50 protein-coding genes (2 of these 50 only partly in view) are annotated in these 57,671 nt (G+C 69.9%); 33 read left to right on the top strand and 17 right to left on the bottom strand.

The window, feature by feature from the left end; all coding sequences use genetic code 11:
- Both ACWEIJ_RS06595 and ACWEIJ_RS06590 read right to left on the bottom strand, forming a co-directional pair.
- On the bottom strand, positions 1-6 hold the start of the coding sequence (locus tag ACWEIJ_RS06595) for a hypothetical protein (protein ID WP_449836156.1). It extends 588 nt beyond the left edge of the window; the window shows 6 of its 594 coding nt (coding positions 1-6); its start codon is at positions 4-6; its stop codon lies off the left edge, out of view.
- 134 nt (positions 7-140) lie between these two features.
- A complete protein-coding gene (locus ACWEIJ_RS06590; RefSeq protein WP_449836155.1) occupies positions 141-3,005 on the bottom strand; it encodes an AAA domain-containing protein in 2,865 nt (954 codons plus the stop codon).
- Between the two features lie 57 nt (positions 3,006-3,062).
- Between ACWEIJ_RS06590 and ACWEIJ_RS06585 the strand changes: the two genes are divergently transcribed.
- On the top strand, positions 3,063-3,749 hold the full coding sequence (locus tag ACWEIJ_RS06585) for a heparin lyase I family protein (RefSeq protein ID WP_449836154.1): 687 nt from the start codon (positions 3,063-3,065) through the stop codon (positions 3,747-3,749).
- A gap of 63 nt (positions 3,750-3,812) precedes the next feature.
- Here the strand turns inward: ACWEIJ_RS06585 and ku are convergent, their stop codons facing one another.
- Together ku and ACWEIJ_RS06575 are read right to left on the bottom strand one after the other, a co-directional pair.
- Positions 3,813-4,475, bottom strand: coding sequence for a non-homologous end joining protein Ku (gene ku, locus ACWEIJ_RS06580; RefSeq protein ID WP_449836153.1), 663 nt, complete (start codon positions 4,473-4,475; stop codon positions 3,813-3,815).
- 108 nt (positions 4,476-4,583) lie between these two features.
- Complete coding sequence (locus ACWEIJ_RS06575) at positions 4,584-5,969, bottom strand: SDR family NAD(P)-dependent oxidoreductase (protein ID WP_449836152.1); 1,386 nt, start codon at positions 5,967-5,969, stop codon at positions 4,584-4,586.
- Between the two features lie 36 nt (positions 5,970-6,005).
- On the opposite strand from ACWEIJ_RS06575, the gene ACWEIJ_RS06570 reads away from it, so the two are divergent.
- From ACWEIJ_RS06570 to ACWEIJ_RS06555, 4 genes are read left to right on the top strand one after another with little or no spacing between them, the layout of a single operon-like run.
- Entirely contained in the window at positions 6,006-6,725 is a 720-nt protein-coding gene (locus tag ACWEIJ_RS06570) for an HAD family hydrolase (protein WP_449836151.1), read from the top strand.
- Positions 6,722-6,880 (top strand): hypothetical protein, encoded by a 159-nt coding sequence (locus ACWEIJ_RS06565; RefSeq protein ID WP_449836150.1) that lies wholly within the window; start codon positions 6,722-6,724, stop codon positions 6,878-6,880. Before ACWEIJ_RS06570 ends, ACWEIJ_RS06565 begins: the two co-directional genes overlap by 4 nt.
- 43 nt (positions 6,881-6,923) lie before the next feature.
- On the top strand, positions 6,924-8,126 hold the full coding sequence (locus tag ACWEIJ_RS06560; protein ID WP_449836149.1) for a hypothetical protein: 1,203 nt from the start codon (positions 6,924-6,926) through the stop codon (positions 8,124-8,126).
- Positions 8,123-8,539 (top strand): SLATT domain-containing protein, encoded by a 417-nt coding sequence (locus tag ACWEIJ_RS06555; RefSeq protein WP_449836148.1) that lies wholly within the window; start codon positions 8,123-8,125, stop codon positions 8,537-8,539. Before ACWEIJ_RS06560 ends, ACWEIJ_RS06555 begins: the two co-directional genes overlap by 4 nt.
- Before the next feature lie 290 nt (positions 8,540-8,829).
- Here ACWEIJ_RS06555 and ACWEIJ_RS06550 read toward each other — a convergent pair whose 3' ends face one another.
- Positions 8,830-9,477, bottom strand: coding sequence for a DUF2306 domain-containing protein (locus ACWEIJ_RS06550; protein ID WP_449836147.1), 648 nt, complete (start codon positions 9,475-9,477; stop codon positions 8,830-8,832).
- A gap of 127 nt (positions 9,478-9,604) precedes the next feature.
- Here ACWEIJ_RS06550 and ACWEIJ_RS06545 point away from each other — a divergent pair, with 127 nt between their 5' ends.
- The 13 genes from ACWEIJ_RS06545 (at position 9,605) to ACWEIJ_RS06485 (ending at position 27,422) form a co-directional block, all read left to right on the top strand.
- Positions 9,605-9,820 (top strand): RNA-binding S4 domain-containing protein, encoded by a 216-nt coding sequence (locus tag ACWEIJ_RS06545; RefSeq protein ID WP_449836146.1) that lies wholly within the window; start codon positions 9,605-9,607, stop codon positions 9,818-9,820.
- Positions 9,821-10,187: 367 nt separating this feature from the next.
- On the top strand, positions 10,188-11,681 hold the full coding sequence (locus tag ACWEIJ_RS06540) for a sugar transferase (protein WP_449836145.1): 1,494 nt from the start codon (positions 10,188-10,190) through the stop codon (positions 11,679-11,681).
- Positions 11,681-12,718 carry a Gfo/Idh/MocA family protein gene (locus ACWEIJ_RS06535; protein ID WP_449836144.1) on the top strand — a complete coding sequence of 346 codons (1,038 nt, stop codon included), beginning with the start codon at positions 11,681-11,683 and terminating at the stop codon, positions 12,716-12,718. The genes ACWEIJ_RS06540 and ACWEIJ_RS06535 overlap by 1 nt, the downstream gene beginning before the upstream one ends.
- Positions 12,719-13,690: an NAD-dependent epimerase/dehydratase family protein gene (locus ACWEIJ_RS06530; RefSeq protein WP_449836143.1), complete on the top strand. Its 972-nt coding sequence runs from the start codon at positions 12,719-12,721 to the stop codon at positions 13,688-13,690.
- Positions 13,691-13,961: 271 nt separating this feature from the next.
- The gene (locus tag ACWEIJ_RS06525) at positions 13,962-18,890 is read left to right on the top strand and encodes a DUF4082 domain-containing protein (protein WP_449836142.1); all 4,929 of its coding nucleotides are present in this window, start codon (positions 13,962-13,964) and stop codon (positions 18,888-18,890) included.
- 24 nt (positions 18,891-18,914) lie between these two features.
- Positions 18,915-20,108, top strand: a complete 1,194-nt coding sequence (locus tag ACWEIJ_RS06520) for a glycosyltransferase (RefSeq protein WP_449836141.1) — start codon at positions 18,915-18,917, stop codon at positions 20,106-20,108.
- A gap of 8 nt (positions 20,109-20,116) precedes the next feature.
- On the top strand, positions 20,117-21,223 hold the full coding sequence (locus tag ACWEIJ_RS06515) for a DegT/DnrJ/EryC1/StrS family aminotransferase (protein ID WP_449836140.1): 1,107 nt from the start codon (positions 20,117-20,119) through the stop codon (positions 21,221-21,223).
- Positions 21,220-21,870, top strand: coding sequence for a NeuD/PglB/VioB family sugar acetyltransferase (locus ACWEIJ_RS06510; RefSeq protein WP_449836139.1), 651 nt, complete (start codon positions 21,220-21,222; stop codon positions 21,868-21,870). The genes ACWEIJ_RS06515 and ACWEIJ_RS06510 overlap by 4 nt, the downstream gene beginning before the upstream one ends.
- 103 nt (positions 21,871-21,973) lie before the next feature.
- Positions 21,974-23,182 (top strand): glycosyltransferase family 4 protein, encoded by a 1,209-nt coding sequence (locus ACWEIJ_RS06505; RefSeq protein ID WP_449836138.1) that lies wholly within the window; start codon positions 21,974-21,976, stop codon positions 23,180-23,182.
- A gap of 17 nt (positions 23,183-23,199) precedes the next feature.
- Complete coding sequence (locus tag ACWEIJ_RS06500) at positions 23,200-24,306, top strand: DegT/DnrJ/EryC1/StrS family aminotransferase (RefSeq protein WP_449836137.1); 1,107 nt, start codon at positions 23,200-23,202, stop codon at positions 24,304-24,306.
- Position 24,307: 1 nt separating this feature from the next.
- Positions 24,308-24,850, top strand: a complete 543-nt coding sequence (locus ACWEIJ_RS06495; RefSeq protein WP_449836356.1) for an acyltransferase — start codon at positions 24,308-24,310, stop codon at positions 24,848-24,850.
- Complete coding sequence (locus tag ACWEIJ_RS06490) at positions 24,847-25,974, top strand: acyltransferase family protein (protein ID WP_449836136.1); 1,128 nt, start codon at positions 24,847-24,849, stop codon at positions 25,972-25,974. Before ACWEIJ_RS06495 ends, ACWEIJ_RS06490 begins: the two co-directional genes overlap by 4 nt.
- Positions 25,971-27,422 carry a lipopolysaccharide biosynthesis protein gene (locus ACWEIJ_RS06485; protein WP_449836135.1) on the top strand — a complete coding sequence of 484 codons (1,452 nt, stop codon included), beginning with the start codon at positions 25,971-25,973 and terminating at the stop codon, positions 27,420-27,422. Before ACWEIJ_RS06490 ends, ACWEIJ_RS06485 begins: the two co-directional genes overlap by 4 nt.
- Positions 27,423-27,773: 351 nt before the next feature.
- On the opposite strand, the gene ACWEIJ_RS06480 is transcribed toward ACWEIJ_RS06485, so the two are convergent.
- The gene (locus ACWEIJ_RS06480) at positions 27,774-28,118 is read right to left on the bottom strand and encodes a hypothetical protein (RefSeq protein WP_449836134.1); all 345 of its coding nucleotides are present in this window, start codon (positions 28,116-28,118) and stop codon (positions 27,774-27,776) included.
- Between ACWEIJ_RS06480 and ACWEIJ_RS06475 the strand changes: the two genes are divergently transcribed.
- The 7 genes from ACWEIJ_RS06475 (at position 28,081) to ACWEIJ_RS06445 (ending at position 37,214) form a co-directional block, all read left to right on the top strand.
- The gene (locus ACWEIJ_RS06475) at positions 28,081-28,887 is read left to right on the top strand and encodes a hypothetical protein (RefSeq protein ID WP_449836133.1); all 807 of its coding nucleotides are present in this window, start codon (positions 28,081-28,083) and stop codon (positions 28,885-28,887) included. The two genes, ACWEIJ_RS06480 and ACWEIJ_RS06475, sit on opposite strands and share 38 nt — an antisense overlap.
- Before the next feature lie 195 nt (positions 28,888-29,082).
- Entirely contained in the window at positions 29,083-31,128 is a 2,046-nt protein-coding gene (locus ACWEIJ_RS06470) for a glycosyltransferase (RefSeq protein ID WP_449836132.1), read from the top strand.
- Positions 31,128-32,987 (top strand): asparagine synthase (glutamine-hydrolyzing), encoded by a 1,860-nt coding sequence (asnB, locus tag ACWEIJ_RS06465; protein WP_449836131.1) that lies wholly within the window; start codon positions 31,128-31,130, stop codon positions 32,985-32,987. The genes ACWEIJ_RS06470 and asnB overlap by 1 nt, the downstream gene beginning before the upstream one ends.
- A 65-nt stretch (positions 32,988-33,052) precedes the next feature.
- On the top strand, positions 33,053-33,958 hold the full coding sequence (locus tag ACWEIJ_RS06460; RefSeq protein WP_449836130.1) for a hypothetical protein: 906 nt from the start codon (positions 33,053-33,055) through the stop codon (positions 33,956-33,958).
- 3 nt (positions 33,959-33,961) lie between these two features.
- Positions 33,962-35,284, top strand: a complete 1,323-nt coding sequence (locus tag ACWEIJ_RS06455; protein ID WP_449836129.1) for an O-antigen ligase family protein — start codon at positions 33,962-33,964, stop codon at positions 35,282-35,284.
- The gene (locus tag ACWEIJ_RS06450; RefSeq protein WP_449836128.1) at positions 35,281-36,402 is read left to right on the top strand and encodes a glycosyltransferase family 4 protein; all 1,122 of its coding nucleotides are present in this window, start codon (positions 35,281-35,283) and stop codon (positions 36,400-36,402) included. The genes ACWEIJ_RS06455 and ACWEIJ_RS06450 overlap by 4 nt, the downstream gene beginning before the upstream one ends.
- A gap of 86 nt (positions 36,403-36,488) precedes the next feature.
- Complete coding sequence (locus ACWEIJ_RS06445) at positions 36,489-37,214, top strand: polysaccharide deacetylase family protein (RefSeq protein WP_449836127.1); 726 nt, start codon at positions 36,489-36,491, stop codon at positions 37,212-37,214.
- A gap of 3 nt (positions 37,215-37,217) precedes the next feature.
- Here ACWEIJ_RS06445 and ACWEIJ_RS06440 read toward each other — a convergent pair whose 3' ends face one another.
- A complete protein-coding gene (locus tag ACWEIJ_RS06440; RefSeq protein ID WP_449836126.1) occupies positions 37,218-38,192 on the bottom strand; it encodes a hypothetical protein in 975 nt (324 codons plus the stop codon).
- Entirely contained in the window at positions 38,189-39,409 is a 1,221-nt protein-coding gene (locus tag ACWEIJ_RS06435; protein ID WP_449836125.1) for an MFS transporter, read from the bottom strand. Before ACWEIJ_RS06435 ends, ACWEIJ_RS06440 begins: the two co-directional genes overlap by 4 nt.
- A gap of 194 nt (positions 39,410-39,603) precedes the next feature.
- Here ACWEIJ_RS06435 and ACWEIJ_RS06430 point away from each other — a divergent pair, with 194 nt between their 5' ends.
- Together ACWEIJ_RS06430 and ACWEIJ_RS06425 are read left to right on the top strand one after the other, a co-directional pair.
- The gene (locus ACWEIJ_RS06430; RefSeq protein WP_449836124.1) at positions 39,604-40,932 is read left to right on the top strand and encodes a glycosyltransferase family 4 protein; all 1,329 of its coding nucleotides are present in this window, start codon (positions 39,604-39,606) and stop codon (positions 40,930-40,932) included.
- Positions 40,932-42,227 (top strand): UDP-glucose dehydrogenase family protein, encoded by a 1,296-nt coding sequence (locus tag ACWEIJ_RS06425; RefSeq protein ID WP_449836123.1) that lies wholly within the window; start codon positions 40,932-40,934, stop codon positions 42,225-42,227. Before ACWEIJ_RS06430 ends, ACWEIJ_RS06425 begins: the two co-directional genes overlap by 1 nt.
- A 288-nt stretch (positions 42,228-42,515) precedes the next feature.
- Here the strand turns inward: ACWEIJ_RS06425 and ACWEIJ_RS06420 are convergent, their stop codons facing one another.
- Positions 42,516-43,202, bottom strand: coding sequence for a PIG-L deacetylase family protein (locus ACWEIJ_RS06420; protein ID WP_449836122.1), 687 nt, complete (start codon positions 43,200-43,202; stop codon positions 42,516-42,518).
- Between the two features lie 34 nt (positions 43,203-43,236).
- Here ACWEIJ_RS06420 and ACWEIJ_RS06415 point away from each other — a divergent pair, with 34 nt between their 5' ends.
- Entirely contained in the window at positions 43,237-43,692 is a 456-nt protein-coding gene (locus ACWEIJ_RS06415) for a DUF4231 domain-containing protein (RefSeq protein WP_449836121.1), read from the top strand.
- Here ACWEIJ_RS06415 and ACWEIJ_RS06410 read toward each other — a convergent pair whose 3' ends face one another.
- Both ACWEIJ_RS06410 and ACWEIJ_RS06405 read right to left on the bottom strand, forming a co-directional pair.
- Positions 43,693-44,460 carry an enoyl-CoA hydratase/isomerase family protein gene (locus ACWEIJ_RS06410; protein ID WP_449836120.1) on the bottom strand — a complete coding sequence of 256 codons (768 nt, stop codon included), beginning with the start codon at positions 44,458-44,460 and terminating at the stop codon, positions 43,693-43,695.
- Between the two features lie 3 nt (positions 44,461-44,463).
- The gene (locus tag ACWEIJ_RS06405) at positions 44,464-45,423 is read right to left on the bottom strand and encodes a magnesium transporter CorA family protein (RefSeq protein WP_449836119.1); all 960 of its coding nucleotides are present in this window, start codon (positions 45,421-45,423) and stop codon (positions 44,464-44,466) included.
- 69 nt (positions 45,424-45,492) lie between these two features.
- Between ACWEIJ_RS06405 and ACWEIJ_RS06400 the strand changes: the two genes are divergently transcribed.
- The gene (locus ACWEIJ_RS06400) at positions 45,493-46,818 is read left to right on the top strand and encodes a serine/threonine-protein kinase (RefSeq protein ID WP_449836118.1); all 1,326 of its coding nucleotides are present in this window, start codon (positions 45,493-45,495) and stop codon (positions 46,816-46,818) included.
- On the opposite strand, the gene ACWEIJ_RS06395 is transcribed toward ACWEIJ_RS06400, so the two are convergent.
- Both ACWEIJ_RS06395 and ACWEIJ_RS06390 read right to left on the bottom strand, forming a co-directional pair.
- Entirely contained in the window at positions 46,803-47,672 is an 870-nt protein-coding gene (locus ACWEIJ_RS06395; protein WP_449836117.1) for a hypothetical protein, read from the bottom strand. The genes ACWEIJ_RS06400 and ACWEIJ_RS06395 overlap by 16 nt on opposite strands.
- A complete protein-coding gene (locus ACWEIJ_RS06390; RefSeq protein WP_449836116.1) occupies positions 47,665-48,162 on the bottom strand; it encodes an RNA polymerase sigma factor in 498 nt (165 codons plus the stop codon). Before ACWEIJ_RS06390 ends, ACWEIJ_RS06395 begins: the two co-directional genes overlap by 8 nt.
- Before the next feature lie 79 nt (positions 48,163-48,241).
- Between ACWEIJ_RS06390 and ACWEIJ_RS06385 the strand changes: the two genes are divergently transcribed.
- From ACWEIJ_RS06385 to ACWEIJ_RS06375, 3 genes are all read left to right on the top strand, one after another.
- Entirely contained in the window at positions 48,242-48,730 is a 489-nt protein-coding gene (locus ACWEIJ_RS06385; protein WP_449836115.1) for a GNAT family N-acetyltransferase, read from the top strand.
- Positions 48,731-48,766: 36 nt separating this feature from the next.
- Positions 48,767-50,053 carry a YncE family protein gene (locus ACWEIJ_RS06380; RefSeq protein ID WP_449836114.1) on the top strand — a complete coding sequence of 429 codons (1,287 nt, stop codon included), beginning with the start codon at positions 48,767-48,769 and terminating at the stop codon, positions 50,051-50,053.
- 234 nt (positions 50,054-50,287) lie between these two features.
- A complete protein-coding gene (locus ACWEIJ_RS06375) occupies positions 50,288-52,819 on the top strand; it encodes a glycoside hydrolase family 97 catalytic domain-containing protein (protein ID WP_449836113.1) in 2,532 nt (843 codons plus the stop codon).
- On the opposite strand, the gene ACWEIJ_RS06370 is transcribed toward ACWEIJ_RS06375, so the two are convergent.
- Positions 52,816-52,998 carry an MbtH family NRPS accessory protein gene (locus tag ACWEIJ_RS06370; protein WP_449836112.1) on the bottom strand — a complete coding sequence of 61 codons (183 nt, stop codon included), beginning with the start codon at positions 52,996-52,998 and terminating at the stop codon, positions 52,816-52,818. The two genes, ACWEIJ_RS06375 and ACWEIJ_RS06370, sit on opposite strands and share 4 nt — an antisense overlap.
- Positions 52,999-53,105: 107 nt before the next feature.
- Here ACWEIJ_RS06370 and idi point away from each other — a divergent pair, with 107 nt between their 5' ends.
- Complete coding sequence (idi, locus tag ACWEIJ_RS06365) at positions 53,106-53,681, top strand: isopentenyl-diphosphate Delta-isomerase (protein WP_449836355.1); 576 nt, start codon at positions 53,106-53,108, stop codon at positions 53,679-53,681.
- Here the strand turns inward: idi and ACWEIJ_RS06360 are convergent.
- The 3 genes from ACWEIJ_RS06360 to ACWEIJ_RS06350 all read right to left on the bottom strand — a co-directional run.
- Positions 53,674-54,576 carry an AAA family ATPase gene (locus ACWEIJ_RS06360; protein ID WP_449836111.1) on the bottom strand — a complete coding sequence of 301 codons (903 nt, stop codon included), beginning with the start codon at positions 54,574-54,576 and terminating at the stop codon, positions 53,674-53,676. The genes idi and ACWEIJ_RS06360 overlap by 8 nt on opposite strands.
- A 96-nt stretch (positions 54,577-54,672) precedes the next feature.
- Entirely contained in the window at positions 54,673-55,707 is a 1,035-nt protein-coding gene (locus tag ACWEIJ_RS06355) for a ribonucleotide-diphosphate reductase subunit beta (RefSeq protein WP_449836110.1), read from the bottom strand.
- On the bottom strand, positions 55,704-57,671 hold the 3' portion of the coding sequence (locus ACWEIJ_RS06350; RefSeq protein WP_449836109.1) for a ribonucleoside-diphosphate reductase subunit alpha. Its footprint extends 1,512 nt past the window's final position; only the last 1,968 of its 3,480 coding nucleotides appear in the window; the start codon falls outside the window, past its right edge; it ends in the stop codon at positions 55,704-55,706. Before ACWEIJ_RS06350 ends, ACWEIJ_RS06355 begins: the two co-directional genes overlap by 4 nt.

Raw genomic sequence — 57,671 nt, 5'->3', positions numbered from 1 at the left:
TGCCAACTGACTTTCTCCTGCTCTGGTGGGTGCGCGGCGGATCGAGCACATTCACGTTCTTGATCACCCGACCGGGTGAACCGCGTCAAATTAGCAACCGAGAGCGGTGGAAAGGTCACTGTCCGGCAACACTTGTATCGTCACGTACGGAATTTCTTCACACGTTCGAGGAGGCCGAGCATCCCGGCCACCAGACGCATCTGCTCGACCCCCCGGACGTCGGCGTCCAGCAGCCGCGGCGAGCAGATCATCACGGCGAGCACCTGGGCACGTGACAGTGCCACGTTCAATCTGTTACGTGACAAAAGAAAGTCCAGGCCACGCGGCAGGTCCACGGTGGACGACGACGTCATGGACATGATGACCGCAGGTGCCTCCTGCCCCTGGAACCGGTCCACTGTGCCCACCCGCGTTTCGTCGAACCCCGCATCGGCCAACCGCCTCCGGATGACCCTGACCTGCAGGTTGTACGGTGCGACCACCAGCACGTCGGCCGCGGTCAGCTCACGCGTCCGCCCGTTGTCCGTCCACCTGCGACCGACGATCCACCGCACGGTGTCCACCACGGCGTCGGCCTCCTCGGCCGACGACGTGATGTTGTGCCGGTGATCGACCTCACGCAGGTGGATGCCGGGCTCGATGCCCTCGATGGAACGGTTATGGGCAGTTTCGTGCGAATGGAGCAGTCCCGCGTACGACAGCTCCGACACCGGCCGGCACACCTCCGGGTGCATGCGGCGCGTTTCGGCCAGAAAGTAGCCCAAATGGTCAGGGATGACGTCCGCGTCACCGAGCAGGTGCCCGAGCGCGGACGCGTCGGAGCCCGGCGGGTGCACGCCCTGCACGACCTGCGGCAGCTGCTGCGGGTCACCCAGCAGTACGAGGTTCCGCGCCGCCGTCGCCACCGCCACCGCGTCGGCGAGCGCGAACTGGCCCGCCTCGTCGATGATCATCACGTCGAACGGCTGGGCCTTGATCACGGCGTTGGCGAACGTCCACGCGGTGCCGCCGACGAGGTGTCCCTCTGGGTGCTCCTCACGCCACCTGGCGAGCGCGCCGTTGTCCTTCGGCTGGTCCCACGGCACGTCCTCCTCGGGCTTTCCCTTGGGGCGCTTGGCCATCGGGATGTCCGCATCGACCGAGCCCAGCACGTTCTCGACGGCCTTGTGCGACGTCGACGTCACCGCGACGGTCTTGCCCTGGTCGATCAGGTGCCGCACGAGCTTGGTGGCGAGGTACGTCTTGCCGGCACCGGGCGGCCCCTGCACGGCGAGCGTGCCGCCGTCGAGCTGGTCGACCGCCTTGATCACGGCCTGCACGACGTCCGGGTGCTGCGGCAACGGCCCCGGCGGCGTGCGCAGCAGCAGGTCGATGCCGGGGTTGCGGGGGAGCAGCGGCAGCAGGTGCACCGCCTGCTCGGCCAGCTCCGCGACCGCCTCGTCCTTCGGCGCCGCCGGGACCGGGCTGCCGGGCAGCACCGCGATGGGCAGTTCGGCGTGCTCCTGCGCCGCGCTCTCGGTGATGATGAGCTCGTACGGGTTGTCGTCCGACACGACCGCGTTGCGCGTGACGTTGCCCGGATACAGCAGCCTGACCTGCTCGTCCTTGCCGAACGGATGCGGCCGCTCCGGGTCGATCCGCGCGTGCACCTGCCGCTTGTGCGTGCGCACCCGCCCGCTCGGCGGCACCCAGTCCTCGGTCCTGAGCGTGATCGGCACCGCGCAGTTGGAGTCGGTCTCCAGATCCGAGATCGGCGCACTGGCCTGCCGGAAGAAGTCACCCCACGCCGGACTCGCCTCCCGCCGGTGATAGCCCACGGTGGCCGCGAACAACGTGTGCCCCTCGGCGATCAACGGCTCGGTGAGCGCGGCCATCCGGCGCGCCCGCTCCGCCGCCTTCTCCAGCGCGGCCTCGTCGCGCTCTTCGCGAACCGCGGTCTCGACACCGTGCTCGCGCTTGATCCTCTCCAGCAGGTCCCGCACGCCCCGCGTCGGAACCTCGTCCTGCACCAGCGGTTTCAGCGCCGCCAACGTGTACTCGCGCGTCGAGATCCTCAACGCCCGCCGCGTGAGCGCACCGAGATCCACGCACCGCTTGACCAGTTCGTCCACTTCGGACTCTTTCGTCGCCGTGCGCGCGGCCCGGGCGGCGAGGTCGTGCGGCGTGAAGTGGTAGACGGTGCCCGTCGGCGTGCGGTCGACGAACTCCGCGAACGTGCCCTCCCAGCCGGGCGTGCGGAACGTGTCGCCCTCGACCTCCAGGAAGACGTCGTCCTCCTGCGGCTCCGGGAGGTGCTGCAGCGCTTCCGGTACCACGACCTCGTAACTGATGACGCCCGTGCGCTCCTGCTGCACCTGCAGCCGGGCCTGCGCGGTCAACGCCGTGAAGCTCGCGGGCGACAGCGTGGCGGGTCGCTCCTCGGTGGTCGCAAGAGCATCGATGGTTTCAATGCCGACCGAAACCAGCTTTCGCCGCTGGTCCGCCCTCAGCCCGGCGACCAGCGACAGGTCGCGGGCCTCTTCGCGGCCCGCAGCACAGTGCCGGGCGAAGCGGCACCCGTTGCACGCGGCCCTGACGTCACCCCACGACCGCGTCGGGGCCGGTCCGGGGTTCGCGAGCCGGGTCTTGAGCCTGGTCAGCAGCGGGGTGAAGTCGGCGGTGCGGAACGTCGTGCGCCTGCCGTCGACGACCAGGTGCGCGCGTTCGGCTCCGATGGCCTGCGCGGCCGCGGTCAGGCTGAGGACGGTGAGCGGGGTGGCCTCGGCGGTCTCGTCGCACGGTTCGTAGCCGGCGGGCGTGCGGACGAGGGTCTGCGCCGAGCAGTGGAACTCGCCGTCGAAGAAGACCGCGTTCTCGATGATGTCGTGCTGTTCGCGCATCCTCGCGGCGGTGCTCTCGGCAGCCGCGCGCAGTTCGTCCGGATCGCCCTGCCGGTCCTGTCGTCCGAGATGGCCGCGGTGCTCGCACTCGAGCAGGTCGACGAGGTCGGACGGGCTGGCGAGCATGGACAGTGATGCTAGTGTCCGACTCAGCCGCCGCCCGGCACCCCTGGAAGGCGTTTCATGCTCCCCCTGCTCCTGGCGGCCCTGCTCATCGCACCCCCTCCCGGCGTGGACTTCCAGAACGAAGGCACCCTGAACGGCTGGGACTACCACTACACCCAGAAGAACGGCGTCATCCGTGACGTCACGAACGTCGCGTACAAGGGGTCGACGGCCATCGAGGCCAAGCAGACCTACATCGGCGAGACCGGCGGCTACCACTCGGAGACGATCGACCGCGGCGCCCAGTCGGTCGGCGAGGACCGCTACTACGGTCAGGCGGTCATGCTCCCGGCGGACTGGCGGTACCACGACCAGAACGTGACGTTCCAGCAGTGGTCACCGGAGGATCCCGAAGGGCCGTGGCTGCTGATGTTCGTGCAGAACGACGAGATCCGCTACGGCGGCTCCGGCGGCATCTCCGGGACGGCCGGCAAGATCAGGCGCGGCGAGTGGACCCGGATCGTGACGCGCTTCAAGCTCGCGAAGGACAGCGGCAGGTTCGAGGTGTGGATCAACGGGCAGAAGGTCGTGTCGCGCACGCAGACCGTGCTGCCCAAGACGTCGAAGACCATGCGGTGGTCGTCCGGCATCTACTGCACGGCGTGGCGCAACGGCAAGCCCGCCGGTCAGTCGACGTTGTCGATCTATCACGACCACCACCGCGTCGCGACGAGCTACGCGTTGGCCGAGCCCGCCAACTGGTAGTCCCGCAGGCACGGGCGGACGACCCGCGTTCATCCCCGTCACGCGGGTCGTCCGCCCGCACGGCTAGACGTTCGCCTCGACCAGGTGCAGCAGGGCCTCGTGGTAGTTGTTCGGGTAGTCGTGCGGCTTGAACGGCCGGGTCTGCGCGCGCACCAACGCCGCCGCGGCGGCCAGTTCGCCGGTGCGGACCTCCGTGTCGCGGTGCAGGAACGCGAAGTGCGGCTCGCGGACCTCGTCCGGCCACAGCAGGGTGTGCAGGACGATCACCCCGTGCTGGGGGCGCAGGGCGGCCAGGGTCTCCTTGCCGCGCAGGCCGAACTTCACGATGGCGGCGGTCTTGGTGCGCTCCAGGGTCTCGCGCAGCAGCACGTAGGAGCGGACCGCCAGGTCGTCCGGTTCGACGTAGTAGCTGCGGTGCAACGCGATCGGGTCCAGGTCGGTGACCGGCGCGAACTGCTGGACGTCGATGACGCCGTCCTCCGGGGCCGGCAGGTCGCGCGGGTCGATCTGGACGATGCGGCCGTCGTCGAGCTCGTAGCCGCGGCCTATGTCGTCCGGGGTCAGGCGCAGCGAGCACTCGCCGCACACCTGTTGGTGCCGCACGCGGCCGCTGTCCTCGCGGTGCACCAGGTGCACTCTGCCGCGGTGTTCCGTCGACGCGGACACCAGCCGCACCGTCATCGTCGTCATGCCGAACCGAAGTGCTCCCCGCCACACAGTTCTCATGACAAATGGGTACGTCAAACGCAGGCCGTGTTCACCCAGGGCGTGACGAAAAGGCTCGTTCGGGTGCGTCCGACGGGTACCTCGGACACGTGCGTCGGCACGGCACCCCTACCAGGCGGCCGGCGAGTAGTCCTTCAGGAAGCAGCCGTACAGGTCCTCGCCCGCCTCGCCGCGCACGATCGGGTCGTACACGCGCGCGGCCCCGTCGACCAGGTCCAAGGGTGCGTGGAAGCCCTCGTCGGCCAGGCGCATCTTCAACGGGTGCGGGCGCTCGTCGGTGATCCAGCCCGTGTCGACGGCGGTCATCAGGATGCCGTCGGTCTGCAGCATCTCCTCGGCGCTGGTGCGCGTCAACATGTTCAGCGCGGCCTTCGCCATGTTCGTGTGCGGGTGGCCGGAACCCTTGTAGGCGCGGGAGAACTGACCCTCCATTGCGGACACGTTCACCACGTACTTGCGCCTGGCGGACGACTTCGCCATGGCCGGGCGCAGCCGCGAGATCAGCAGGAACGGCGCGGTCGAGTTGCACAGCTGCACTTCCAGCAGCTCCACCGGGTCGACCTCGTCGACGTTCTGGATCCACGAGTTCACCGCGGCGGTGTCGGGCACGAGGCCGCCCGCGTCGATGTCCTTGGAACCCGCCATCAGCGCCAGCGTCGTCACCGAGTGCGCCTCGGGGACCGCGGTGCCGGGCAGCGCCAGCTGGCCGTGGCCGCCGAACGAGATCAGCTCGGGGCGGCGGGCGTCACCGGTCAGCGCCTCGTGCTCGGCGGCGGCCAGCGGGGCGTAGGCGCCGGGGGAGCGGCGGACGGTCTGGGCGGCGTTGTTGATGAGGACGTCCAGCGGGCCTCGCAGGGCCACCTCGTCGGCCAGCGCGAGCACCTGGGCCGGGTCGCGCAGGTCGATGCCCACGATCTTGAGCCGGTCGATCCAGTCGGCCGCGTCGGGCATGGAGGCGAACCGGCGGGCGGCGTCCTTCGGGAAGCGTGTGGTGATCGTGGTGTGCGCGCCGTCACGCAGCAGGCGCAGCGCGATGTACATGCCGATCTTCGCGCGGCCGCCGGTCAGCAGGGCGTTGCGGCCGGTCAGGTCGGTGCGGGCGTCGCGCTTGCCGTGGTTGAACGCGGCGCAGGACGGGCAGAGGTTGTGGTAGAAGGCGTCGACCTCGACGAACCGCCGGCGGCACGTGTAGCAGGACCGCGCGCGCATCAGCGTGCCCGCGGTGGCACCGGTCGCGTTCGACACGAGCGGCAGGCCCTGCGTCTCGTCGTCGATGCGGTCCGGCGACCCGGTGGCGGTCAGGGCGGTGACGGCGCGGTCGTTGGCCGTGATGGCGGCCCGGCGTTCGGTCTTGCGGAACTTCTTCGCGGCCTTGAAGATCTTGGCGGTGGCCCGGCGGACGCGCACCGCGTCCTCGTGCTCCGCGGGCAGGTCCTCCACCTGGGCGAGCACGCGCAGGCAGATTTCCAGCTCCGCGGGGTCGATCGAGGTCATGAGCAGGCATTTTACGGGTTGTGGGGTGATGGTCCGATGACCGGGCCCGAACTGCTGGTGCTGTGGGACATCGACAACACGCTGATCTCGGCGCGCGGCTTCGGCAAGCTGATGTACCGCACGGCGTTCCGGTCGGCGTTCGGCAGGGAGCTCGAAGGGGCTCCGGACCTCGGCGGACGCACCGAGCTCGACGTCATCGCCGAGCTGCTGCACCGGCACGACATCGAGCACACCGAGGACTCCTCCCGGCTGCTCGCCACCGCGCTCACCGACTCGTTCCACCGCCGCCGCCACGACCTGCCCGGCCACGCCGAGGTGCTGCCGGGGGCGCTGGCCGCACTGCGGCACTTCGCCGCCGACCCGCGGGTGCACCAGGGCGTGCTGACGGCGAACCTCAGGACCGTCGCCAGGATCAAGCTGGAGGCGTTCGAGCTCGCCGATCTCGTGGACTGGGACGTGAGCGCGTTCGGCGACGACCACGCCGATCGGGCGGAGCTCGTGACGTTCGCGCGGGAGCGCGCGCAGCACATCCGGTTCTTCACACCTGACGAGGTCGTGCTCATCGGCGACACCCCGCACGACGTCTACGCCGCCACCAAGGCAGGGGTGCGGCTCGTGGCCGTCGCGACCGGGCGCAGCAGCAAGCAGGACCTCCACGAAGCCGGTGCGGAGATCGTGCTCGACGACCTGCGCGACCTCGGCGAGCTGACCCGGCAGGTGTGGAGAACGGGCAGCACGGGAAACCGCACCGCATGAACCCCGAAGCACCCGACGCGGACGTGCAGGAGCAGCAGCGCGAGATCGTCCCGCAGGAGCCGATCGAGACGCCGGACGTGCCGTTCGAAGCCAACGAGGCGGATGCCGTCGAACAACAGCGGGAAGTCCCGCTGGACGACGAGGATGAGGTCTAACGGGCTCTGGTCTGGCATCGATCACGGCGTTATCGTGCGCGGCATGCCCACAGCAGGCGGCCCGACAGTCAAACGGCTGTCCCAGCCGGACGCCGACATCAAACCCAAGGCCCTCGGCTTGCCCCAGGGACGCACGGTCATCTCGGTCTTCGGCTCCACTCAAGACATCGAGACGGATCTCGCCGCGAAGTTGTTGCCGGTCCTCAGATCCGTCGTGGTGACCGCGGCGCGCAACAGCGCGGTGTTCGTCACGGAAGGCACCGACAGAGGCGTGGTCCACTTGCTGGGCATGGCTTTGCAGGCCTGTGAGCAACGCTGGCCCGTCGTGGTCGGGGTCGCGCCCAGCAGCAAGGTGCACGACCTCACCGAGACCTCCACCAACGGTCAGGTCGCGCTGGAGCCCAACCACAGCGTCGCCGTCATCGTGCCCGGTTCGGAGTGGACGGACGCGACGCCGGTGCTGTTCCGGACGATCGACGCCGTGCGGCACAAGAGGCCCGTCATCGCTCTCGTCGTCGGAGGCGAGAGCGAGAGGGAGATCATCGACCACCTCAGCGGCGACAACCCGCTGCTGGTGCTCGCCGGCACGGGTGGCCTCGCGGACCGCATCGCGACCGGTGACCTCACCGGTGACCTCGCGGTGCTGGTGCGCAGCGGCAAGATCTTCGTCGTCCACGTCGACGAGGGCGCCGGCAAGGTCGTCACCGCGCTGGAGAGGTTGCTGGGCAAGGAGAAGCCCGTCAAACCGCCGAGGATCTGGCCCAAGGTCCGGTACCGGGCGCCGGAACCCCGGCCGTTGATCGACCCCGGTTTCGTCGTCGCCTACCCGTTGCTCGCGGACGCGATCCACGACGCCAACGCGGTCGTCGCGCCGGCGTTCCACGAACTGGACGCGCAGGCCGACGTCGAGCAGAACCGCTACCGGCTGATGGCCGTGCTGGCCATCGCGGGCGGGCTCACCACGACGGTGTTCGGCGCGCTGCAGACCTGGCTCGAGGACACGCCGTGGCCGGGCGTCCTGGTGGTCGCGGGCGGTGCGTTCGCCGCCGCCATCACGATCGTGGCGCGCAAGCGGGAGTCGCTCGACAAGTACCTGACCGCCCGCTACCGCGCGGAACGCCTGCGCGCGCTGTACTTCGCGCACCTGGCCGCCCCCGCGCCGAGCACGGAATCCGAACGCCAGGACAAGGTGGCGGACCTGGAGGCCGCGGTCAGCGACCGCAAGCACGAGGTGGTCAGGACATGAGCGACAAGCAGCGGCAGGCCCAGTTCGTCGAAGCCTATCTGCGGCACCGGTTCTCCGATCGCCTCGACCACTTCGAACGCGGCCGCAGGCGGTACGCCGGCGCCCGGACGTGGACGGTCGCGATCGCCGCCGCGCTCTTCATCGCCGCGGCCGCCGCGGCGGCGGTGGGCATGGCGGACGGGCCACGCCGGGCCCTGTGGGGTTTCGCCGCGACGACGCTGGCCGCCCTGGCCACCGCGGTGTCGTTGTACGAGGCCACGTTCGGGTTCCGCCGCCTGGCGCGGGAGAACGCCATCACGTCCGTTGCGCTGCAACGGCTCGCGGTGGACGGTCCCACGCCGGACGATGTGGACGATGAAAGGCTCGTCGCATTTGTGACCGAAGTGGAGTCGGTGCTGCGGTACGGGCGGTGAAGCGAATTTCTGGAGACAATCGATCAACGCCGGTGCCCGGAAAACGCTATCGCCATTGAACGCACCGCCCCACGCTGTGTGGGTGGCCGATTACGCAAAGCACTAGATCTGGTGTTTCGGCCACCCCCCAGTCATGATGACCTCATCCCCCGATGCGGAAGCAGGCACGACATGACTTGGGCGCGTCCCGCGATCGCCGAGCCGGAAACCGGCACGTTCGCCGAGGCAAAGGCTCTGGAAAAGGAGCACAGCACGATTCAGAACAGCAAGGCGGCACGCACCGTGGCCTGTCACGCCACGGACGCGCTGGACTGCGCTGATCTGCTGGAGATGCTGGGCCTCAGCGCTGAGGAGGGCAAGGCCCGGGTGTAGCCCCGGGACTGGATCCACCACTCGGCGACCAGCAGGTTCACCACGAACGACAGCCAGTTCGCGGTGGCGAAGACGACCAGCCCGTTCCCCTCGGGCAGCAGCGAGCCGAGCAGCAGGCCCCACAACCGGCCGGTCACGGCGGCACCGGTCAACGCGAAACCGCGGATCATCCAGATGCGGTGTTCGCCGAACCGGCGCCGCCTGGCCGTCCGCAGGCCGTGCACCGCGCTCACGAACCACAGCACGGACAGGACCGTCAGCGGCGCCGATGCGGCCAGACCGTTCAGTGACAACTGAGCGCACACGATGCCGAGCAACGACGACGGCAGCACGCCGGCGAAGTACACGCGGCCGAGCACCCGGTGCACCCGCGGATGCCGGGCGCGCAGGCGCGGCCAGAACTGCGAGACACCCGCCAGGATCGCGGCCGTTCCGGTGAAGATGTGCGCCACCAGAAGGCCGTAGTGCACCGGCCCGTGCAGATCCGGCCGGGCCTGGCTCATGTCCAGGGTCACGTAGGCGCTCGCCGCGAAGATCGCTATCGCGACGCAGACCACTCCGGACACCGCCAACCAGGCTACGTACCCCCAAGAAGTTTTCATGCCCATAAGGCTGGCAACGACTTCACCCGAACGCTCTGGTGTGCGCCCCCGAGCAAGCGGTGGGGTTCGCCCTACTGGGATGATGTGGCGCATGCGGACGGTCGAGATCTCCGAAGAGCCGATCAGGCTAGGGCAGTTCCTCAAGTTGGCTGCGCTGGCGGAGGACGGCGGGCACGCCAAAGAGCTGATCGAGGACGGGGAAGTCCACGTCAACGGCGCTGTGGAGGTGCGCCGCGGCGCCCAGCTCCGAAACGGTGACATCGTGGTCGTCGAAGGCGACGAGGTCCGCGTTTCCGTTCGGTCGTAGGACATTACTCCGTTCAGCGGTAAGTACATGCACAAACGCAGACGACAGGACTAGGGTCTGAAGACCTGATCTGAACGAATCGCCCACCGCGCACGTAACCACTATGTCCCTTGTGGACATGTGGAATCGTCTTGCGGGGCCGTGGTTTCCAGACGGTGAGACGTGGGTCACGTCCGATATTCGGGCAACGGAAAAAGTTTTTCCCGGAGCCTGTAACGCGGATGCCGGACCGGGCGAATCACCGGTTGCGAGCTTCGGGTGTGGCGCCTGTGCAGGGCGTGACCGGAGGTCGAAGATTCAAGGTCTTCGGGGTGACCTGCGCACGTGCATGTCCGGAATCGCCGCTGAGCCGGGGAGATCAGAAACGATGAGTGAGCAGGTCCGCGCTGCCCGTGACGTCGACGGGCTGCGCTCCACGCTCAATCCGCTGTCCGAACACAGACAGACGCACCCACCTGTCGCCCGTTGGGAAAGCCGCTACCGCTACGCCGTGATCACCGCCGATGTGCTGACCGTTGCCCTGGTCGTCGTCGGAGTCGGTGCCGTCATGAGCGTCCGCCACGCCGCCTTCGGCCCGCTTTCCCTTGCCCTGCTGGACATACTCACAGTAGTCGTCGTGGTCGGCTCGCTCGCGATCAACCGCGTGTGGACGCCGACCGTCCTCGGTCAGGGTGCCGAGGAGTTCCGAAGACTCGGCCGGGGTTTGTTCGGTGCCGTCGTGGCGCTCGGTCTCGGAGCGCTCGCCGTCGACATCCCCGGCGCCCGCCTGTGGGTCTTCGTCGTTGTCCCCGCGATCGCCCTGGTCGCCTTCCCCATGCGCTACCTGCTGCGCCGCCCGTTGCACCGCGGCCGCAAAGAGGGGCGCTACCTGCTCTCCGTCCTCGCCGCCGGCAACCTGGACACGGTCGAGGACCTCATCCACCGCACCAAGCGCGTCGCGCACCTGGGCTGGCGCGTGGACGCCATTTGCACCATCGACGGCCGCGGCCGCTCCGGCACCGACGTCGACGGCGTGCCCGTCGTCGGCCAGCTGCGCGAGCTCGCCGATCACGTCCGCCGCGGTGGTTACCGCATCGTCGCCGTGACACCCGACGCGTACTGGACGCCCCGCCGGCTGCAGCAGCTCGCCTGGGCGCTCGAGGGTTCCGGCGCGGAAATGGTCGTCTCGCCCGGTCTGATGGAGGTCGCGGGCCCGCGCCTGCACATGAGCGCCGTGCTCGGCATGCCGCTGCTGCGCGTGAGCGAACCGGCACTGAGCGGCTTCCGCCGTCTGGTCAAGGACGTCGTCGACCGCGTCGGCGCGTTCCTGCTGCTGATCCTGCTGGCGCCGCTGATGTTCGCGGTCGCGGCCTTCGTGATGATCGACAGTCGTGGTCCCGTCTTCTACCGCCAGAAGCGGGTCGGCAAGGGCGGGCAGCCCTTCACGATCATCAAGTTCCGCACCATGGTCACCAACGCGGACGCGTTGCGCACCCGGCTGGCCGCCGCCAACGAGGGGCACGGCCTGCTGTTCAAGATGAAGAAGGACCCGCGCATCACCAAGGTCGGCTCCTTCCTGCGCCGGTACTCGATCGACGAGCTGCCGCAGCTGTTCAACGTCCTGACGGGCACCATGTCGCTGGTCGGCCCGCGCCCGCCGCTGCCGGAGGAGACCGCGAAGTACTCCTCCGACGTGCGGCGCCGCCTGCTCGTCAAGCCGGGTCTGACCGGGTTGTGGCAGGTCAGCGGACGCAGCGACCTGTCGTGGGAGGAGTCGGTGAGGCTCGACCTGCGCTACGTCGAGGACTGGTCGCTCGCCCTCGACGCCGTGATCCTGTGGAAGACGTTCCGCGCCGTGTTCGGCGGCCACGGGGCCTACTGATGAGGAATGAAGACTTGATCGGCATCGCCGTCATCGGCGCCGGGTACTGGGGGCCGAACCTGGTCCGCAACGCCCAGGCCACCCCGCAGCTCAGACTCCGCCACCTGTGCGACCTCGACGTCGGCAAGGCGCAGCGCGTGCTCGGCGAGTACTCGACCGTGCGAGCCACCTCGTCGCTGGACGAGGTGCTCGCCGACCCCGAGGTCCAGGCGGTCGCGATCGCCACGCCCGCGGCCACCCACCTGCCCGTCGCACTGGCGGCGCTGGAGGCCGGCAAGCACGTCCTGGTCGAGAAGCCGCTCGCGGCGAACCTGGAGGACGGGCTCAAGCTGGTCGAGGCCGCGGAGTCCCGCGGCCTCACGCTGATGCTGGACCACACGTTCGCCTACACCTCGGCCGTGCAGCACCTGCGTCGGATGATCCGCGGCGGCGAGCTCGGCGAGATCCAGTACATCGACTCGGTGCGCATCAACCTCGGTCTGGTGCAGCCGGACGTGGACGTGCTGTGGGACCTCGCCCCGCACGACCTGTCGATCTTCGAGGCGATCCTGCCCGACGACGTCCGTCCGGTGGAGGTCGCGGCACACGGCGCGGACCCGATCGGCGCGGGCGTCGCGTGCGTCGGCCATCTGACCGTCCGGCTGTCCAACGGGGCGATCACGCACGTGCACGTGAACTGGCTGTCGCCGACGAAGATCCGCACGATGGTCATCGGCGGCTCCCAGCGCACGGTCGTCTGGGACGACAACAACCCGGCGCAGCGACTGTCCATCTACGACCGTGGCGTCGACCGTTCCGAGGAGCAGCAGAAGATCTCCTACCGCACCGGCGACATGGTGGCGCCGGCGCTGGTGGAACGCGAGGCGTTGCGCACGATGATGGCCGAGTTCGCCGCGTCCATCACCGAGAAGCGTCCACCGCTGACGGACGGTCGCGCGGGTCTGCGCGTGCTGGCCGTGCTGGAGGCGGCGTCGGAGTCGCTGCGCTCCGGCGGGGTTTTCGTTCCCGTTCACCAAGTCGAAGGCAGGGTTTCGTAAATGACGGCACAACCGATCAGCGGCCAGCGGGCGCTCGTCACGGGCGGCGCGGGCACAATCGGGTCGTCCGTGGTGGATCAGCTCGTCGAGGCCGGTGCCGCCGAGGTCGTCGTGCTCGACAACTTCGTGCGCGGCCGCCGGGAGAACCTCAAGGGCGCGCTGGAGTCCGGCGTCGTGAAGATCGTCGAAGGCGACATCAACGACAAGGCGCTCGTCCGCGAGCTCACCGAGGGCCAGGACCTCGTCTTCCACCTCGCCGCCATCCGCATCACCCAGTGCGCCGAACAACCGCGGCTCGCGCTGGAGTGCCTGGTCGACGGCACGTTCACGGTCATCGAGGCCGCCGCGGCCGCCGGCGTGAAGAAGGTCATCGCGTCGTCGTCCGCGTCGGTGTACGGGCTCGCGGAGTCGTTCCCGACCACCGAGCGGCACCACCCGTACAACAACGACACCTTCTACGGCGCCGCGAAGGCGTTCAACGAGGGCATGCTGCGCAGCTTCAAGGCCATGTACGGCCTCGACTACGTGGCGCTGCGCTACTTCAACGTGTACGGCCCGCGGATGGACGTCCACGGTCTGTACACGGAGGTGCTCATCCGCTGGATGGAACGCATCGCCGACGGCAAGTCGCCGCTGATCTTCGGTGACGGGGCGCAGACGATGGACTTCGTGCACGTGCACGACATCGCCCGCGCGAACATCCTCGCCGCCAAGGCGCCGGTGACGGACGCGGTGTACAACATCGCGTCCTCGAAGGAGACCTCGCTCAAGGAGCTCGCCCTCGCGCTCCTCGCCGCGATGGACTCCGACCTGCCGCTGGAACACGGCCCCGAGCGCAAGGTGAACGGCGTCACCCGCCGGCTCGCCGACATCAGCGCCGCGGCCACCGACCTCGGCTGGAAGCCCGAGATCGAGATGGACGGCGGCCTGCGCGACCTGGTCGCGTGGTGGCGGGCCGAGAAGACGAGCTGACGGTGAAGACGGCCTGACTGTCCGAAATCAGGCCGTCTCATCTGGTCGCACTGGTTTAACTCTGAGTTACCTGACAACGGAAACCCTTGGGCCCGTTGAACTTTTGGCCTAATCGAGACCCCAAAACCTGTAACGAGGTGTGGTCGCGCCTCGACGTCCCATGTGGAATGTCGTCGGCGCGCCCCGCTTCAGGGGAGATGCAGCGCGCGTAGCTCGGACGACGACCACAAGCTGGGGTCGCAGGAGCGGCGCGAGAGGAAGAAGACGACACATGACCGCCCCAAGGGGTTCGAGAGCCAGATCCCACCCGTTTCTGGCGCGAGCACTGGCGCTGATCGGATTGCTGGCCGGGACACTGGTCCCGGCCGTTGTGTTCGGGCCCGTCGCGGCAGCGGCCCCGTGTGACGCACCGGTGACCAACCCGGTGCTCTGCGAGAACTCCAAACCGGGTGACACCAACTGGGACGCGACCGGTGGCGGCGACCCGAGCATCGAGGGCTTCGCCACCCAGATGTCGGTGAACCTCGGCCAGACCATCAAGTTCAAGGTCAAGACCTCGGCCCCGTACCGGATCGACATCCTGCGCCTGGGCTACTACGGCGGTGCCGGCGCGCGCAAGGTCGACTCGATCACGCCGACGCCCCGCGTGCAGCCGAACACCTGCAACAACGACCCCAACACCGGGTTGATCGACTGCGGCAACTGGCTGGAGTCCGCGTCCTGGACCGTGCCGACGAGCCTGGTCTCCGGCGTGTACGTCGCGAACCTGCAGCGGCTCGACCAGGACGTCAACAACCACATCGTGTTCGTGGTGCGCGACGACTCCCGCAGCTCGAAGATGGTGTACCAGACCTCCGACACCACGTGGCAGGCCTACAACACGTGGGGTGGCAACAGCTTCTACGGCGGCCAGCCCGCCTCGCGCGCCTACAAGCTGAGCTACAACCGTCCGTTCTCCACCCGCACCGACGTGCCGGACGGCCGTGACTTCGTCTTCGGCTCCGAGTACCCGATGATCCGGTTCCTGGAGCGCAACGGCTACGACGTCAGCTACATCTCCGGCATCGACTCCGACCGCTCGGGTTCGTTGCTGCTCAACCACAAGGTCTTCCTCTCGGTCGGGCACGACGAGTACTGGTCGTCGCAGCAGCGCGCCAACGTCGAGGCCGCCCGCGACGCCGGCGTGAACCTCGCGTTCTTCTCCGGCAACGAGGTCTTCTGGAAGACCCGCTGGGAGAACAGCATCGACGGCACCAACACCCCGTACCGGACGTTGGTGACGTACAAGGAGACCCACGCGAACGCCAAGATCGACCCGAACCCGGCGTGGACCGGCACGTGGCGCGACCCGCGCTTCAGCCCGCCCGCCGACGGCGGCCGGCCGGAGAACTCGCTGACCGGTCAGCTGTGGACGGTCAACTGCTGCAGCTACGCGATCCAGGTGCCCGCCGAGGACGGCAAGATGCGCTTCTGGCGCAACACGTCCGTGGCGAACCAGTCCGCCGGTCAGGTCGCGACGCTCGCCCCCAGCAGCCTCGGCTACGAGTGGGACGAGGACGTCGACAACGGGTTCCGCCCGAACAACATGATCAGGCTGTCCAAGACCACCCAGACGGTCGCCGCCAAGATCCAGGACTACGGCACGAACGTCGCGTCCGGCGACGCCACGCACCGCATGACGCTGTACAAGGCGCCCAGTGGCGCGATCGTGTTCGGTGCCGGCACCGTGCAGTGGTCGTGGGGTCTGGACGACCAGCACGACGGTGAGGCGGTCAGCACCGACGCCCGCATGCAGCAGGCGACCGTGAACCTGTTCGGGGACATGGGAGTCCAGCCGGGCAGCCTGATGGCCGGGCTCGTCACCGCGGGTCTGTCGACCGATGGCACCGCGCCGAACACGACGATCACCTCGCCCACCGCGGGCAGCACCGTCCACAGTGGAGACACGATCACCGTCACCGGCACGGCGTCCGACGTCGGCGGCCGCGTCGGCGGCGTCGAGGTCTCGCTCGACGGCGGCACCACGTGGCACGTCGCGGACGGCAGGGAGAGCTGGACCTACACCGGTTCCATCCCGCGCACCGGATCGCTGAACATCCAGGCGCGGGCGACCGACGACAGCCTCAACACCGACGCCAGCCCGGCGACGGTCGGGGTGAACAGCACCTGCCCGTGCACGATCTTCCCGGACCTGTCCACACCGAAGACCGTGTCCAACAACGACGCCAACGCGATCAACGTCGGCACCCGCTTCACCACCGACGCGCACGGCTGGGTCACCGCGGTCCGCTTCTACAAGGGCACGGGCAACACCGGTTCGCACACCGGTGGCCTGTGGTCGTCGAGCGGTCAGCTGCTGGCGCAGGCCACGTTCCTCAACGAGACCGCGAGCGGCTGGCAGATGGCCACGCTCAACCCCGCGGTCGAGGTGCAGGCGAACACCCAGTACGTGGTGTCGTACAACGCGCCGAGCGGGCACTACTCGTCCGATTCGGACTTCTTCCGCAACAAGTCCTTCGACGCCGCTCCGCTGCACGCGCCGGCGACGACGGACAGCGCCCCGAACGGCATGTTCGGCTACGGGTCGTTCGCGTTCCCGACGAACACCTACCAGGGCGGCAACTACTGGGTCGACGCGGTCTTCGACACGGTCGCGCCGCCGGACACCCTGGCGCCCACCGCGACCCCGCAGTCGCCGCTGAACGGCAGCTCCAGCGTCTCCCCGCAGGCGACGCCGAGCGTGCAGTTCAACGAGGCCGTGCAGGCCGCGACGATCAACTTCACGCTGAAGAACGCCGCGAGCCAGGCGGTCAGCGGCAGCGTGGCCTACGACGCCGCCAACAAGATCGCGACGTTCACCCCGACCAGCGCGCTGGCCGGGAACACCACCTACACCGCCTCGGTGACGGGCGCCAAGGACACCGCCGGCAACACCATGTCCGGCACCACGTCCTGGAGCTTCACCACGCAGAAGCCGGCCACCCCCGGTGTCTGCCCGTGCAGCGTGTGGGACGAGAGCGCGGCGCCGCAGACCGTCACGGTCAACGACGCCACCGCGGTCGAGCTCGGCATGCGGTTCCGCTCCGACGTGAGCGGCAACGTGACCGGCGTCCGCTTCTACAAGGGACCGCAGAACGTCGGCGCGCACACCGGCCGGCTCTGGTCGAACACCGGCACGCTGCTCGCGACCGTCACGTTCGGCACCGAGTCCACCGCGGGCTGGCAGCAGGCGCTGTTCAGCACCCCGGTGCACATCAACGCCAACACGACGTACGTGGTCTCGTACCAGACCTCGGGCTTCTACTCGGCCACGAACGGCGGCCTGAACGCCCAGGTGGCGAACGCGCCGCTGCGCGCGCTCGCCAACGGCACGGACGGTGCGTCCGGCGTGTACCGCTACGGCACGGGCGGTGTGTTCCCGACCAACGGCGGTGGCAACAACTACTGGGTCGACGCGGTGTTCCAGCCGGATCCCGACCTGACCCCGCCGACGGTCACGTCCACGTACCCCGGCTACGACTCGCGCAGCGTCCCGACCACCAGCCAGGTGACCGCGACGTTCAGCGAGGCGATCAACCCGGCCACCGTGCAGTGGACGTTCTCCGGCGGCACGGCCGTCACGGGAACGGCGTCCTACGACTCGACGACCCGCACGGCGAAGTTCCAGCCGTCGAGCCCGCTGAACGCGGCGAAGACCTACACGGTCACCGTGAAGGCTTCGGACACCGCCGGCAACGCGATGCCGCAGGCGAACAGCTGGTTCTTCACCACGTCCGGCATCGGCGCCTGCCCGTGCACGCTGTTCAACGACAGCGTGGTTCCGGTCAGCGCGTCGGTGAACGACACCAACGCGGTCGAGCTGGGCATGCGGATCACGCCGGACACCAACGGCTGGATCACCGGTGTCCGCTTCTACAAGGGCACGGGCAACACCGGCACGCACACCGGCAGCCTGTGGTCCACCACCGGCACGCGTCTCGCCACCGGCACGTTCACCAACGAGACGGCGACCGGCTGGCAGAAGCTGACCTTCGCCAACCCGGTGCAGGTCACGGCGAACACGACCTACATCGCGTCGTACTACGCGCCGAACGGGCGGTACGCGGGTGACGTCAACTACTTCACCGCTGACGTCGACAACGCGCCGCTGCACTCGCCGGCGAACGGGTCGTTGAAGAACGGTCTGTTCAAGTACGGCGCGGGTGGCGGGTTCCCGGTCGACTCGTACCAGGCCGGCAACTACTACGTGGACGCGATCTTCACCAACACCGCACCGCCGGACGTCACCGCGCCGACCGTCGTCTCGACGGTGCCCGCCAACGGCGTCACGAGCGTTCCGACCACCACGTCGGTGTCGGTGACGTTCGACGAGGCGATCGACCCGGCGACGCCGTCGGTGAACCTGGTGCCGGTCGGTGGCGCCGGTGCCTCGGTCGCGGGCAGCCCCGCCTACGACCCGGCCACCAGGACGTGGACGTACACGCCGGCTTCGCCGCTGGCCCCGGCCACGAAGTACCAGGCGACCGTCTCGGGTGCGAAGGACATCGCGGGCAACCAGATGTCCGGGTCGGTCAGCTGGACGTTCACCACGGCACTGCCCGACTCGAGCGGCTGCCCGTGCACCTTGTTCGCCGACTCGGCGACGCCGGTGGTGAACAACGCCGACGACAACGGCCAGGTCGAGCTCGGCGTCCGGTTCTCGGTGGACCAGCCGGGTGTGGTCACGGGTGTCCGGTTCTACAAGGGCACCGGCAACACCGGCACGCACGTCGGTCACCTGTGGACCTCGACCGGCACGCTGCTCGGCACGGTGACGTTCTCCAGCGAGAGCGCCGGCGGCTGGCAGCAGGCGAACTTCGCCACGCCGGTCTCGGTCGCCGCGAACACGCAGTACGTCGTCTCGTACTACGCGCCGAACGGGCACTACTCCGTGACGCGCGGCCAGTTCGAGTTCAACGGCGTGGACCGCGGTCCGATGCACGCGCCGAAGACGCAGGCGGGCGCCCCCAACGGAACGTACGTGTACGGCTCCGGCGGTGGCTTCCCGACCAGCGGCAACGACGCGAACTACTGGGTCGACGCGGTGTACTCGCCCTCCAGCGGCACGCCGTCGGCGGCCTCGGTGCGGCCGGTGTCGTTCGGCAGGACCGCCACGCAGGTGGCTCGGGCAGCGGGCGGCCGGATGCTCGCCGTCTGGTAAGCGGAACGGAGGATGAGGTAGGTCGTGACTCCTTTGCTGGTCATGATGTCGGGCAAGCCGTGGGACGGAGTTCGTGGCGCTGACCGGCAGCAGGCAGAACAACTGACCAGGTACGCCGATGTGCTGTGGGTGGATCCGCCGATCTCGCCGGTGACACCCGCCCGGTACCGGCCAGGTGTCGGCAGAGGAGTCCGGCCTCGCCTCGGGGTCACCCCCGAGGGCATCACCCGCCTCACCCCCGTCGCGTTGCCGGGGCTGTCCCGCCCCGGCATCCGCGCCACGACGTGGCCGCTGGTGCGCGCCCAGATCCGCTGGGCGTTGCGCCGGTTGAAGCGCTCACCGCACGCCGTCGTGTCGTTCTCGTTCGACGACGTGCTGGGCATGTGGGACGACTCGGTTCGCACGGTGCTCTACGGCACGGACGACTGGGTCGCCGGCGGTGAGCTGATGGGACTCGACCCCGGCTGGCTGCTGGGGGAGGAGCGCAGGGCTCTTCGCCAGGCGCAGCACGTGTTCGCGGTGACGCCGGAGCTGGTCCGCAGGTGGACCGGCCTCGGCGCCCCCGCCCAGTTCCTGCCCAACGGCGTGCACGTGGACGCTTACTCCACTGTGGACGCTGCTGAGGTACCCGCCGCGGTGTCCGGGCTGGACGGTCCGGTCGCCGGGCTCGTCGGCCGGATCACCGCGCGCATCGACATCTCGTTGCTGGAAGCCGTGGCGGACACCGGGATGTCGCTGCTGATGGTCGGGCCGCGCGATCCGGCGTGGGAGCCGGAACGCTGGTCCGCGCTCGTCGCCCGCCCGCGTGTCGTGCACGTGGACGAGGTGCCGTTCACCGAGCTTCCCGGTTACTACCGGAAGATCGACGTCGGGCTGACGCCGTACCACGACTCCTCCTTCAACCGGGCGTCGTTCCCGTTGAAGACGCTGGAGTACCTCGCGGCCGGTCGTCCCGCCGTCTCCACCGATCTGCCCGCCTCCCGCTGGCTCGCCGAACAGGCCGCCGGCATGGTCACCATCGCGGCGCCGGGGGAGTTCGCCGCCGCGGTGGCCCGGGCGGCAAGCGTTGAACGCACTGCTGCGGCTGTTGCGTCCCGGCAGCGGTTCGCTGCCGAACACTCGTGGCGTCGCCGCAGCGACGCGTTCGCGGAGGCCATCGGCCTCTCGGAGAGGGGAGCTTCCGTGTCCGTCGAGACCGCTCGTGGGGGAGACCGATGATCCCGGTGATGCGACCGCTCATGGGCGAGGAAGAGGCCCAGGCGGCTGCCGAGGCCGTGCGTTCCGGCTGGGTCGCGCAGGGGCCGCGGGTGCGGGCGTTCGAGGAGGCCTTCTCCTCGCGGGTCGGTGCCGGGCACGGTGTCGCCGTGTCGTCCTGCACGACGGCGCTGCACCTCGCACTGCACCTGCTGGACGTCGGTCCGGGCGACGAGGTCGTCGTGCCGTCGTTGTCGTTCATCGCGACCGCCAACGCCGTGCGGTACTGCGGTGCGACGCCGGTGTTCGCCGACGTCTCCGCGGAGACCGGGAACCTGACGGCCGAGACGGTGTCCGCTGTGGTCACGCCCAGGACGCGGGCCGTGGTGCTGGTGCACCAGGGCGGCGTGCCGGCCGACGTGAAGTCCTTCGAGGCCCTGGGCCTGCCGATCGTCGAGGACGCCGCCTGCGCGGCCGGGTCGACCTACCGCGGCGGGCCGGTGGGTGCCGGTGCGACGCTGGCCGCGTGGTCGTTCCACCCGCGCAAGCTGCTCACCACCGGTGAGGGCGGCATGCTGACGGTGGACGACGAGGCGCTGGCGATGCGGGCCCGCCGGTTGCGCGAGCACGGGATGAGCGTGAGCGCCGCCGACCGGCACGCCGGTGGTGGCGTGGTGCTGGAGGAGTACCTCGAAACGGCCTTCAACTACCGGATGACCGACATCCAGGCCGCCGTCGGCCTGGTGCAGCTGGGCCGGTTGGACGCGATCATCGCGCGCCGCCGCGAGCTCGCGGCCCGCTACCACTCGCTGCTCGCCCGGATCCCCGGCCTGCGCGCGGTGACCGACCCCGCCCACGGCACCACGAACTACCAGTCGTTCTGGGTCGAGCTGCCGCCGGACTGCCCGGTGGACCGCAACGAGGTGCTGAACCGGTTGGCGGCCAAGGGGATCTCGGCGCGGCGCGGGATCATGGCGTCGCACCTGGAGCCCGCCTACGCCGGTCACCCGCACGCGCCGCTGCCGGTGACCGAGCGGCTGACGTCGCGGACGCTCATCCTGCCGTTGTTCCACGAGCTGACCGAGTCCGAACAGGACCAGGTCGTCGACGCGCTGGAGCTCGCGTGTGATGCGCGATGACGCCGTTGCTGCTGATCGGCGCCGGCGGCCTCGCGCGTGAAGCGCTCGCCACGATCGCGGCGGTGAACTCGGTGCGGCCCGCGTTCCACGTGCTCGGGCTGCTCGACGACGCGGCCGGGAAGCACGGCAGCGTGGTGGACGGGTACGAGGTGCTCGGGCCGGTCGACCTCGCTCGTGAGCACGCCGACGCGCAGGTGCTGATCTGCACGGCGAGCCCGGCCGGGCGGGACAGCCGGATGCGGATCTCGCGGCGGCTCGGCTTCGACGACGCGCGGTACGCGACGCTGGTGCACCCGCAGGCCTCCGTCGCGGCCGGGGTCGAGCTGGGTGTCGGCACGATGGTGTTCGCCTGTGCCGTGATCACGGCGCCGCAGCAGGTCGGCCGGTTCGTGCTCGCGATGCCGCACGTGCTGCTGACGCACGACGACTCCGTGGCCGACGGGGTGACGCTGGCCGGTCGTGCCGCGCTGGCCGGTGGGGTGCGGGTCGGGGAGAGCGCGTACATCGGGTCCGGGGCGCTGGTGCGCGAAGGGCTGACGATCGGCGCGGGGGCGTTGGTGGGCATGGGAGCCGTGGTGCTCAAGGACGTGCCGGCCGGGGAGACCTGGGTCGGCTCGCCGGCGCGGCCGTTGGGGGTGGCGGTGTGAGGGAGCCCGGGTTCGTTTCCCGCCCCGGCCTCGCGCGGCCGGTGGTGAGGTGGGACGAGGTCGCTCGCCGCCCCGAGCCCGCGCGGCCGTGCGAGGTGACGGCATGAAGGTCCTCGTCTTCGCGCACCGCCTCGAACTCGGCGGCACCCAGACCAACGCGATCGAGCTGGCCGCCCGCATCCGCGACACCTACCACCACGACGTGGTCCTGTTCGCCGCCCCCGGCCCCGCGGTGGCGCTGGCCGAACAACGCGGCCTGCGCCTGATCGAGGCCCCCGACGCCACCCGGCACCCGTCGCTCAGGGTGGCGAGGGCGTTGCGCGCGGCGGTGAAGGCCGAGCAGCCCGACCTGATCCACGTGTGGGACTGGCCGCAGTGCTTCGACGCGTACTACGGGGAGCACCTTCTCCACGGGATCCCGTTGTTCACCACGATGATGGGCATGGTCGTGCCGGGCTTCCTGCCGCGGCACCTGCCCACCACGTTCGGCACCAGGCAGCTGGCCGAGGACGCCGCGCGGATCCGGTCCGGCGCGGTGGACCTGCTCGAACCGCCGGTGGACGTGGACTTCAACGCTCCCGGTGTGGTGGACCCGTCGCCGTTCCAGCAGAAGTACGGCCTGCTCGACGGCCGGACCAACCTGGTCACGGTGTCGCGGCTGACCGAGTGGCTCAAGCTGGAGAGCCTGCTGCGCAGCATCGAGGCCGTCGACCTGCTCGCCAAGGAACGGCCGGTCCGGCTGGTCATCGTCGGTGAGGGCACGGCGGCGGTGAAGGTCGCGGAGCGGGCGGAAGAGGTCAACGACCGGCACGGTGCCGACGTGATCGTGCTCACCGGCGGCCTGGTGGACCCGCGGCCCGCGTACGAGGCGGCGGACGTGATGCTCGGCATGGGCGGGTCGGCGTTGCGGACGCTGGCGTTCGCCAAGCCGATCGTGGTGCTGGGGGAGAAGGGCTTCTCGCTGCCGTTCACCCAGGAGACCGTCGGGTACTTCCGCCGGCACGGTTACTACGGCCTCGGCGAGGGCACCGAACCGGTCACGCTGCTGGCCGACCAGATCCGCCCGTTGCTCGACGACGCCGGACGTCGCGGCGAGCTCGGCGCGTTCGGGCGTGAGGTCGTCGTGGAGCACTACGGGCTCGACCCGGCCGCGCGTGTGCTCGAACGCCTCTACCAGCGGACCGTAGCGGAATCGACGTCCAGAGCGACGTCCGTGAGGGAAGGCGCGCGGACGGCGGCGATGCTGCTCGCCCGCGGACTGCCGGAGCCGGTGAAGAACGGCCTGCGCACTGTCAGGCGGAAGCTGTCGTGAACGAGAGGGCAATCCCTGTGAACATTCCGCTGGTCGATCTCGGCCTGCAGCGCGACCGGATCGCCGCCGAGGTCGAGGAGGGCTTCGCCAGGGTGCTCGCGAAGACCGCCTTCATCGGCGGCCCGGACGTCACGGCGTTCGAGGAGGAGTTCGCCGCGTTCACTTCAACCGCGTACTGCGTGGGCGTCGCGAACGGCACCGACGCCATCGAGCTGGCCCTGCGCGCCGCGGGCATCCGCGACGGCGACCAGGTGGCGTTGCCCGCCAACACCTTCGTCGCCACCGCCGAGGCCGCGGTCCGCGCGGGCGCCGTGCCGGTGCCGGTCGACGTCGACCCCGCGCACCTGCTGATCGACCCCGACGCGTTCGCCGAGATCGCACCGCGCTGCCGGGCGGTCCTGCCCGTGCACCTGTTCGGCCAGCTCGCGCCGATGGCCGCCATCCGCGAGGTCGCCGCGCGGCACGACGTGCTGGTCGTCGAGGACGCGGCGCAGTGCCAGGGCGCCACCCAGCACGGCACCGGCATGGGCGGCTTCGGCGTCGCCGCCGCCACGAGCTTCTACCCCGGCAAGAACCTCGGCGCGTTCGGTGACGCGGGCGCCGTCGTCACGCAGGACGAGGAGATCGCGCGCAAGCTGCGGCTGCTCGCCAACCACGGCAGCGACCGCAAGTACTCGCACCCCGAGCTGGGCTTCAACTCGCGCCTCGACACGCTGCAGGCCGTCGTGCTGCGCGCCAAGCTCAAGCAGCTCGACGCGTGGAACAAGGAACGCGCCGTCGCCGCCGACACCTACGCCGAGCTGCTCGCGGACGTGTCCGAGGTCCGGCTGCCCGGTGTCGCCGAGGGCAACGAGCACGTATGGCACCTCTACGTCGTGCGTGTGCGCAACCGCGACATGGTGTTGCAGCACCTCAACGACAACGGCGTGGGCGCGGGCATCCACTACCCGACGCCGGTGCACCGCACGGGCGCGTTCGCCAAGTACGGGCGGCCCGAGGGCTACCCGGTGGCCGAGCAGGCGGGCGAGGAGATCCTGTCGCTGCCGCTGTACCCGGGGATCACGCGGGCGCAGCAGGAGCGCGTGGCCGAGGTGCTCAAGGAGGCGGTGGTGGCTCATGCCTAGCGTGCACCCCTTGGGCCTCAACGAGTCCGAGAACGTCGGTGAGGGCACCCGCGTCTGGGCCTGGGCGCACGTCCTGCCCGGTGCGGTGGTCGGCAGGAACTGCAACATCTGCGACCACGCCTTCGTCGAGGGCGGCGTCGTGCTCGGCGACCGCGTCACGGTCAAGAACGCCGTGCTGCTGTTCGACGGCGTGTCGGTCGGCGACGACGTGTTCCTCGGCCCCAACGTCGTCTTCACCAACGACATGCGCCCCCGCGCGCACGTCAAGAAGGGCCCGGAGGCCCTCCTGCCCACCCTCGTGGAGAACGGCGTCACGCTCGGCGCCGGCACCACCGTCGTGTGCGGCACCAAGATCGGCGCGTACGCGTTCGCCGCCGCCGGTTCGGTGATCACGAAGGACGTCCCGGCGCACGCGTTCGTCGCGGGCAACCCGGCGAAGGTCCGCGGCTGGGTCTGCGACTGCGGTGACCGGCTCGCCGACGACCTGAGCTGCGCGTGCGGCAAGGCCTACCAGAGAGCGGGCGACGGGCTGGTCGCACGATGACCGCCACGGTCGGCGCGCCCGCACGCACCCGTCTGTCCTTCTTGGACGGTGTGCGCGCGCTGGCCGCGGTGTACGTGGTGCTGCACCACATCTGGTTCACGGTCTACCCGGCCTATCCGGTCAACACCGGGCCGCTCGTGCTCGGCTGGCTCGTCTACGGCCACCTCGCGGTCGCGGTGTTCATCGTGGTCAGCGGGTTCTCGCTGACGGTCGCCCCGGCGCGCCGCGAGTACGAGCTGGGCGGCGTGCTGAGGTTCATCCGCAGAAGGGCCTGGCGCATCCTGCCGCCGTACTGGGCGGCACTGGCGCTCAGCGTCGTCGTCTTCGGGCTGGTCACCCCGGAGCTGACCGGCCGGGCGATCACGCTCAAGGGCGTCGTCGCGCACTTCTTCCTCGTGCAGGACGTGGTCGACAGCCCGAAGCCCAACGGCGCGTTCTGGTCGATCGCCATCGAGTGGCAGATCTACTTCCTCTTCCCGCTGGTGCTGTGGTTGCGCAGGAAACTCGGTCCGGTGTGGATGGTCGCCGTCTTCACCACCGGTGTCGTCGCGTCGCAGCTCCTCGCCGAGAACGTCCACCCGCTGCACGGCCTGCTCAACTTCACGCCGCAGTTCCTCGCGCTGTTCGTGTTCGGCGTGGCGGCGGCGGACGTCGTCAGGTCCGGCGAGGTGCCGCGCTGGATCGGCTGGGCCGGTGCCGCCTGCTACGGCGCGTTCGTGCTCATGGCGATCACGATGGGCTCGGTGTGGGTCGACCACGCCTACTTCTGGATCGACCTGCTGATCGGCGCGGGCACGGCCGGCGTCCTCGCGGCGCTCGCGGGCGGCCACTTCGAGCCGCTGAAAACGCTGCTGGCGCACCGGGTCTTCAGCGGCGTCGGCCTGTTCTCCTACAGCGTTTACCTGGTGCACCTGCCGTTGCTGTGGCTGACCGACCACTTCGTCGTGGCGCACCTCGTCAGCGACGTGTTCGCCCGGTTCTGCCTGCTGCTCGTGCTCGGCCTCGCGGCCGTGCTCGGCGGTTCGTACCTCTTCCACCGCGTGTTCGAACGGCCGTTCCTGGAGAACCGGTCGTGGGCGGCCCTCAAGACGTCCCTGAAATCGGCACAGCGAGGCGCCAAGTGAGCACGGAGGAGAACCTCGGCACCCTCGTGAAGAAGGGGGTGCGCTGGAGCTTCGCCAGCACGCTGCTCTCGCGCCTGGCGAACCTGGTGTCCGGCATCATCCTGGCGCGCGTGCTGACCCCGAACGACTACGGTCTGTTCGCCGTCGCCACGGTCGCGCTGGTGTTCCTCATCAACCTCAACGACCTCGGGCTCGAACAGGTCCTGGTCCGCTGGCCGGGTGACGTCTCCCGGATCGCGCCGACCGCGGTGACGGTGATCTTCGGGTCGAGCTGCGCGCTGTTCGCCGTCTTCTTCGCGGGCGCCGGCGTGTTCAGCCGGTCACTGGGCGCACCGGAGGCCGCGGACCTGGTCAAGGTCCTGTCGTTCGCGATCCTGATCAACGGCGCGCTGGCCGTGCCGTCCGCCATGCTCACCCGCAGCTTCCGGCAGGACCTGCGCACCTACGCCGACCTGACCGGGTTCGTCGTCACGACGGGGCTCACCCTCGCGCTCGCGCTGACCGGGTTCGGCGTGTGGAGCCTGGTGTGGGGGCGGCTGGTGGGCAACCTGGTCAACGGCCTGCTGCACCTCGCGTTCACCCCGGTCCGCTACAAACCGGCGTTCGACCCGAAGGTGGCCAAGGAGCTGCTCAGGGACGGTCTGCCGCTGGCCGGGGCGACGATCCTCGCGGTCGCGATGGTCCAGGTCGACAACATCGTCGTCGGCCGCCTGCTCGGACCGGAGACGCTCGGCCTGTACGTGCTCGCGTTCAACCTGTCGAGCTGGCCGGTCACGCTGCTGTCCATCCCCGTGGCGCGCGTGAGTGTCCCGGCGTTCGCCCGGCTGCAGCACGACCTGACGTCGTTGCGGATCGCCTTCGCGCGGTCGATGGGGCTGCTGATGGCGGCGGCCGTGCCGATCTGCGGCCTGCTGGCGCTCATGGCGGGACCGGCGATCCGGGTGCTCTACGGCGACAAGTGGTCGGCGGCGTCCACCGCGCTGATGTTCCTCGCCGTCCTCGGTCTCGCGCGCGTGGCGCTGCAACTGTGCTTCGACGTCCTCATCGCCGTGGGCAACGCCCGGCAGACGCTGGCGCTGCAGGCGCTGTGGGTCGCGGTGCTCGTGCCCGCCCTGGCGCTGGGGGCGTACTCGGCGGGCGTCATGGGCGTCGGCATCGCGCACATGGTCGTCGCGGTCGGGGTGATGCTGCCCGCCTTCCTGTTCGCGCTGCGCGGCCTGGGGGTGCGGCCGGCGAGCCTCGCCCAGGCGGTCGCGAGGCCCGCGCTCGGCGTTTTCGCGCTGTGTCTCGTGCCACTGGTCGTGACGCGCGTGCTGCACCACGACCTCGCGATCCTGCTGGTCGGCGGCATCGGCGGCCTGCTGCTGTACCTGCCGGTCGTGGCGCCGGTGCGGCACTCGTTGCAGGACTTGAAGAACCTCGAACCCGCGAGTCCCGCGCCCTCCTGATCCCACCACGTGGCACGACTCACCCTGTGCGCGTGCAAATGTTTGTCGATGTACTGGTCACGAGGAATTCAAGTCAAGAGCGCTGCGAGAAGGTCAGATCATTTTCTGTGCTGACCTGCGGTCATTCTGGAAATAGATCAACCCGATCAGGTGATGGCAATTTCGGAACGACAGCGGTGAAATGGCCGTACTCGGCCGAACGGCCTAATGCACGCCCTTCGGCGCTGGGTTACCGTCCCCCTGCCCAAAACGGTAACCGCCAGATAACGAGATCGTTTGAGGATGTCCCGGCCGCGGGAGCCCCGCGATCGACGTAGGCGGCCCGAACTGAAAGGTGGCATCCCCCGTGCTTCACCGCACCGCCACGCCCAGTGGCAGCGCGAGACAGAACGAACGCCGTGCTCCCCTTCGGCAACGGTCCTCCCGCATCGCATCCTTCGCCGCACTCGCCGCAGCCGTCGTCGCAGCTCTCGTCGCCTGTTCCCCCGCGGGCGCGAAGTCCGGCGACGCCCAGCCGGCCACCACGACGACGTCCGCCACGTCGAGCAGCGCCGCGGAGTCGTCGAGCGCGGCGCCCTCCTCCAGCTCGGTCGCGCCGACCACGACCACCCCCAAGCCCGCGCCGCCCGGCATCCCGAAGCCGCCGACGCAGCCGGGCATGTCGGGGTGGCCGAACGCCGGCAACACCGGCGTCAAGAACGGCAACCTGCGTCCGCTCAGCGGCGACCAGCTGATCGACGTCCGGTGGCTCAAGGACCACGGCGCGCGCGGCTCCGGCAACGCGGGCGACCCGTTCGTCTTCGAGAACTACCAGGTCGACGGCCTGGTCCACATCAACGTCCCGGACAGCGTCCAGGTGCTCGTGCAGCAGACCCGCATCTTCGGCGGCTCGAACCACGCCATGTGGATCGAGAGCGGCACGGTGACCGTGCAGGACAGCACCATCGCGCCGCAGAGCGGTGGCCTGTCCGGCAACGGGATCTTCGCCTACAACCGCGGCACGTTCCTGCGCAACAACATCTGGGGCTTCAACATCCCCATCATCATCCAGGGGCAGGGCCCGTACCTGATCCAGGACAACTTCCTGCACGACATCTGGTTCAAGGCCGGTGACCACACCGACGTCGTCAACATCAACCCGAACGGCTCCAACGGTGTGATCAAGCACAACTACATCGACGGCATCCGCTCGGACGGCCAGTACACCCACAACGGCATCGGCATCTACAACGACGCCAACGGCGGTTCGGGCAACGCGGTCAGCAAGAACTGGACGATCGACGGCAACTACATCACCCGGTCGAACCACCTGATCTTCGCCGCCGCGTCGCCGCCGTTCGTGATCAAGAACAACGTGCTCACGACCGAATTCCAGTACGCGCCGTTCCACAACGCGCTGGGCGGCGCCACCGACGGTGGCGGGAACGTCGACCAGAACGGGAAGCCGGTCAAGATCGAGGGATGACCGAATTCCAACCGTTGGTGCGAAAACGGTGAAAACACTGAGGGCTACCCCGGCGACACCTTGTGTTGCCGGAGTAGTCCTCAGGCGTTTCTCAGGTCGACGGAACGTAACGGCGGGACAGGAGTCCTCGATCTAGGGGGAGTAGACATCGCGGCCGGATTCCCGGTCGCAGCTCGCTCCCGGAGGACCCAGCTCGTGGATTCACTTCCCGCAAGACCTCTGGCCGTCGTGATCGTCACCTACAACAGTGCGAACGTCATCGGCGGCTGCCTGGAGGCCCTGCCGGTCGCGCTGAGCGGGGTGGCGGACTGGCAGGCCGTGGTCGTGGACAACGCGTCCGCGGACAACACCGTGGAACTGGCCGAGGCTGCGGGCGCGAAGGTCGTGCGGCGGCTGGGCAACGACGGTTTCGCCGCGGGCGTGAACGCGGGCATCGCCGCGGCCCCCGGCTGCGACGTGCTGGTGCTCAACGCGGACATCAGGCTGGAGCCGGGCGCGGTCGCGACCCTGCGCGCGGCGGTCCGGCCCGGTGTCGGGATCGTCGCGCCGAAGCTCGTCGACCACAACGGCGTCGTGCAGCACTCCGTCCGCCGTGAGCCGACGCCGTTGCGCGTGCTGGGCCAGGCCCTGCTCGGCGGCACGACCGCCGGCCGCTACCCCGCGCTGGGCGAGATCGTGACCCGGCCCGGTGAGACGGCCGACTGGGTCACCGGCGCGGCGTGGCTCGTGACCGCCGAGTGCGTCGATCGCGTCGGGGTGCTCGACGAGCGCTACCTGCTGTACTCCGAGGAGACCGAGTACATGCTCCGCGCACGGGACCAGGGCTTCGCGATCCGGTACGAGCCGGAGGCCGTCGCCGTCCACCTCGGCGGCGAGTCCGAGACCTCGGCCCGGCTGTGGGCGTTGCTGCAGGCGAACCGGGTCCGGCTGCACCGCGAGCGGCACGGCCGGGCGCAGTCCGTGCTGATGTGGTTCGCGGTGGCGTTGAACGAGTTGTTGCGCATCCACCGCCCGCGGCACCGTGCCGCGCTGCGCGGTCTGATCGGCATGCGGGAGTGGCCGGAACCGTTGGACACGAACAAGAACACCGCCGCATACCTGTGCTTCTCGGCCCAGGACTGGTGGTACCACAACCGGGCGCACTCCGACTTCCAGCTGCTGCGCCGGGTCGCTAAGCACCGGAAGGTGTTGCTGGTCAACAGCATCGGCCTGCGCATGCCGCTGCCCGGTCGCAGCACCCAGTTCCTGCGGCGGATCCTCCGCAAGGCCCGCAGCGTGGCCATGCTGGTGCGCCGCCCGATCCCGGACACCCCCGGTTTCCACGTGATGACACCGCTTCCGCTGCCGTTCTACGGCAAACCATGGCTGCGCAAGCTGAACTCGGTGCTGGTGCGCGCGCAGGTCCGCGCGGTCTGCCTGGCGCTCGGCATGCGCGCCCCGGTCGTGGTCGCGACCATTCCCACCTCGTGGGACGTGATCAAGCCGATGCCGCGCGCCTCGTTGGTGTACAACCGTTCGGACCGGCACTCGGCGTTCCCCGAGTCGGACCAGGCGACCATCAAGGCGCTGGAGGACGAGCTCCTCGCGCACTCCGACCACGTCCTGTACGTGAGCCGCGCGCTGCAGGACGAGGACGAGCCCCAGACCGGCGCCCGTGGCCACTTCCTCGACCACGGCGTCGATCTGGACCACTTCCGCCGCCGCGACGAGCTGCCGGCGGACCTCGCGTCGATCAAGGGCCCGGTCATCGGCTTCTTCGGCAGTCTCGACGACTACCTGGTGGACTTCGACCTGCTGGAACGGGTCGCGAAGGAGATCCCCGAGGCGCACCTGGTGCTGATCGGTGACGCCACCTGCTCGATGGAGCGCTACGAGAAGTACCCGAACGTCACGTGGCTGGACTTCCGGCCGTACGAGCAGATTCCCGCGTACGGCAGCGGGTTCGACGTCGCGCTCATGCCGTGGCTCGACAACGACTGGATCAAGCACGCCAACCCGATCAAGCTCAAGGAGTACCTCGCGCTCGGCCTGCCGATCGTGAGCACCGACTTCCCCGAGGTGCGGCACTACCTCGACCGCGTGCGGGTCGCGAACGACCCGGCGGACTTCGTCGAGCAGATCCGGCTGACGCTGAAGGACGGCGGCATCGGCACGCCCGAGCTGCGCCGCCGTTCGGTGCTGTCCGCCTCCTGGGACGCCCGCGCCCGCGACCTGATGCGTCTCGCCGAGGGAGAAGCCTGATGTGCGGCATCGCCGGAGTCCGGCGTTTCGACGGCGTACCGGTGGACCCGGCGCTGCTGCGGGCCATGGCGGCCACGCTGCACCACCGCGGCCCCGACGACGCCGGGACCTGGGTGAGCCCCGACGGTTCCACGGGATTCGCGCACACGCGGCTCTCGATCATCGACCTCGCCGCGTCCAGGCAGCCCATGGCCACGCCGGACGAGCGGCGGCACATCGCGTTCAACGGCGAGATCCTCAACTACCGCGAGCTGCGCGGTGAGCTGACCTACCCGTTCCGCACCGACGGCGACACCGAGACGCTGCTCGCGCTGTACGAGCAGCACGGCGTGGACGGCGTGCGCAAGCTGCGCGGCCAGTTCGCCTACGCGATCGACGACGCCCAGACCGGTGAGCTGCACCTGGTCCGCGACCGGATGGGCATCCTGCCGCTGTACTACTACGCCGACGCGAAGGTGTTCGCGTTCGCGTCCGAGATCAAGGCGCTGATCCCGCTGATCGGCGACCGCGGCGTCGACCACGCCTCGCTGCACGACTACCTCGCCCACCGGTCGGTGCCCGCGCCCTACACGCTGTACGACGGTGTGCGGAAGGTGCTGCCCGGCCACCGGCTCACGGTCTCGCGCGGTGGTCACGTGCACGAGACGCCGTACTGGGAGCTGCCCGCCCAGGGGCTCGTGCGCGCCTGCACGCCGGAGGAGGCCGTCGCGCTCGTCCGCGAGGCGCTGGAACGGTCGGTGCGCGACGCGCTGGTCGCGGACGTGCCCGTCGGCGCGTACCTCTCCGGTGGCGTGGACTCCAGCCTGATCACCGCTCTCGTGGCCAAGGCGCGGGGCGGCGGCGAGCTGCACACGTTCTCCGCCGGCTTCGGCGATCCGCGCGTGGACGAGCTGCACTGGGCCGAGAAGGTCGCCGCCGAGGTGGGCAGCGAGCACCACAACGTGGTCGTGACCGCCGAGGACTTCCGCGAGAACTGGGGCAGGCTCAGCCGGCACCGGGACGCGCCGCTGTCCGAACCGGCCGACGTGGCGGTGTTCAAGCTCGCCGAGCTCGCCCGCCGCCAGGTGAAGGTCGTGCTGTCCGGTGAGGGCAGCGACGAGCTGTTCGGGGGCTACCCCAAGTACCGCTTCGCCCGCGCGACCCGGTGGGCCGGTGTCGTGCCGGCCTGGCTGCGGCACGCGGCGCTGTCCCGGCTGGAGAACGCCCTGCCCGCCAAGGCCGCCCGTTTCGGCGTGGCGCTGCGGGCCATCGCCGAACCGACTGCGGCCGACCGCATGCGCGGCTGGTTCGCCCCGTTCACCACCGCCGAGCGCCAGGCGTTGCTCGGCGGCCCGGCTGTGCGCGGCATCACAGCCGCCTACAGCCGTGGACGCGGGGACGCCCTGCGGCGCATGCTCTACGCCGACTCGCACGCGTGGCTGGCCGACAACCTGCTCGAACGCGGTGACCGGATGTCGATGGCGGCCTCGCTGGAGCTGCGGCCGCCGTTCCTCGACCACCGGGTCGCCGAGCTCGCCTTCACCCTGCCCAGCTCGGTGAAGGTGCGGCGCGGCACGACCAAGTGGGTGGTCAAGGAGGTCGCGCGGGAACACCTGCCCGCCGACGTCGTGGACCGTCCGAAGTCGGGGTTCAAGGTGCCGCTGGACGCCTGGTTCCGCGACGGGCTTCGCGACATGGCGCACGACCTGCTCACCGGGCCGTCCTCGTTCACCGGGGGTGTACTGGACCCGGCAGGCGTGCGAAAACTGCTGGCCGAGCACGACTCCGGCGGCAGGAACGAACAACCGCGCTTGTGGACCCTGCTCTCGCTCGAGGTCTGGCACCGCGAGCAGGCGAGGACCTCGGAGGTGGCGGAATGAGCGAGGCGACGAAGCGTTCGCGTAGGCTCGTGCTGACTGGGGCACGGGAAAAACCTGGGGCGGACGTGGATTTCGTTAGCGCGCTGAAGGTGTTGCGCAGGCGCTGGGTGACCGTACTGGTCGGAGTCGCGATCATGACCGCCGCGGGGATCGGCATCCTGATCGCCGTGCCGCCGACCTACCAGGTCAAGGCCTCCGACGTGCTGCTGGTGCCGGCCCAGGTCGGGTCGTCGCAGGCCGGTCAGGCCAACCCGTACCTCGGGTTCGGCGGCTCGCTCGGCATCGTCGCGCAGATCACCGCGCGCAAGATGAACGACTTCACCACCGTCGAGCTGATGAAGACCTCCGGCGCGACGGGGGAGTACCTCGTCGACATCGTGCCCGGTGAGGCGCCGATGCTGCAGGTGACCGCCACGTCGAAGAACGAGGCGGAGGCGCTGCGCACCGCGCAGGTCGTCGAGAAGGCCATGACGGACAACCTGCGGCAGAGCCAGGTCGACCTGAAGGCGCCGCCGCAGTTCCTCATCACGACCAACCCGATCACGCTGCCCAGCCACGCGGAGATCCAGCGCGGCAGCCAGTTGCGCGCGCTCGCCGGCATGCTCGTGGTCGGCCTCGCGGCGACCGTGCTCGCGGCGTTCGTGGTGGAGAGCGTGAAGACGCGCCGCCGGCAGCGGGCCGTGATCGAGGAGTCCCTCGTGGACAGTCCCGACCTGCCGCCGGTCGTGGACAACGCGCCGCCGAAGCCGCCGGTCGCACGGCCAGCCACGCCCGCGCGCCCGCCGGCCGCGGGACCTCCGCCCGTGGTGCACAAGACGGGGTCCGAGGAGACGCACCGGTTCCGGCCGGTGCAGGTGCCGAGCGTGAAGAACGGCCAGTCCGGCCAGAATGGACAGTCCGGGCAGAACGGCGAGGTCCAGTGGCCCAGCGAGGAGGGCCCGAAGCCCGCCCCGCAGTCGCGGCGCGAGTGAGCGATGCTCGACTTCCTCCGCCGACCCGAGCCCGGTGACGCGAGAGGCCTGCTGACCGTCTACGCGGTGCTGCTGTTCTGCCTGCCCGCGCAGATGATCATCGGGCCGCTCGGCGCCAGCGGCACCCCCGCGGGTGTCGTCGGGATGGGCATGCTGCTGTTCTGGCTGATGGTCCGGATGCTGCCCGGCAACGGCGTGAAGACGGGCCTGCAGCCGATCAGGCTGGTGGTGCTCGCGTTCGCCGGGTCGATCCTGCTGTCCTACGCCTGGGGCGTGCTGCACCCGTTGCCGCCCGACCAGGTCTCCGGCGCCGACCGGGCGATCCTGACGCTGCTGTCGTGGTGCGGCATTGCGTTCGTGGCCACCGATCTGTTGCGCACGCGCAAGAGCGTCGAACTGCTGCTGCGCACGCTCGTGATCCTCACGGGCATCATCGCCGTGATGGGGTTGCTGCAGTTCGCGACCGGCTTCAACATCGCCGAGCTCTACCACATCCCCGGACTCAAGATCAACTACGTGATCGGGTCGGTGACGGACCGGTCGAACTTCCGCCGCGTCTCCGCCACCGCCTCGCACGCCATCGAGTTCGGCGTGGTGCTCGCGATGATGTTCCCGATCGCGCTGCACCAGGCGTTCTACGTCAAGACCCACCGCTGGCTGTGGCTGAGCCTCGTGGCGCTCATCGGCCTGGCCAGCCCCATGTCGGTGTCGCGGTCGGCGACGCTGGGCCTGTTCGTCGCGTTCATCGTGCTGTTCGCCGGCTGGTCCGGCATCCGCCGCGCGGTCGCGCTGCTCGTCGCGCCGGTCGCGGTCGTCGTGCTGCGCGTGCTGATCCCCGGTCTCGTCGGCACGATCACCGGTCTGTTCACCGGCTGGCAGGACGACCCGAGCATCCAGGGCCGCACCGACGACTACGCGGTGGTCGGCGACTTCATCGACAAGTCGCCGTTCCTCGGCCGCGGGTTCGGGACGTTCCTGCCCAAGACGTTCATCACTTTGGACAACCAGTACCTGGGCCAGATCGTGGAGACCGGGTTCATCGGCCTGACCGCGCTGATCACGTTGTTCGTCGTCGGCATCTTCTCGGCCCGCGGCGTGCGGGCGCGCGCGATGGACGACGAGATGCGGCACCTCGGCCAGGTGCTGTGCGCGTCGATCGCGGTGGCGGGCCTGTCGTTCGCGACGTTCGACGGCCTCGGCTTCCCCATGATCAGCGGCCTGGTGTTCTTGCTGCTGGGCATCATCGGCGCGCTGTGGCGGCTGTCGCGGCGCGCGCTCGACGACCCGCCCGCGGTCCGGCCGGAACGGCAGAAGGTGGCGCTGTGAAGCTCGGATTCGCCTGCAGCTGGGACCCCGTGCCGGAACCGACGTGGTCCTACACGCCGTGGAACCTCCGTGCGGCCCTCCGGTCCGTTGTGGACGTCGTGGACCTCGGCGTCTCGCATCCGTCGTTGGTGCGGCTGGGCTTGAAGGCCGCGCACGCCCGCCGGGTCGACGGTCACTGGGTGTCGATGTGGCGGCACTCGCGCCAGGCGCGCTGGTACGAGGAAACGGCGCTGCGCAGGGCGTGCCGGTCGCTGGCGCCGGACGCCGTGCTGCAGATCCAGGACCTCGCGGTGCTCGACCGGCCGTACTACCTGCTGCAGGACCTGAGCTACGACGTGCTGCTGGAACTGCTGGCGCGCGAGGGTTCCCTGACGCACTTCCCGTCGCTGACCGAGTCCTCCGTGCGGTGGTCGGCCGAACGGCAGCGGCGCGTGTACGCGTCGGCGGCCGGGGTGTTCGCGATGTCGCGCTGGTTCGCCGACCACCTGGTGTCGGTGACCGGACTGCCCCGTGATCGCGTGCACGTGGTGAACCCCGGCATCTCCGCGGTCTCGTCCGTGGTGGCCGACGAGGTGTTCGCGCGGCGGCTGGAGTCGCGGCGCAGGCTGCTGATGGTGGGCAAGGACTTCCACACCAAGGGCGGCGACCAGGTGGTGCGCGCGCTGGCGGTGCTGCGGCGCGAGGTCGACCCCGAGATCACCCTGACGGTCGTGGGCCCGGCGCAGTGGCCGCTGCCCGGTCCGGTGCCGGACGGCGTCACGTTCCTCGGGCGGCTGCCGGTGTCCGAGCTCGCCGCCCTGTACGACGCGCACGACCTGTTCGTGCTGCCGTCGCGGTTCGAGGGCTTCGGCATCGCGTTCGCCGAGGCGTTGTCGCGCGGGCTGCCGTGCGTGGGCCGGGACGCGTTCGCCATGCCCGAGATCATCTCGGTGGGGCGGACGGGTGACCTCGTGCGGTCGGAGGATCCCGAGGAGCTGGCGAAGGTGGTCGCGTCGGTGCTGCGGGACGACTCGATCTACCGGACCACGTGGGAGTCCCGGGAGGACGCGGCCCGGCACTACTCGTGGGAGCGCGCGGCGGCGGACGTCGTGCGCATCGCGAGCGCGGACCAGGCGTGACCGTGGCGCCGAGAACTGCGGGCGGGCCTCGCGTCCCGCCCCGCCGAAGCCGCGAACTCCGACCCGTCGCCAGGAAAGGATGATCTGTGGCGCTCTCCGTCGCGACCCGGCGTTTTCTGCGCAGGTCCGCCGACCGCGTGCTGTTCCCCGTGGGTTCGCTGCGCGGCGGCCGCACGCAGGACCGTCTCGTGGCCCTGACCTACGACGACGGTCCCGACCCGGTCGGCACCCCGGCCGTGCTGGAGGCCTTGGCGTCACTGGGACTGAAGGCCACCTTCTTCCAGCTCGCCTATCGCGCCGAACGCCACCCCGAGCTCGTCCGCGCGGTCCTCGACGAGGGTCACGAGATCGCCCTGCACGGCGTCGACCACACCCGGCTCACGACCGTCCCTCGCGGCGAAGTGCGGTCCCTGCTGGAGGACGGCCGCATCCGGCTGTCCCGGGTGGCCGGTCGGGACGTGCGGATGTTCCGCCCGCCCTACGGTTCCCAGTCACCCGCCACCTACGCCGCCACCCGGCGCGCGGGCCTCATGCCCGTCGTGTGGGGGCCGAGCGTGCGGGACTGGGTGGACGGTGCCGCCGCGGACGTCGCCGCGCGCGGCCTGGAGGGACTGCACCCCGGGTCGATCATGCTGATGCACGACGGGTTCGAGGTGCCGCCGGGCGACACCACGCCGGAACCGACGTTCGACCGCGGCGACGTGACGCGGGAGCTGGTGGCGGAGCTGCGGGCGCGCGACTACCGGCCCGTGTCGGTGAGCCACCTGATGACGCACGCGAAACCGTGGCGCTCGGCCTGGTTCAGGGACTAGCGACTAGGGCATCGGCACCGGTGACGACGCCTCCGTCGCCACCAGCGAAGGCTTGCCGGAGCCGTCCGCCGGCACCTGGTACACCGAGCTCTTGCCCGTGGAGCCGGAAATCGCGCCGTACGCCAACGTTTCCGCGTCCAGCCACGCCGCCTGGTCGTCGATCCCCGCCGTGTCCGGCAGCACGCGTTCCTGCCCGGAGGCGAGGTCGAGCACGGCGAGCTCCCACCGGCCCACCCACCTGGTGGTCTTCTTGTACGCGAGCCGCTTGCCGTCCGGGGAGAGCGACGGGCACTCGGGTCCGATTCGGACGGTCTCCAGCGTCCGCGCGGTCAGGTCGCCCTTGACCAGCCAACGGCGGCCCGCGCCGAGGAACGTCGCGTAGAACGTGCGGTCGTCGGAGCCCACCGTCAGGCCCCAGTAGTTGGCGTCGGCCGCGGCGTACGGCTTGCCCTCCACCGTGGCGCCGAAGGTCTCCAGCGACTCGACCACGGTGTCCGTGCGCAGGTCGTAGAAGCCGGTGCGGGTGGAGAAACCGCCGGCCGAGACGTAGGAGTCACCGGACACGAACACCGTCCACGACACGACCTTGCCGGAAGCCGAGACGCGGGCCCGCGACGGCACACCGGGCAGCGGGATCGTCTTGAGCACACGGCCGGACGAGTCCAGCACCGCCGCCTCGAACGTCGGGCCGACGCCCGCGAGGCGCAGGCACACGGTGGTGCCGCCCGCGGTGTAGACCCGTTGGCAGCGCAGGCCCGTCGGGGTGCGTGCACCGTCCGATGTGGACAACTCGGCGGTCGACACCGCGTCGTTGCCGTTCCGCTGGTCGATCAGCGTCAGCAGGCGTTCGGAGCGGGCCTGCACCTGCTCGACCGGCCGGGCGGCGGTGTGCCAGACGTAACCGCCGGTCGCGAGCACGACCAGCGTCACCAGGGCCACTCCGATCACGACGCGGTACCTGGCGAACCAGGACTTCACGCGGCAGCTCTCCTTCTGACGAGCAACACGACGAGCAACGAGACGGCGAGCCCGCCGCACGCGACGGCGACCGCGGCGAGCACGGACGCGTACTGCAGCAGGAAACCGAAAGCGATGGAGGAGACCAGCTTCGCGAGCGCCTGACCGGTCTGCACGACCGCGAGGCCCGACCCGCGCAGGTCCTCGGGGATCATCGACCCCGCCCACGCCGACAGCACGCCGTCGGTGGCGGCGTAGAAGGCGCCGTGCAGCAGCAGAGCAGCGATCGCGACCGGATAACCACCGCTGGGGGCCAGCAACAGCAGGTACACGGCGAGCAGCAGCACGTGGCCGGCGAAGAAGATGCGCCAGCGCCCGGCGCGGTCGGCGAGCCGGCCCAGCGGCGTCGCGAGGAGCAGGAACGTCAGCGCGGTGCCCAGCGGCAGCAGCGGCAGGGCGCTCAACGGGATGTCGGTGGTCTTCTGCACCAGCACGAACACGAACGCGTCGGACATCGTGGCGAGGCCGAGGACCGCGGCCACGACCGTCACGCGGGCGAACGGCTTGTCCTTCAGCAGGGCCAGCCCGGCCTTGATCGACGGCGCCTTCTTCGCCGACGCGGGCGCGGCCGGGCGTTCCCGCACGAAGAACACCAGCGTGATGACGCCGATCAGCGCGAACCCGAAGCTGGTGACGAAGATCGGGTCCGGTGCCGTGCCCAGGTTCGCCAGCAACAGGAACGTCACCAGCGGACCCAGCAGCGCGCCGACGGTGTCCATCGTGCGGTGCACGCCGAACGCGGTGCCGAGCTGGTGTGACGGAACACTCAGTGAGATCAGGGCGTCACGCGGCGCGGTGCGCAGACCCTTGCCCGCCCGGTCGGCGGCGAGCAGTCCGCCGATGCCGAACGCCGACGCGCCTGCCAGCGGGAACGCCAGCTTGGTGAGCGCGGACATGGCGTAGCCCACACCCGCGACGGCCTTGGGGCGGCGCAACCGGTCGGCGGCGTGCCCGCCCACGAGGCGCAGCACCGCTGTGGCGCCGGTGTACAGCCCGTCCAGCAACCCGAACTGCACGTAACCGACGTGCAGGGTGAACAGCAGGTAGACCGGCAGGAACGCGGTGACCATCTCGGCGGAGACGTCGGTGAGCAGCGAGACCATGCCGACGGCGACCACCGCGCGGGGTACGCCGGCCAGTGTGGTGCCGTGCTCCGCCCGTGCGCCCGCCACGTACACGCCGACACCGCCTTCTTCCAGGAAGTGCCTGGACGCCTGAATTCTCCGCTTGCTACATCGGCCGATACGAGACGGTGTTACACCGTCTGGGGGCACACGGCCGTCCGGTGCTCCGTCCTTTGAGTGGAACACGTAACTCTTCGGCCGCCGGCAACGACCTACGAGGCGTCGGACCCCGTTGGAAGTAGGGACCCTTGAGCTCTCCGCATGTGCTGATCATCGTGCAGAACCTGCCGGTGCCCCTGGACAGGCGTGTCTGGCTGGAGTGCCGGGCGCTGACCGCCGCGGGGTACGAGGTGTCGGTGATCTGCCCGAAAGGTCCGGGAGATCCGGCCTATCAGCTGCTCGACGGCGTGCACCTGTACAAGTACGCCCCGCCACCGCAGGCCGATGGCGCGCTCGGGTACGCGTGGGAGTTCCTGTACTGCTGGGTGCGCACGGCGTTGCTCAGCGTGAAAGTCCGCTCCCGCAGGCGATTCCACGTGATGCAGGCGTGCAACCCGCCGGACACCTACTGGGCGCTCGCGCTGCTGTGGCGGCTCGGCGGCGTGAAGTTCCTCTTCGACCACCACGACCTCAACCCCGAGGTGTTCCTGTCGCGGTTCGGCGAGCCGAAGGGCGCGGCGGGCAAGCTGCAGTACCGGATCCTGAAGTGGCTGGAGCGCAGGACGTTCCGCACGGCCGACCGGGTGACGTCGACCAACACCTCGTACCAGAAGATCGCGTGGACGCGCGGCTCGGTGCCGCCCGAGCACACCACCGTCGTGCGCTCCGGCCCGGACACCACCGTGATGCGGCCTGTCGAGGGCGTGGACGAGTTGCGACGCGGCGGCAAACATCTGGTGGCGTATCTGGGAATCATGGGCCCGCAGGACGGCGTCGACGGCGTGCTCGAAGTCGCACGGAGAGTGGTCTTCGACCGCGGCCGCACCGACGTCCGCTTCGCGCTGCTGGGCTTCGGCGACTGCCTGGAAGACCTGAAGAAGCAGGCAGGAGCCTGGGGACTCGACCCGTACGTCGAGTTCACCGGAAGGGTCGGGCCCGAACAGATCACCCGTTATCTGTCCACGGCCGCGGTCGGTCTCGGCCCGGACCCGTTGTCGCCTTTGAACGACGTGTCCACTATGAACAAGACCATGGAGTACATGGCCTACGCTCTGCCGGTCGTCTCGTACCGGCTGACGGAGACCGTCGTGTCCGCCGGCGACTGCGCCGTCTACGTCGAGCCGGGTGACGTCGAGGCGTTCACCACCGCGCTGCTCGACCTGCTCGACGACGCGGAACGCCGTGGCCGCCTCGGCTTCGAGGGCAGGCGCCGCTGCGAGGCCGAGCTCGACTGGCGCCCGCAGGCCGAGAACTACGTCGCGGTGTTCGACGGGCTCACCGGCTTCGCCTCGCGGGGCCCGTTCCCCGAGGGCAGGCCCGAGCTGACGGCGGGCACCGACCAGTGGGGCAACAAGATGATCGACGTGAGCGACGACGCCGTGCTTCGTGCGTTCGCGGTCAACCGAACGGGAGAATGATGTTCGTCAGAAGGATCGCGGTCGTCGGCACCGGCTACGTCGGCCTGACCACCGGCGCCTGCCTCGCGTCGCTCGGGCACCGCGTGGTGTGCGCGGACGTCGACGAGAGCAAGGTGGAGCGGCTGTCGCGCGGCGAGGTCGACATCCTCGAACCGCGGCTCGCGGACCTGGTGAGCGAGGGTCTCGCGTCCGGCCGGTTGTCCTTTGTGCTCGGCGCGTCCGCCGCGGTGGCCGACGCCGAGGTCGTCTTCCTCTGCGTGCCCACGCCGATGGGGGTCGGCGGCATCGCGGACCTGCAGGCCGTCGAGTCCGTTGTGGACGAGACGCGCGACCTGCTGCCGTCCGGCTGTGTGATCGTGAACAAGTCGACCGTGCCGGTGGGCACCTCGATCCGCACCGCCGAGCTGCTGCGCCGCGACGACGTGGCCGTCGTGTCGAACCCCGAGTTCCTGCGCGAGGGTTCGGCCGTGCACGACTTCCTGAACCCGGACCGGATCGTCGTCGGCTGCGACCAGCAGGACGCCGCCGAACGCGTCGCGGCGCTGTACGCCCGCCTCGGCGCGCCCACGGTGCTGACCGACGCGGCCTCGGCCGAGATGGTCAAGTACGCGGCCAACTGCTTCCTCGCGATGAAGCTCTCGTACGTCAACGCGGTGGCGGAGCTGTGCGAGCGGCTCGGCGCGAACATCACCGACGTCACCGAGGGCATGGGCTACGACAAGCGCATCGGCCAGGCGTTCCTCAACCCCGGTCCCGGCTGGGGCGGCTCGTGCCTGCCCAAGGACACGCACGCGATGCTGCAGGTCGCGGACGCCGCCGACTTCGAGTTCCGCCTGCTGCGCGCCACGATCGACACCAACGAGCGCCAGCGCCAGCGGATGGTCGAGAAGGTCCGGCTGGCGGTCACCGGCAAGCGCGGCGGCTCGCTGTCGCACGTGCGGCTCGGCCTGCTCGGTCTCACGTTCAAGGCGGGCACGGACGACCTGCGCGACTCTCCCGCCCTGGCCGTCGCGGCGCTGCTGAAGCAGGCCGGTGCCGACCTCGTGGGCTACGACCCGGCGCTGGCCGGCGGCACGGACCTCGGCCCGGTGTCCGTTGTGGACGATCCGTACCAGGCGGCCAAGGACGTCGACGCGCTGGTCGTGCTGACCGAGTGGCCGGACTTCCGCTCGCTGGACTGGGCGCGCCTCGCCGAGACGGTGCGGCAGCCGGTTGTCGTCGACACGCGGAACATCCTGGACCCGGACGTCATCCGCCGGGCCGGCTTCACCTGCACGTCGCTCGGCCGCCGCTAGTCCATTTGAGACAGTCCAATTAGCTCGATGGTGTGAGTGGGCGCGCGGTCCTCGTGTGCTAGCGCTTTGATTCCCGGCAACACCCGGTGGGACCAGTCCGCCGGGTCTTGTCGGGGAGGTTCCCACCATGGCTGGACTCATGGACGTCGTCACCGGGCTCGTGCACCAGGCCAGCGGCCTGCTCGCGCAGGTGAGCCAGCTCGCGAGCGGCCTGCTGTCCGGGCTCGGCATCTGAGCGCCTGACCTCGGTGACGGGCGCCTTCCGCACCTCAGGTGGAGGAAGGCGCCCTACCACCGCGGCAGGTCAGGTGCGCAGTTGGTCACGCCGGCGAAGAAGTCCGCCTCCGGCAACGGCGACCCGCTCCGGTCGAACGCGCGGATGTACGACTCCGGTTCGTCGTCGGCGAACGACTGGCTTTCGTGGCACCGCACGGCTTCGCGCTTCAGCTGGGCCACCGAGGCCGTGTCGACGACGGTCCTGCCGTGCCCCCGCAGGTACAGCTTGGCCGGGATGCCGGTGCTGCGGACGGCCAGCCGGGCGACGCGGCCGACGTGCGTGCGGTCGCGGTGGCGGTCCTCGTAGGTGACGACGACCTGCGGCTGGTAGTGCTCGATCAGCGCGGCCACCCGGCCCGCGGCGGTCTCCACCGGCACCGCGCAGAAGGCGCCGGACGGCACCTCGCCGGTCACGCCGGAGTCGTGATACCCCAGCAGCTCCAGGTCGGTGACCCCGAGCACCTCGCACGCGGCGATGAGCTCGGCTCGCCGGTGCGCCGCCACCAGTTCGGGGTGGTGTCCCAGCTCGCCCGGCCGCGCCCCGCCCGGTGCGTTGCCCAGCTCGCCGCTGGTGCAGGTGACGACGACGACCCGGACGCCCTGAGCGGCGTAGTGCGCCAGCACCCCTCCGGTCGCGCACGACTCGTCGCCGGGGTGGGCGTGGACGGCCAGCAGGGTTCTCGGTCCGGCGAACTGCACGCGCGGAAGGTACCCGGTAACTAATCTCTCGCGCGTGACCGACTTGCCGTCCGGCCTGAAGCCGCTGGAACTCGCCCACCACGTCCGCGACCAGATCGAGCGGGGCCACACCTACGCCCGCTCCCGCAAGCGCCGGTTCCGCTGGAAGTCCGTGACGGTCCGGCTGACCACGCTGGTCCTGTCGGCGACCTCGACGATCATCCTCGGCCTGCAGAACCTCGATCCGTGGACGGGCACCGCGTTCTCGCTCGTCGCGGTGGTGACCGTGGTCAGCGCGCTGGAGCCGTTCTTCGCGTGGCGGTCGCTGTGGGTGCTGATGGAGGAGGCCAGCTACAGGTTCCACCGGCTGCAGGACGACCTCTCCTACTACATCGCCTCGCGCCCGGCCGAGGAGATCGACCCGGACCGGGTGCGGGAGATGTTCCAGCGCTACCAGGAGATCTGGGACACGCTGAGCGCGAGCTGGCTGAAGTTCCGGGAGAACGCCTGATCACCTGCCGAGGAACGTGGCGCGGCCGGGACCGTCGGTGAGGAAGCTGTGCACGGCCCTGGGCAGGTCCTGCGTCTCGTACAACGCGGACGCGATCGTCGTGACGTGCGCGTCCGCCTCGGCGACGCCGCCGTGCTCGAAGTGCGCCAGCACCTGCTTCGTGGCGGCGTGCGCCTGTGTCGGCCCGACCGCCAGCGAGAGGGCGAACCGCTCGGCGGCGGCCGCGAAACCGTCGTCCGGCAGCACGCGGTTCACGACGTTCCACCGCTCCAGCGTGCCGGCGTCGTAGAGGTCGCCGGTCATCACGAACTCCTTGGCCCGGCCGACGCCCGCACGGGCGGCCAGCCGCTGCGTTCCGCCCATCGTCGGCGTGAGGCCCACGACCTTCTCCACGAGCCCGAAGCGGGCGCTCTGCGCCGCGAGGATCAGGTCGCACGCCACGGCCAGTTCGAACGCCCAGGTCAGGCACAGCGCGTGCGCGGCGAAGACGGTCGGGATCGGCAGCGCGGCCAGCCGCTGGGGGAGCAGCAGCATGCGGTCGAACAACGCCTGCGCGTCCTCGCGGTACTCCTGTGCCGCGAACAGCGCCACGTCCACGCCGCCGCTGACGACCTTGCCCGTCGCGTTCACGAGCAGCGCCCGCGCGTCGCCCAGTTCGTCGAGCGCGTCGTGGAACTCCGAGTCGAGGTCCAGGGAGTAGAGGTTGAGCGGCGGTGCGTCGATCGTGATGATCGCGAGCTCGTCCCGCCTGGTCAGATGGATCTTCATCGGTTACAGCCAATCACGGCGCTTGAACATGAGGTACAGGATGTAGGAGAGCAGCACGATGCCCGCCGTGGAGGTCCAGAAGCCCCACTGCTGCGCGTAACCGGGGTACGGCACGTTCATGCCGTAGTAGCCGGAGATCGCGGTCGGCACCGCGATGATCGCGGCCCAGCTGGTGACCTTCTTCATGATCGAGTTGAGCCGGTTGCCCTGCACGGCCACCTCGGCCTCGCGCAGGTTCGTGACCAGCTCGCGCATCGACTCGGTCAGCTCGGCGGTGAACAGCGCGTGGTCCTTGACGTCGAGGTAGTACGGCATCATCTCGTCGTCCACGAGGTCGTGCTCGCGGTGCAGCAACGACCCCAGCACCTCCCGCATCGGCAACGCGACCCGCCGCAGCCGCACCAGGGCCCGCCGCAGCTGCAGCGCCTTGCGGCCCACGTGCGGCTTCTCCTGGTAGATCCGGTCCTCCAGGGCCTCGATGTCGTCGTCCAGCTGCTGGGCGGCGGCGTAGTGCCCGTCCACGACGTCGTCGAGCAGCCCGTGCAGCAGGAAGCCGACACCGCTCTTGGCCAGCGTCGGCGCGGCGTCCCACCGGCGCCGCACGCCCGCGAGGTCGTACTCCTCGCTCTCCCGGACGGTCACCAGCGCGTTGGCCGTGACGAAGACGTCGACCTCGCAGGTCCTGATCTCGTGCTCGGCGTACCGGACGGCGTAGACGCTCAGGAACAGGTGGGTGGGGTACCGGTCGACCTTGGGGCGCTGGCGTTCGTCGCCGAACGCGTCCTCGATCGCGAGTTCGTGCAGGCCCAGCTCGCCGCGCAGCAGACCTATCTCCTCCTCCGACGGCGCGCAGAGGTCGAACCACACCACCGAACCCGGATCTTCCAGGTGGCGTGCGACGTCGGCGACGGGAAAGCCGTGGTCGACGAGTTCGCCGTTGCGGTACAAGCGGGTCCGGCTCATGGGTGACAAGCCTACGTAGATGTACTCAGATGTGAGGATTGGCGCCCAACTGCCGCTACCCTCGATCCGGTGAAGGTGGACCAACCTCAACGCATTGGCGACTACCTGCTGCTGGGCAGGCTCGGCCGTGGTGCCATGGGAACGGTCTACCTGGGACAAGGCAGCGACGGGCGGCAGGTCGCGGTGAAGGTGGCCCGCGCCGAGCTCGCCGACGACCCGCGCTTCCGCGAACGCTTCCGCCGCGAGGTGCAGATGGCCCGCGCGGTCGGGTCGGCCGGCACCGCGGCCGTCGTGGACGCCGACACGCGCGCGCCCCGCCCGTGGATGGCGACGGAGTACGTGCCCGGCCCGACGCTGCAGGAGGCGATCGAACGGCACGGCCCGCTGCCCGAGCACCACCTGCGCAGGCTGGCCGAGGGACTCGCCGAGGCGCTGACCGCGATCCACCGCGCCGGGCTCGTGCACCGCGACCTGAAGCCGTCCAACGTCCTGCTGGGCGCCGACGGCCCGCGCGTGATCGACTTCGGCATCTCGCGCGCCATGGAGCACACCGCGCTGACCGAGACCGGCATGGTCTTCGGCACACCAGGTTTCCTGTCGCCGGAGCAGATCACCGGCCAGGAGGTCGGGTGTCCCTCCGACGTCTTCGCGCTGGGCGCCGTGCTGGTCTACGCGGCCACCGGCAAGGGCCCGTTCGGCGAGGGCCCCACCGCGACGTTGCTGTACCGCGCGGCCCACGGCGAGCCGGACCTCGACGGCGTGCCGAAGACGCTGCGCCCGCTGGTGCAGAAGTGCATGCACCGCGACCCGGCCAAGCGCCCCGAACCGGCGGAGGTGACCCGCCTGCTCGCCCAGGTCGTCGCGCCGAAGCCGCCGACCACCAAGCTGCCCGCGCCGATGACACCCGCCGCCGCGACGTTCTCGACGTCGCGGATCGTGCCGTTCGCGTGGGGCCTGACCAACCTCGCCGCGGCCCTGCTGGCCGCCGCGATCGCCGACCCGGCCGCGCACGCCAACGGCGCCACCCAGCTGCTGGCCCTGGCCGCGTTCTTCGTGCTGGTCGTGCGCGCCGTGCGGTTCTTCGGCGCCGCGGCCCGGCGCAAGATCGTGGTCGAGATCAGCCGGGAGGGCATCGCCACCACGCGCAACGGCAAGTTCCACCAGTACTGGTGGTACGAGCTGGCCCGTGTGCGCGTGGTGCCGCACAAGAAGCGGCCGTGGGTCGTCGTGTGGCTGAAGGACCCGGCACCGCGCCGCTTCTTCGGCGCGCACCACGGTGGCGTGCGGGTGTTCCCGATCGCGCACGAGCGGAGCCGGCGGCGGCGCGAGCGCGACGTGGCCGAGCTGCGCGCCGCCCTGGCGTGGTACCTGCCGCGGTCCTACGACGGCCGCTGATCGGTCCACTCGGTGGTCACCGCGACCTGGACGGACACCGTGCCGTCCGGCAGCGGGCTGTCCGGTGCCTTGAGCTCCACCGACCCGGTCACCTGCCCGGTCACCGGGTCGATGGTGAAGCTGGTCCGGCTCCCGTCGGCGGACACCCGGCCGTTGTCCCAGTGGATCTCGGGGGACGCGGCGAGCTCGCGGTAGGTCGCGGCCTTTTCCGCGTTGGTGGTGTACGGCGAGAGCAACCGGGACGAGGCGTTCGCGAGCTTCGCCGCCGGTTCGGTCCCCAGCGGCAGCGCGAGGCTGACCTCCTTGCACGGCAAGGTCGTGCAGAACGTGCCCCACAGCGACGGGCCCCGGTAGTCCGAGGGGGCCATCCGGTCCGGTTCCGTCTGGTTGCCCGCGATCGGCTGCTTCCCGCCGGTCTGCCGGCGGTAGATCACGATCATCTCGCCCTGCCTGGTCGGGAGCCACACGTCGAACTGGAACTCGACCTTCGCGGCACCCCACTCCCGGCTGCCCGGCGACCCGATGGACATGGCCTGCCAGATCATGTACCGGACGTGCTTGTACCGCGCGGGAGGGTCCTGGGTGACCTCCAGCAGCGCCGCCGCGTCGGTGAGCGACGTGGCCGGGGCGGTCGGCATGGTGGCGGGCGCGTCCCGCCCGGCCGGCCGCAGCAGCACCACCAGCCCGGTGATCATCACCACCGCGACCGCCGCGGCCGCGATGCCGACCCAGTTGCGGGACGGGCGTTTCGGCTTCTCGGCGAAGAGCTGCTCGCGCAACCGGGCCAGCCGCACGTCGTCGGCGGGCCGCACCGAGTAGAGCTCGGCGAGGTCGTCGTCCAGCAGGTCACGCATGGCGGAGCTCCAGTTCCTTGAGCTTGGTGCGCAGGCGGTGCAGGCGGGACCGGGCGGTGCCGGGGTTCAGCCCGAGCGCCTCGGCCGTCTCCTGCACGCTCAGTCCGGCGAGGGACACGAGCAGCAACAGGTCCCGGTCGGCGCTCTGCATCCTGGCGAGCTCGCCGGCGATCAGCCGCAGGTGCGAGCGGGCGTCGATGCGGGTGACCACCGTGTGCTCCAGCGTCTCGGCGACACCGAGGTCGACACCGTAGCGTTCGGCCGTGCGCAACAGCCGGACCTCGCGTTTGGCGTGACCGCGCAGCAGGTTCGTCGCGATGCCGTAGAGCCAGCCGACGACACTGCCCCGCTGCGGGTCGTAGGACTCCTGGCCGCGCATGGCCACCAGGAAGGTCTCGCTGACCAGGTCGTCAGCCACGTCGACACCCACTCGCCGCGCCAGATATCGGTGCAGCGGCTGAGCGTGCTCGTCGAACAGCTCCGCGAACATCACGCCCCCAGTTGGCTTCCCGCGGTGTCGGTGTTGCAGTGACCTGAATCACAGTGGACGTCGTTTCGATGATGGTGTCATGACCAACTGGATCGTGACGGCCGGTGTGTGGGCGGCGGACTCCCCGCTCAACCACGACTACTACGTGGACATCATCGGCCGTTACTGGGGGAAGGACGACGTCGCCGCCGAGGTCGAGCAGTACCAGCGCGAGGAGGAGGACAGCGACGTGCCGGTGTTCCTCGTGGCGTCCCGTGACGGCGAGGACGCCGGATGCCTCGGGATGCGGTTCCTCGGCGCCGGGGTGGGCGAGCTGACCCGGATGTTCGTGCGCGAGCGGTTCCGCGGGCAGGGCGCCGCGTCGGCGTTGCTGACGGCCATGGAGGCCGAGGCGCTGGCACGCGGCGTCACCACGCTGCGACTCGACGTGCGCAGCGACCTCGTGGAGGCGAGAAACCTTTACGCCAAGCACGGTTTCGTCGAGATCGAGAACTACAACGACGCGAAGTACGCCGGGCATTGGTTCGAAAAGAGGCTAACGTCCGTCCATCTGGACGCGATTTCCTGACCAGGTCGGGATGACGCGCGCCAGGAGGCATTGAACATGCGGTTGCGTCCACTGGTGACGGCTGCTGCCGTCACCGCGGCACTGGTGGTGACCCCGGCCTCGGCGGCTCCCGCCGGTCGGGTGCTGGGCTACGTCGCCAACAACGGCGGCGGGGTGTCGGTGATCGACACGGCCACGAACGCGGTGTCCGAGACGATCACCGACAGCGGCGGCAGCTCGCCGTACATGGCGGCGGTCGCGTTCGACGGCACTCGGGGTTACGTGACGAACTCCGTGCAGAACACGCTGACCGTCATCGACACGCCGACCAACTCGGTCGACAGGTCCATCCCGGTCGGGAGCCACCCGGCGGGGGTGGCGGTCGCGCCCGGTGGTGGTTTCGTCTACGTCACCAACTACGGCGACGGAACGGTGTCCGTGGTCGACACGGCGACCCTGACGGTCACCGCGACGATCGGGGTCAGCTCGAACCCCGACGGCGTGGTCGTCACGCCGGACGGCAAGTCCGTCTACGTGACGCACGACATCGCCGGCGGCGGCTCGGTCTCCGTGATCGACACGACGGCCAACACCGTGGCCGCCTCGATCGGGGTCGGCAGCAACTCGACGGCGATCGCCGTGTCCGCGGACGGCACGCGCGCGTACGTCGTGAACAGGAGCTCGCACACCGTCTCCGTGATCGACACGGCCGGCCGGACGGTCATCGGCACCATCGGTGTCGGCGACTTCCCGCACGGCATCGCGTTGCTCGGCTCGCGCGCCTACGTGCCGAACAGCGCGTCGAACTCGGTGTCGGTGGTGGACCTGACCGCGATGGTGGAGCTGCAGCGGATCCCGGTCGGCGACCGGCCGATCAGCGTGGCGCTGCTGCCGGACGGGTCGAAGGCCTACGTCACGAACTTCAACAGCAACACGGTGTCGATCATCGACACGACGTCCAACACGGTCACCGGCTCGATCCCGGTCGGTGAGCGCCCGGTGGGCATCGCGATCCACTTCGTGCCGCCCGCCGCGGCGAAGCTGACCGCCGGCACCGCGCAGCTGCAGCTGCGGCTCGTCGGCTTCACGGTCCGCTCGCTCAACGCCACGCTGACCGAGACGCACACCGGCGCCCCGGTCGCCGGCGCGCAGGTCGTGTTCCGCACGGTCAAGGGCAACCCGCTGTGCACCGCCACGACCAACGCGTCCGGCAAGGCCACCTGCGACGCGAACGTGTCGCTGCTGGTGGGCCTGAACACGTTGCTGCAGGGCTTCACGGCCTCGTTCGCGGGCGACAACGAGCACACCGGCGCCAGCGCGCACGGCAACATCGTGCTGCTGTAGCCGCGCCGCTCACCCCTGGTACTCGTCGTAGTCGATCGTGGCGCCGGCACCGATACCGTCGATGATGGTGACGACGGCGGTGTCGGCGCCCGCGGTTCGTGCGTGCCATCTGGGCATGTCATCGGAGTTGTCACGGTTGTTACATCCCTTGACTCCGGCGAAATGCCCGGCATAGCGTCCGAGTCATTGGATGTCTTCCGGTGACCGCCGCCCCGGATCACGAGGGGAGTGTCCGTGGCGGTGAGAACGCTGGCCGCAGTCCTGGCGGCTGCGGGGCTGGTCGTCGTGCCCGCGCAGGCCGCGCCGAGCGGCCCGCGGGCGGTGGTCAGCGCCTCTGGCGGAACGGTCACCCTGGCGGTGACGTACCAGGGCAGGACGATCGTGCAACCGTCGCCGATCGGGATCAGGACCGAGCGCGCCGACCTGTCCACCGGGCTCGTGGCCGCCGGGAAGTCGAAGCGGGCGATCTTCGAGCACTACCGCACGACGTCCGGCAAGAGGCTCGACCGGACCGTGCGGGCCACCGAGACCACCTACCGGTTCAAGGCCGGTGTGAACGACCTCGGCCTCGTGGTGCGCGAGTCCGCCGACGGCGTCGCGTACCGCTACGAGCTGCCGCAGGACACCGGCGCGGTCACCGGTGAGGCCTCGGCGTTCGTGCTGCCCGCCGACTCGACGGCGTGGCTCGCCAAGTTCCGCCGCGACTACGAGAACCCGTTCCTGCAGTACGCCACCGGCACCGCCGAGCAGGCCGAGTACATGCACCCGGCGCTGTTCGACGTCGGCGGCACCTACGCGCTGATCACCGAGTCCGATGTGGACGGCCGCTACTCCGGCGGCCACCTCGTGCACACCGGCGGCGGCCGGTTCCAGCTCAAGCTGTGGGACGAGAAGGTCGCGGTCTCCGGCGCGCTGAAGACGCCGTGGCGCACGATGATCGTCGGAACGCTCGCCACCGTCACCGAGTCGACCCTCGTGGACGATCTCGCCCCGCCGTCGCGGATCGCCGACACGAGCTGGATCGAGCCGGGCCCGGCGGTCTGGTCGTGGCTCGCCGGAGGCCGCGGTGTGCAGCAGGATCTGGCGAAGCAGAAGGAGTTCGTCGACTACGCGGCCGCCCGCGGCTGGCCGTACGTCGTGGTCGACGCCGGCTGGTACGACGACCCGGACTGGCGGCGGACCAGCTTCATCCCCGAGCTGGTGCGGTACGCGAAGGCACGCCGGGTCGGCATCCACACCTGGGTGCGGTTCAGCAGCGTCGACACCGCGGAGAAACGCGCGGACTTCCTGCCGTGGCTGCGGAAGTGGGGCGTGCAGGGCCTGAAGATCGACTTCATGGACTCCGACGGCCAGGAGCGCTACCGCTGGTACGACGAGATCCTGCCGGAGACGGCCCGCATGCACTTCCTGGTCAACTTCCACGGTGCCACGCTGCCGCACGGCGTCCACCGCACGTGGCCGCACGTGATGACTACCGAGGCCGTGCACGGCGCCGAGAAGTCCAGCGGTCTCACCACCGGCCACCTCACCGCGCTGCCGTTCACCCGCAACGTCGTGGGCGGCATGGACTACACGCCGGGCGGCTTCCACCGGGCGCGCCCCAACACCGACGCCGGTGAGCTCGCGCTCTCGGTGCTGTACGAGTCGGGCGTCCAGAACCTCGCCGGCCGCCCGGACTCCTACGACGCCCGGCCGTGGGCGCGGTGGTTCCTGGAGCAGACGCCGACCGTCTGGGACGAGACGAGGCTCCTTTCCGGCCGTCCCACCGAAAGCGTCGTCATGGCCCGGCGCAGCGACGACCGCTGGTTCGTCGGCGGCGCCATCGCGGGGCAGGCGCGCACGCTCGACCTGCCGGCGCTCGGCCAAGGCCGCTGGCTGGTCGAGATCGTGCGCGACGGCGAGGCCGGTCTGGTCGAGGAAACCCACCTCACCGACCAGAAACTGGCGATCCCGGTGGCGAAGGACGGCGGCTTCGTCGCGCTGGTCTGCCGTCCGGTCCGCGACACCTGCGCGAGGCCCACGCACGGCCTGCCGTCCACGACCGTCGTGACGACGCCCGAGCAGGTGTCGGTGCAGCCCGGCCGGACGTTCGAGCTGAGCAGCACCTTCACCAACACCTCCGCGCAGCCGCTGTACGACGTGACGTTCGCGCCGCGCGTGCCGTCCGGGTGGGACACCTCGGCCGCGGTGCGGGCCTTCCGGGTCGCGCCGGGCGAGTCGCTCAGTGGCAAGTGGACGGTGAAGGTCGGCGCGGATCCTGTCGTCGGCCTGACGGACGTCCCCGCGGTGGCGCGGTTCCGGCCCTACCGCTTCAGTTCGGGCGTCGAGGCGGAGAAGGCGGTGCGCACGCACGTCTGGAAACCGTTGCCCGCCGGGCAGTCCTACGTGCCGGGCAACGACCGTTCCGTCGAGGGCAGGACGCTGACGACCGGTGGCATCAGGTTCGGCAAGGGCATCGGCACGACGCCCGGTGACCAGACGGTCGAACTCGGGACGTGCACCCGCTTCGACGCCACCGTCGGAGTGGACGACGAGGTCGACGGCCGCGTGGACCGCGCGGCGGGCGTCGGAGGCTCCGTCGCGTTCGTCGTCATCGGCGACGGCCGCGTGCTCTACGAGAGCCCGGTGCGCAGGTCCGTCGACCCGGCGTTGCCGGTCGGCGTCGACGTCGGCGGGGTGAAGTCGTTGACGTTGCGCGTGACTGATGGCGGCGATGGCACCAGCCTCGACAACGCGGTGTGGGGTGACGCGCGAGTGACGTGCTAGGCGGCCAGGGGCAGGTTGACGCGGTGGAGGAAGTCCTCGCAGGACTGCTTGCCCGCGACGCCGTGGACGACCTGCCACCCGGCGGGCACCTGCAGCACCGCCGGCCAGATCGAGTACTGGCCCGTTGGGCTGACCAGCACCAGGAACATGGTGTGAGCCTGAGCGGACGGGGGAGTCATGACCTCAGGGTGACGCGCGACACCTATCGTCCGGCTATCTCCGCGCTCAAGCTCACCGTCCCAGCTTCCGGATTCCGGCGCCCGTGTGATTACGTTTGGGCGTGACTGTGGAACAGGTGGTCCTCCTGGCCGAGGACGGTTCGGCCATCGGCGTGCAGGACAAGGCCGTGGTGCACCACGCGGAAACCCCGCTGCACCTGGCGTTTTCCAGCTACGTCTTCGACTCCTCTGGCCGCGTCGTGCTCACCCGCCGCGCGTTGCACAAGAAGACGTTCCCCGGCGTGTGGACCAACACCTGCTGCGGCCACCCGCTGCCGGAGGAGGACATGGCCGAGGCGGTGCTGCGGCGCCTGCGCGACGAGCTGGGCATGAAGTGCTCCGACCCGGAGCTGCTGCTGCCGCGCTTCCGCTACCGCGCCGAGATGGACGGTGTCGTCGAGAACGAGATGTGCCCGGTGTTCCGCGTGCTCTCCGACGACGAGCCCGCCCCGAACCCGGAGGAGGTCGACTCGGCCGAGCGCGTGCCGTGGGCCGAGTTCGCCGCCTCGGTGCTCGACGGCACCCGAGTGGTCTCGCCGTGGGCGCGGCTGCAGGTGCCCGAACTGGTGAAGCTCGGGCCCGACCCGCTGGCATGGCCGGTGGCGGACCGGGCGGGGCTGCCCGCCGCGGTCCGGCTCACCTGATGTGCCGCAAGACCGCGGCCAGGGACCGCTCACGCGGCTGAACGGTGTCCACGGTGAGCGCCTCCCCGTCCCAGGGCGGAAAGGCCGCCAGCCGCCGCTGCACGTCGTGCCAGTCGCCCGGGTCGTGCCAGCCGGGGATCGCGCGGCTGCGGCCTTCGAGCCTGGCCCGGTGGACCCGCGGGTCGGAGCAGTGGCACACGACCACGCGGAACCGCGCACCCGCCCGGTCGGCCAGGCTGCGCCAGCGCTGTCTGGTCGCGACCTGTTCGGTGGGATGGTCGAGGATGACGGACTGCCCGGCGACGAGCTGCCGCAGCGCGAGGGTGGTCAGCACCTCTTCGGCCATCGCCAGCGGATCGTCGAAGTGCCGGCCGCCGAACGGGGTCAGCGCCCCGAGCAGCCAGTCCGTGGCGAAGACCGGAATCCCCAGCTCGGCGCCCGCGGCCTCGGCCAGGGTGCTCTTCCCGCTGCCCGGCAACCCGGAGAACACGACCAGCCGGGCGTCCGCGGCGGTGGAAGGCAGGTCGTAGCCGGTGAAGTCGGCCGGCAGCCTCGGTGTCAGATCCGCCGGCACCAGTCCGGCGACCCACGTGGTCGCGATTCGATGCGGCCGTGCGGCCTCGACGACGCACGAGACGACGTCGACGGTGCCGTCGTGACGGCGGATCCGCGCCCGCGCGGTGGTCTCACCGACGTCGAGGCCGACCACGACGACCGGCGCGTAGTCGGCCGCGCGGCCGCGGGTGACCTCGACGTACCTCTCGGGCGGGACGACGGCGGTGAACGCGGCCCCGAGCACGTCGGACGCGTCGGCGCCCCAGCCGGGTGTCCCGTCCAGGCCGTCGAGAATCCACTCCAGCCGCGCCAGGGCCGGACTGGCCGCGAAACGGTGCACTGTTCCCCCTGGCGCAGTGGTCGAGGCGAGCGATCGAGCGTAGCGGGCCCGCCCGGCGCTCATCGATCGCCTCGACCACGAGCCCGCTGAGTCAGCTCACCACTCCAGCGAGCCGCCGTTCTGGTACTCGATCACCCGCGTCTCGAAGAAGTTCTTCTCCTTCTTGAGGTCCATCATCTCCGACATCCACGGGAACGGGTTCTCCGTCTTCTCCCACACCGGCTCCAGGCCGAGCTGCGCGCACCGGCGGTTGGTGATGAACCGCATGTACTGCTCGCACAGGTCGGCGTTGAGGCCGAGGACGCCGCTGGGCATGGTGTCGCGGCCGTAGGCGATCTCCAGCTCGCAGCCCTCGGCGAGCATGGTGCGCACCTCCTGCTGGAACACGTCGTTCCACAGGTGCGGGTTCTCGATCTTGATCTGGTTGATGGCGTCGATGCCGAAGTTCAGGTGGATCGACTCGTCGCGCAGGATGTACTGGTACTGCTCGGCGACGCCGACCATCTTGTTGCGCCGGCCCAGGGACAGGATCTGCGCGAACCCGGTGTAGAACCACATGCCCTCGAAGACCACGTAGAACGCCACGAGGTCCTTGAGGAACGCCTGGTCGGAGGCGGGCGTGCCCGTCCGGAACTCCGGGTCCTCCAGGTGCTGCGTGTACTGCAACGCCCACGCGGCCTTGTCGGTGATCGACGGGATCTCCCGGTACATGTTGAACAGCTCGCCCTCGTCCAGGCCGAGCGACGTGCAGATGTACTGGAACGTGTGCGTGTGCACGGCCTCCTCGAAGGCCTGGCGCAGCAGGTACTGGCGGCACTCGGGGTTGGTCAGGTGCCGGTACACCGCGAGCACGATGTTGTTGGCCACCAGCGACTCCGAAGTGGCGAAGAAGCCGAGGTTCCGCTTGATCATGCGGCGTTCCTCCTCGGTCAGCCCGTCCGGCGACTTCCACAGCGAGATGTCGGCCTGCATCGAGACCTCGGTCGGCATCCAGTGGTTGTTGCAGCCGTTGAGGTACTTCTCCCACGCCCAGTGGTACTTGAGCGGCAGCAGCTGGTTGACGTCCGCCCGGCAGTTGATCATCGCCTTGTCGTCCACGGTGACGCGCGCAGCGCCTGCTTCGACGTTCACTGGCAAGCCTCACATTCGGGGTCGGTCACGGAGCAGGCGGTGGGGGAGACGGCGTTGAGCTTGCCGTCGGTGCCCCGCAGCGTGGACTTCTCCACGTGCGTGGCGCTCTGCGTGCGCAGGTAGTACGTGGTCTTGAGGCCGCGCACCCACGCCAGCTGGTAGAGCTCGTCGAGCTTGCGGCCGCTCGGCTGGGCCAGGTAGAGGTTCAGCGACTGCGCCTGGTCGATCCACTTCTGCCGGCGTGCCCCCGCCTCGATCAGCCACGAGCTGTCGATCTCGAACGCCGTGGCGTACAACGCCTTCAGGTGCGGCGGTACCCGGTCGATCGCGCCGAGGCTGCCGTCGTGCAGCTTCAGGTCCGAGACCATCCGCTCGTCCCAGAGCCCCCGCTGCTTCAACGCGCGCACCAGGTCGGGGTTGATCACGGTGAAGTCGCCGGACAGGTTCGACTTCACGTACAGGTTGCGGTACAGCGGCTCGATCGACTGGTTCACGCCGGTGATGTTCGCGATGGTCGCGGTCGGCGCGATGGCCATGACGTTCGAGTTCCGCATGCCCCTGCGGGCCTTCTCGCGCACGACGCTCCAGTCCATCGTGGACTCGCGGTCGACGCTGAGCTCGCCGTCACCGCGGTGCCGCGCGAGGATCCCGACCGAGTCGATGGGCAGGATGCCCTGCGACCACGAGGAACCCTCGAACGACCGGTACGCGCCGCGCTCCTCGGCCAGCTCGGCGGACGCGGTGATCGCGTAGTAGCTGATCTCCTCCATGCTGCGGTCCGCGAACTCGACGGCCTCCGGTGACGCCATCGGCGTGCCGAGCGTGAACAGCGCGTCCTGGAAACCCATCAGTCCCAGGCCGACCGGGCGGTGCTTCAGGTTGGAGTTCCGCGCCTCGGGGATCGTGTAGTAGTTCACGTCGATCACGTTGTCGAGCATGCGAACGGCCGTGCGCACGGTCTTTTCGAGGCGCGCGTGGTCGATGCCGCCGGCGGTGACGTGCCGCGCGAGGTTGACGCTGCCCAGGTTGCAGACCGCGACCTCGTCGGCCGAGGTGTTCAGGGTGATCTCCGTGCACAGGTTGGACGAGTGCACGACACCGCTGTGCTGCTGCGGCGACCGCAGGTTGCACGGGTCCTTGAACGTGATCCACGGATGACCGGTCTCGAACAGCATGGTCAGCATGCGCCGCCACAGGTCGACGGCCTGCACCCGGCGGAACACCTTGATCTCGCCGTTGTCGGCCTTCTGCTCGTACGCGCGGTACTTGGCCGCGAAGTCGTCCCCGAACGCGTCGTGCAGGTCCGGCACCTCGTCCGGCGAGAACAGCGTCCACCGGCCGTTCGCGCGGACCCGGCGCAGGAACTCGTCCGGCACCCAGTTCGCGGTGTTCATGTCGTGGGTGCGGCGGCGCTCGTCGCCGGTGTTCTTGCGCAGGTCGAGGAACTCCTCGACGTCGATGTGCCAGGTCTCCAGGTACGCGCACACCGCACCCTTGCGCTTGCCACCGTTGTGCGCGAGACCCGCGGTCGTCATGTAGGACTCGTCGGTCTCGACCTTGAGATCGAACACGGTCGGCGCGATCTCGGTCTCCCGCACGTCCCGGACCCGGGAGAACACCATGCCGGCGTGCTCGATCCAGTTGTGCTTGACGATGGGGCGGCAGCCGATGAGTTCGGCGATGCCCGGCACGGCCGGCACCCGGATGTCGAAGACCTTCACGACGCCGGAGAAGGTGATCCGAGTGCCGTCCGACCGAGAGCCCGTGTGATCCCGTTCGCGTTCCCGGTACTGGCCTGCAGACGGAACCCCCAGACGTAGCAGCTGGTAGCGGACACCTGCTGCCAGCGCCGGAGACGTGGTCGTGAAATAGACCTCTACGCCACGCGAGACACCACCGCCGGTTTCGAGCAAACCCTGCAGCAGCATCCTCGTCTGGGCGTGCGGCAGGTGCGAGAACCGCCT

Source organism: Lentzea sp. NPDC004789 (assembly GCF_053601075.1).
This window is presented reverse-complemented; position numbering and strand designations above follow the sequence as displayed.

Excerpts from the sequence above, each read along its gene's own strand:
- ACWEIJ_RS06390 (WP_449836116.1), bottom strand. The coding sequence starts at position 48,162 with ATGTTCGCGGAGCTGTTCGACGAGCACGCTCAGCCGCTGCACCGATAT.
- ACWEIJ_RS06405 (WP_449836119.1), bottom strand. The coding sequence starts at position 45,423 with ATGAGCCGGACCCGCTTGTACCGCAACGGCGAACTCGTCGACCACGGC.
- ACWEIJ_RS06570 (WP_449836151.1), top strand. The coding sequence starts at position 6,006 with ATGACCGGGCCCGAACTGCTGGTGCTGTGGGACATCGACAACACGCTG.
- ACWEIJ_RS06370 (WP_449836112.1), bottom strand. The coding sequence starts at position 52,998 with ATGACTCCCCCGTCCGCTCAGGCTCACACCATGTTCCTGGTGCTGGTC.
- ACWEIJ_RS06535 (WP_449836144.1), top strand. The coding sequence starts at position 11,681 with ATGAGGAATGAAGACTTGATCGGCATCGCCGTCATCGGCGCCGGGTAC.
- ACWEIJ_RS06545 (WP_449836146.1), top strand. The coding sequence starts at position 9,605 with ATGCGGACGGTCGAGATCTCCGAAGAGCCGATCAGGCTAGGGCAGTTC.
- ACWEIJ_RS06585 (WP_449836154.1), top strand. The coding sequence starts at position 3,063 with ATGCTCCCCCTGCTCCTGGCGGCCCTGCTCATCGCACCCCCTCCCGGC.
- ACWEIJ_RS06530 (WP_449836143.1), top strand. The coding sequence starts at position 12,719 with ATGACGGCACAACCGATCAGCGGCCAGCGGGCGCTCGTCACGGGCGGC.
- ACWEIJ_RS06565 (WP_449836150.1), top strand. The coding sequence starts at position 6,722 with ATGAACCCCGAAGCACCCGACGCGGACGTGCAGGAGCAGCAGCGCGAG.
- ACWEIJ_RS06425 (WP_449836123.1), top strand. The coding sequence starts at position 40,932 with ATGTTCGTCAGAAGGATCGCGGTCGTCGGCACCGGCTACGTCGGCCTG.
- ACWEIJ_RS06510 (WP_449836139.1), top strand. The coding sequence starts at position 21,220 with ATGACGCCGTTGCTGCTGATCGGCGCCGGCGGCCTCGCGCGTGAAGCG.
- ACWEIJ_RS06490 (WP_449836136.1), top strand. The coding sequence starts at position 24,847 with ATGACCGCCACGGTCGGCGCGCCCGCACGCACCCGTCTGTCCTTCTTG.
- ku (WP_449836153.1), bottom strand. The coding sequence starts at position 4,475 with ATGAGAACTGTGTGGCGGGGAGCACTTCGGTTCGGCATGACGACGATG.
- ACWEIJ_RS06575 (WP_449836152.1), bottom strand. The coding sequence starts at position 5,969 with ATGACCTCGATCGACCCCGCGGAGCTGGAAATCTGCCTGCGCGTGCTC.
- ACWEIJ_RS06555 (WP_449836148.1), top strand. The coding sequence starts at position 8,123 with ATGAGCGACAAGCAGCGGCAGGCCCAGTTCGTCGAAGCCTATCTGCGG.
- ACWEIJ_RS06540 (WP_449836145.1), top strand. The coding sequence starts at position 10,188 with ATGAGTGAGCAGGTCCGCGCTGCCCGTGACGTCGACGGGCTGCGCTCC.
- ACWEIJ_RS06455 (WP_449836129.1), top strand. The coding sequence starts at position 33,962 with ATGCTCGACTTCCTCCGCCGACCCGAGCCCGGTGACGCGAGAGGCCTG.
- ACWEIJ_RS06515 (WP_449836140.1), top strand. The coding sequence starts at position 20,117 with ATGCGACCGCTCATGGGCGAGGAAGAGGCCCAGGCGGCTGCCGAGGCC.
- asnB (WP_449836131.1), top strand. The coding sequence starts at position 31,128 with ATGTGCGGCATCGCCGGAGTCCGGCGTTTCGACGGCGTACCGGTGGAC.
- ACWEIJ_RS06475 (WP_449836133.1), top strand. The coding sequence starts at position 28,081 with ATGTCGGGGTGGCCGAACGCCGGCAACACCGGCGTCAAGAACGGCAAC.
- ACWEIJ_RS06560 (WP_449836149.1), top strand. The coding sequence starts at position 6,924 with ATGCCCACAGCAGGCGGCCCGACAGTCAAACGGCTGTCCCAGCCGGAC.
- ACWEIJ_RS06590 (WP_449836155.1), bottom strand. The coding sequence starts at position 3,005 with ATGCTCGCCAGCCCGTCCGACCTCGTCGACCTGCTCGAGTGCGAGCAC.
- ACWEIJ_RS06385 (WP_449836115.1), top strand. The coding sequence starts at position 48,242 with ATGACCAACTGGATCGTGACGGCCGGTGTGTGGGCGGCGGACTCCCCG.
- ACWEIJ_RS06410 (WP_449836120.1), bottom strand. The coding sequence starts at position 44,460 with ATGAAGATCCATCTGACCAGGCGGGACGAGCTCGCGATCATCACGATC.
- ACWEIJ_RS06525 (WP_449836142.1), top strand. The coding sequence starts at position 13,962 with ATGACCGCCCCAAGGGGTTCGAGAGCCAGATCCCACCCGTTTCTGGCG.
- ACWEIJ_RS06505 (WP_449836138.1), top strand. The coding sequence starts at position 21,974 with ATGAAGGTCCTCGTCTTCGCGCACCGCCTCGAACTCGGCGGCACCCAG.
- ACWEIJ_RS06380 (WP_449836114.1), top strand. The coding sequence starts at position 48,767 with ATGCGGTTGCGTCCACTGGTGACGGCTGCTGCCGTCACCGCGGCACTG.
- ACWEIJ_RS06395 (WP_449836117.1), bottom strand. The coding sequence starts at position 47,672 with ATGCGTGACCTGCTGGACGACGACCTCGCCGAGCTCTACTCGGTGCGG.